Source organism: Streptomyces sp. NPDC053493 (assembly GCF_044544825.1).
Taxonomy (GTDB): domain Bacteria; phylum Actinomycetota; class Actinomycetes; order Streptomycetales; family Streptomycetaceae; genus Streptomyces.
The window spans coordinates 290,798-345,232 of the sequence record NZ_JBITXS010000006.1 but is presented as its reverse complement, the minus strand read 5'-3'; the positions used below and the strand labels follow the sequence as shown (position 1 = coordinate 345,232).

Annotated in this window: 53 protein-coding genes and 7 tRNA genes (2 of these 60 only partly in view); 17 read left to right on the top strand and 43 right to left on the bottom strand. The window is 72.8% G+C overall.

Annotated features, from left to right (window positions below; translation table 11 throughout):
• The 3 genes in view from alaS to ACIGO8_RS20165 are tightly spaced (at most 5 nt apart) and all read right to left on the bottom strand, a layout consistent with a single transcriptional unit that may run on beyond the window.
• Positions 1-296, bottom strand: the 5' portion of a protein-coding gene (gene alaS / locus ACIGO8_RS20175) for an alanine--tRNA ligase (protein ID WP_399732126.1). Its footprint begins 2,374 nt before the window's first position; the window shows 296 of its 2,670 coding nt (coding positions 1-296); its start codon is at positions 294-296; its stop codon lies beyond the left edge, outside the window.
• Positions 296-643: a hypothetical protein gene (locus tag ACIGO8_RS20170; RefSeq protein WP_399732123.1), complete on the bottom strand. Its 348-nt coding sequence runs from the start codon at positions 641-643 to the stop codon at positions 296-298. Before ACIGO8_RS20170 ends, alaS begins: the two co-directional genes overlap by 1 nt.
• A 5-nt stretch (positions 644-648) precedes the next feature.
• Positions 649-1,083, bottom strand: coding sequence for a DUF948 domain-containing protein (locus ACIGO8_RS20165; RefSeq protein WP_399732120.1), 435 nt, complete (start codon positions 1,081-1,083; stop codon positions 649-651).
• Positions 1,084-1,267: 184 nt separating this feature from the next.
• On the opposite strand from ACIGO8_RS20165, the gene ACIGO8_RS20160 reads away from it, so the two are divergent.
• Positions 1,268-3,442: an ATP-binding protein gene (locus ACIGO8_RS20160; RefSeq protein WP_399732118.1), complete on the top strand. Its 2,175-nt coding sequence runs from the start codon at positions 1,268-1,270 to the stop codon at positions 3,440-3,442.
• 34 nt (positions 3,443-3,476) lie between these two features.
• On the opposite strand, the gene rpsD is transcribed toward ACIGO8_RS20160, so the two are convergent.
• The 5 genes from rpsD to ACIGO8_RS20135 form a co-directional block, all read right to left on the bottom strand.
• The gene (gene rpsD, locus ACIGO8_RS20155; protein WP_399732115.1) at positions 3,477-4,091 is read right to left on the bottom strand and encodes a 30S ribosomal protein S4; all 615 of its coding nucleotides are present in this window, start codon (positions 4,089-4,091) and stop codon (positions 3,477-3,479) included.
• A 420-nt stretch (positions 4,092-4,511) separates the two neighbouring features.
• Positions 4,512-5,867 (bottom strand): replication-associated recombination protein A, encoded by a 1,356-nt coding sequence (locus ACIGO8_RS20150; protein ID WP_399732112.1) that lies wholly within the window; start codon positions 5,865-5,867, stop codon positions 4,512-4,514.
• A gap of 51 nt (positions 5,868-5,918) precedes the next feature.
• Entirely contained in the window at positions 5,919-6,545 is a 627-nt protein-coding gene (locus tag ACIGO8_RS20145; protein WP_399732109.1) for a vitamin K epoxide reductase family protein, read from the bottom strand.
• 186 nt (positions 6,546-6,731) lie between these two features.
• Complete coding sequence (hisS, locus tag ACIGO8_RS20140) at positions 6,732-7,994, bottom strand: histidine--tRNA ligase (RefSeq protein WP_399732106.1); 1,263 nt, start codon at positions 7,992-7,994, stop codon at positions 6,732-6,734.
• Positions 7,995-8,004: 10 nt separating this feature from the next.
• The gene (locus ACIGO8_RS20135) at positions 8,005-8,712 is read right to left on the bottom strand and encodes an MBL fold metallo-hydrolase (RefSeq protein ID WP_399732105.1); all 708 of its coding nucleotides are present in this window, start codon (positions 8,710-8,712) and stop codon (positions 8,005-8,007) included.
• Between the two features lie 163 nt (positions 8,713-8,875).
• Here ACIGO8_RS20135 and ACIGO8_RS20130 point away from each other — a divergent pair, with 163 nt between their 5' ends.
• Together ACIGO8_RS20130 and ACIGO8_RS20125 are read left to right on the top strand one after the other, a co-directional pair.
• A complete protein-coding gene (locus ACIGO8_RS20130) occupies positions 8,876-9,661 on the top strand; it encodes a peptidylprolyl isomerase (RefSeq protein WP_399732102.1) in 786 nt (261 codons plus the stop codon).
• A gap of 245 nt (positions 9,662-9,906) precedes the next feature.
• Positions 9,907-11,136 carry a DUF349 domain-containing protein gene (locus ACIGO8_RS20125; RefSeq protein WP_399732100.1) on the top strand — a complete coding sequence of 410 codons (1,230 nt, stop codon included), beginning with the start codon at positions 9,907-9,909 and terminating at the stop codon, positions 11,134-11,136.
• A gap of 65 nt (positions 11,137-11,201) precedes the next feature.
• Here the strand turns inward: ACIGO8_RS20125 and ACIGO8_RS20120 are convergent, their stop codons facing one another.
• From ACIGO8_RS20120 to pgsA, 16 genes are all read right to left on the bottom strand, one after another.
• Complete coding sequence (locus ACIGO8_RS20120; RefSeq protein ID WP_399732097.1) at positions 11,202-13,667, bottom strand: RelA/SpoT family protein; 2,466 nt, start codon at positions 13,665-13,667, stop codon at positions 11,202-11,204.
• A gap of 239 nt (positions 13,668-13,906) precedes the next feature.
• A complete protein-coding gene (locus tag ACIGO8_RS20115) occupies positions 13,907-14,458 on the bottom strand; it encodes an adenine phosphoribosyltransferase (RefSeq protein ID WP_399732094.1) in 552 nt (183 codons plus the stop codon).
• Positions 14,455-15,528, bottom strand: a complete 1,074-nt coding sequence (secF, locus tag ACIGO8_RS20110) for a protein translocase subunit SecF (protein WP_399732092.1) — start codon at positions 15,526-15,528, stop codon at positions 14,455-14,457. Before secF ends, ACIGO8_RS20115 begins: the two co-directional genes overlap by 4 nt.
• Before the next feature lies 1 nt (position 15,529).
• Positions 15,530-17,317, bottom strand: coding sequence for a protein translocase subunit SecD (gene secD / locus ACIGO8_RS20105; RefSeq protein ID WP_399732090.1), 1,788 nt, complete (start codon positions 17,315-17,317; stop codon positions 15,530-15,532).
• Between the two features lie 149 nt (positions 17,318-17,466).
• Positions 17,467-17,937, bottom strand: a complete 471-nt coding sequence (gene yajC, locus ACIGO8_RS20100) for a preprotein translocase subunit YajC (RefSeq protein WP_399732443.1) — start codon at positions 17,935-17,937, stop codon at positions 17,467-17,469.
• Between the two features lie 179 nt (positions 17,938-18,116).
• Entirely contained in the window at positions 18,117-19,199 is a 1,083-nt protein-coding gene (gene ruvB / locus ACIGO8_RS20095) for a Holliday junction branch migration DNA helicase RuvB (RefSeq protein ID WP_399732441.1), read from the bottom strand.
• A gap of 50 nt (positions 19,200-19,249) precedes the next feature.
• Positions 19,250-19,879: a Holliday junction branch migration protein RuvA gene (gene ruvA, locus ACIGO8_RS20090; protein WP_399732087.1), complete on the bottom strand. Its 630-nt coding sequence runs from the start codon at positions 19,877-19,879 to the stop codon at positions 19,250-19,252.
• The gene (gene ruvC / locus ACIGO8_RS20085; RefSeq protein WP_399732084.1) at positions 19,876-20,487 is read right to left on the bottom strand and encodes a crossover junction endodeoxyribonuclease RuvC; all 612 of its coding nucleotides are present in this window, start codon (positions 20,485-20,487) and stop codon (positions 19,876-19,878) included. The genes ruvA and ruvC overlap by 4 nt, the downstream gene beginning before the upstream one ends.
• Positions 20,488-20,609: 122 nt before the next feature.
• Positions 20,610-21,362, bottom strand: a complete 753-nt coding sequence (locus tag ACIGO8_RS20080; RefSeq protein WP_399732082.1) for a YebC/PmpR family DNA-binding transcriptional regulator — start codon at positions 21,360-21,362, stop codon at positions 20,610-20,612.
• A gap of 62 nt (positions 21,363-21,424) precedes the next feature.
• Positions 21,425-22,015 (bottom strand): pyridoxal 5'-phosphate synthase glutaminase subunit PdxT, encoded by a 591-nt coding sequence (gene pdxT, locus ACIGO8_RS20075; protein ID WP_399732079.1) that lies wholly within the window; start codon positions 22,013-22,015, stop codon positions 21,425-21,427.
• Between the two features lie 6 nt (positions 22,016-22,021).
• Positions 22,022-22,936, bottom strand: coding sequence for a pyridoxal 5'-phosphate synthase lyase subunit PdxS (gene pdxS / locus ACIGO8_RS20070; RefSeq protein ID WP_399732076.1), 915 nt, complete (start codon positions 22,934-22,936; stop codon positions 22,022-22,024).
• Between the two features lie 125 nt (positions 22,937-23,061).
• Entirely contained in the window at positions 23,062-23,604 is a 543-nt protein-coding gene (locus ACIGO8_RS20065; RefSeq protein WP_399732073.1) for a hypothetical protein, read from the bottom strand.
• Positions 23,605-23,615: 11 nt separating this feature from the next.
• Positions 23,616-24,251, bottom strand: coding sequence for an MBL fold metallo-hydrolase (locus ACIGO8_RS20060; RefSeq protein WP_399732071.1), 636 nt, complete (start codon positions 24,249-24,251; stop codon positions 23,616-23,618).
• 91 nt (positions 24,252-24,342) lie between these two features.
• Positions 24,343-25,497 carry a glycosyltransferase family 4 protein gene (locus ACIGO8_RS20055; RefSeq protein WP_399732068.1) on the bottom strand — a complete coding sequence of 385 codons (1,155 nt, stop codon included), beginning with the start codon at positions 25,495-25,497 and terminating at the stop codon, positions 24,343-24,345.
• Entirely contained in the window at positions 25,494-26,399 is a 906-nt protein-coding gene (locus tag ACIGO8_RS20050) for a phosphatidylinositol mannoside acyltransferase (RefSeq protein WP_399732065.1), read from the bottom strand. Before ACIGO8_RS20050 ends, ACIGO8_RS20055 begins: the two co-directional genes overlap by 4 nt.
• Positions 26,396-27,055 (bottom strand): phosphatidylinositol phosphate synthase, encoded by a 660-nt coding sequence (pgsA, locus tag ACIGO8_RS20045; RefSeq protein WP_399732062.1) that lies wholly within the window; start codon positions 27,053-27,055, stop codon positions 26,396-26,398. The genes ACIGO8_RS20050 and pgsA overlap by 4 nt, the downstream gene beginning before the upstream one ends.
• Before the next feature lie 296 nt (positions 27,056-27,351).
• Here pgsA and ACIGO8_RS20040 point away from each other — a divergent pair, with 296 nt between their 5' ends.
• Positions 27,352-29,556, top strand: coding sequence for an elongation factor G-like protein EF-G2 (locus ACIGO8_RS20040; protein ID WP_399732059.1), 2,205 nt, complete (start codon positions 27,352-27,354; stop codon positions 29,554-29,556).
• 220 nt (positions 29,557-29,776) lie between these two features.
• Positions 29,777-31,435, top strand: a complete 1,659-nt coding sequence (locus ACIGO8_RS20035) for a hypothetical protein (RefSeq protein WP_399732056.1) — start codon at positions 29,777-29,779, stop codon at positions 31,433-31,435.
• Positions 31,436-31,465: 30 nt separating this feature from the next.
• On the opposite strand, the gene ACIGO8_RS20030 is transcribed toward ACIGO8_RS20035, so the two are convergent.
• Positions 31,466-32,029, bottom strand: coding sequence for an HIT family protein (locus ACIGO8_RS20030; RefSeq protein WP_399732053.1), 564 nt, complete (start codon positions 32,027-32,029; stop codon positions 31,466-31,468).
• Between the two features lie 65 nt (positions 32,030-32,094).
• On the opposite strand from ACIGO8_RS20030, the gene ACIGO8_RS20025 reads away from it, so the two are divergent.
• On the top strand, positions 32,095-32,793 hold the full coding sequence (locus ACIGO8_RS20025; protein ID WP_399732051.1) for a potassium channel family protein: 699 nt from the start codon (positions 32,095-32,097) through the stop codon (positions 32,791-32,793).
• Between the two features lie 16 nt (positions 32,794-32,809).
• Here the strand turns inward: ACIGO8_RS20025 and thrS are convergent, their stop codons facing one another.
• From thrS to ACIGO8_RS20010, 3 genes are all read right to left on the bottom strand, one after another.
• Positions 32,810-34,786, bottom strand: a complete 1,977-nt coding sequence (gene thrS, locus ACIGO8_RS20020) for a threonine--tRNA ligase (protein WP_399732048.1) — start codon at positions 34,784-34,786, stop codon at positions 32,810-32,812.
• 198 nt (positions 34,787-34,984) lie between these two features.
• On the bottom strand, positions 34,985-36,319 hold the full coding sequence (locus tag ACIGO8_RS20015) for a hypothetical protein (RefSeq protein WP_399732045.1): 1,335 nt from the start codon (positions 36,317-36,319) through the stop codon (positions 34,985-34,987).
• Positions 36,319-36,894 (bottom strand): DUF4365 domain-containing protein, encoded by a 576-nt coding sequence (locus tag ACIGO8_RS20010; protein ID WP_399732042.1) that lies wholly within the window; start codon positions 36,892-36,894, stop codon positions 36,319-36,321. Before ACIGO8_RS20010 ends, ACIGO8_RS20015 begins: the two co-directional genes overlap by 1 nt.
• Positions 36,895-37,014: 120 nt before the next feature.
• On the opposite strand from ACIGO8_RS20010, the gene ACIGO8_RS20005 reads away from it, so the two are divergent.
• On the top strand, positions 37,015-37,743 hold the full coding sequence (locus tag ACIGO8_RS20005) for a 3'-5' exonuclease (RefSeq protein ID WP_399732039.1): 729 nt from the start codon (positions 37,015-37,017) through the stop codon (positions 37,741-37,743).
• A 94-nt stretch (positions 37,744-37,837) separates the two neighbouring features.
• Here ACIGO8_RS20005 and ACIGO8_RS20000 read toward each other — a convergent pair.
• Together ACIGO8_RS20000 and ACIGO8_RS19995 are read right to left on the bottom strand one after the other, a co-directional pair.
• Positions 37,838-37,909, bottom strand: a tRNA-Val gene (locus ACIGO8_RS20000).
• A gap of 40 nt (positions 37,910-37,949) precedes the next feature.
• Positions 37,950-38,414, bottom strand: a complete 465-nt coding sequence (locus tag ACIGO8_RS19995; RefSeq protein ID WP_399732036.1) for an SRPBCC family protein — start codon at positions 38,412-38,414, stop codon at positions 37,950-37,952.
• 82 nt (positions 38,415-38,496) lie between these two features.
• Between ACIGO8_RS19995 and ACIGO8_RS19990 the strand changes: the two genes are divergently transcribed.
• Complete coding sequence (locus ACIGO8_RS19990; RefSeq protein WP_399732033.1) at positions 38,497-41,169, top strand: SCO7613 C-terminal domain-containing membrane protein; 2,673 nt, start codon at positions 38,497-38,499, stop codon at positions 41,167-41,169.
• A 76-nt stretch (positions 41,170-41,245) separates the two neighbouring features.
• On the opposite strand, the gene ACIGO8_RS19985 is transcribed toward ACIGO8_RS19990, so the two are convergent.
• Positions 41,246-41,320, bottom strand: a tRNA-Val gene (locus ACIGO8_RS19985).
• 54 nt (positions 41,321-41,374) lie between these two features.
• A complete protein-coding gene (locus ACIGO8_RS19980; RefSeq protein WP_399732030.1) occupies positions 41,375-41,821 on the bottom strand; it encodes a TIGR02611 family protein in 447 nt (148 codons plus the stop codon).
• A gap of 189 nt (positions 41,822-42,010) precedes the next feature.
• Here ACIGO8_RS19980 and ACIGO8_RS19975 point away from each other — a divergent pair, with 189 nt between their 5' ends.
• Together ACIGO8_RS19975 and ACIGO8_RS19970 are read left to right on the top strand one after the other, a co-directional pair.
• Positions 42,011-42,424: an SsgA family sporulation/cell division regulator gene (locus ACIGO8_RS19975; RefSeq protein ID WP_015032345.1), complete on the top strand. Its 414-nt coding sequence runs from the start codon at positions 42,011-42,013 to the stop codon at positions 42,422-42,424.
• Positions 42,425-42,615: 191 nt separating this feature from the next.
• Positions 42,616-43,173, top strand: coding sequence for a CGNR zinc finger domain-containing protein (locus ACIGO8_RS19970; RefSeq protein ID WP_399732027.1), 558 nt, complete (start codon positions 42,616-42,618; stop codon positions 43,171-43,173).
• A gap of 21 nt (positions 43,174-43,194) precedes the next feature.
• On the opposite strand, the gene ACIGO8_RS19965 is transcribed toward ACIGO8_RS19970, so the two are convergent.
• A complete protein-coding gene (locus ACIGO8_RS19965; RefSeq protein WP_399732024.1) occupies positions 43,195-43,377 on the bottom strand; it encodes a hypothetical protein in 183 nt (60 codons plus the stop codon).
• Between the two features lie 110 nt (positions 43,378-43,487).
• Complete coding sequence (locus ACIGO8_RS19960) at positions 43,488-43,913, bottom strand: hypothetical protein (RefSeq protein WP_399732022.1); 426 nt, start codon at positions 43,911-43,913, stop codon at positions 43,488-43,490.
• 132 nt (positions 43,914-44,045) lie between these two features.
• Between ACIGO8_RS19960 and ACIGO8_RS19955 the strand changes: the two genes are divergently transcribed.
• Positions 44,046-44,555 carry a DsbA family protein gene (locus ACIGO8_RS19955; protein ID WP_399732020.1) on the top strand — a complete coding sequence of 170 codons (510 nt, stop codon included), beginning with the start codon at positions 44,046-44,048 and terminating at the stop codon, positions 44,553-44,555.
• 45 nt (positions 44,556-44,600) lie between these two features.
• Here ACIGO8_RS19955 and ACIGO8_RS19950 read toward each other — a convergent pair whose 3' ends face one another.
• The 3 genes from ACIGO8_RS19950 to ACIGO8_RS19940 form a co-directional block, all read right to left on the bottom strand.
• On the bottom strand, positions 44,601-45,437 hold the full coding sequence (locus ACIGO8_RS19950) for a GNAT family N-acetyltransferase (RefSeq protein WP_399732017.1): 837 nt from the start codon (positions 45,435-45,437) through the stop codon (positions 44,601-44,603).
• 137 nt (positions 45,438-45,574) lie between these two features.
• Positions 45,575-46,405, bottom strand: a complete 831-nt coding sequence (locus ACIGO8_RS19945) for an aminotransferase class IV (protein WP_399732014.1) — start codon at positions 46,403-46,405, stop codon at positions 45,575-45,577.
• On the bottom strand, positions 46,402-47,472 hold the full coding sequence (locus ACIGO8_RS19940) for a chorismate-binding protein (RefSeq protein ID WP_399732011.1): 1,071 nt from the start codon (positions 47,470-47,472) through the stop codon (positions 46,402-46,404). The genes ACIGO8_RS19945 and ACIGO8_RS19940 overlap by 4 nt, the downstream gene beginning before the upstream one ends.
• 218 nt (positions 47,473-47,690) lie before the next feature.
• On the opposite strand from ACIGO8_RS19940, the gene ACIGO8_RS19935 reads away from it, so the two are divergent.
• From ACIGO8_RS19935 to ACIGO8_RS19915, 5 genes are all read left to right on the top strand, one after another.
• Positions 47,691-47,763: transfer RNA gene (locus tag ACIGO8_RS19935), tRNA-Gly, on the top strand.
• Positions 47,764-47,802: 39 nt separating this feature from the next.
• A tRNA-Cys gene (locus ACIGO8_RS19930) sits at positions 47,803-47,876 on the top strand.
• 1 nt (position 47,877) lies between these two features.
• Positions 47,878-47,949, top strand: a tRNA-Val gene (locus tag ACIGO8_RS19925).
• 34 nt (positions 47,950-47,983) lie between these two features.
• Positions 47,984-48,055: transfer RNA gene (locus ACIGO8_RS19920), tRNA-Val, on the top strand.
• Positions 48,056-48,083: 28 nt separating this feature from the next.
• Positions 48,084-48,158, top strand: a tRNA-Val gene (locus tag ACIGO8_RS19915).
• Between the two features lie 51 nt (positions 48,159-48,209).
• On the opposite strand, the gene ACIGO8_RS19910 is transcribed toward ACIGO8_RS19915, so the two are convergent.
• From ACIGO8_RS19910 to ACIGO8_RS19900, 3 genes are all read right to left on the bottom strand, one after another.
• Entirely contained in the window at positions 48,210-48,488 is a 279-nt protein-coding gene (locus tag ACIGO8_RS19910) for a zf-TFIIB domain-containing protein (protein WP_399732009.1), read from the bottom strand.
• Between the two features lie 40 nt (positions 48,489-48,528).
• On the bottom strand, positions 48,529-49,503 hold the full coding sequence (locus ACIGO8_RS19905; RefSeq protein ID WP_399732006.1) for a phosphotransferase: 975 nt from the start codon (positions 49,501-49,503) through the stop codon (positions 48,529-48,531).
• A 146-nt stretch (positions 49,504-49,649) separates the two neighbouring features.
• Positions 49,650-49,817 (bottom strand): hypothetical protein, encoded by a 168-nt coding sequence (locus tag ACIGO8_RS19900; RefSeq protein ID WP_399732005.1) that lies wholly within the window; start codon positions 49,815-49,817, stop codon positions 49,650-49,652.
• A 447-nt stretch (positions 49,818-50,264) separates the two neighbouring features.
• On the opposite strand from ACIGO8_RS19900, the gene ACIGO8_RS19895 reads away from it, so the two are divergent.
• Positions 50,265-51,452 (top strand): protein kinase, encoded by a 1,188-nt coding sequence (locus tag ACIGO8_RS19895; protein WP_399732002.1) that lies wholly within the window; start codon positions 50,265-50,267, stop codon positions 51,450-51,452.
• Positions 51,453-51,695: 243 nt separating this feature from the next.
• On the opposite strand, the gene ACIGO8_RS19890 is transcribed toward ACIGO8_RS19895, so the two are convergent.
• From ACIGO8_RS19890 to cobT, 3 genes are all read right to left on the bottom strand, one after another.
• The gene (locus ACIGO8_RS19890; protein WP_399732000.1) at positions 51,696-52,511 is read right to left on the bottom strand and encodes a TrmH family RNA methyltransferase; all 816 of its coding nucleotides are present in this window, start codon (positions 52,509-52,511) and stop codon (positions 51,696-51,698) included.
• Between the two features lie 51 nt (positions 52,512-52,562).
• Entirely contained in the window at positions 52,563-53,795 is a 1,233-nt protein-coding gene (cobA, locus tag ACIGO8_RS19885; protein WP_399731997.1) for a uroporphyrinogen-III C-methyltransferase, read from the bottom strand.
• A 175-nt stretch (positions 53,796-53,970) separates the two neighbouring features.
• A protein-coding gene (gene cobT / locus ACIGO8_RS19880) for a nicotinate-nucleotide--dimethylbenzimidazole phosphoribosyltransferase (protein WP_399731992.1) crosses the window boundary here: on the bottom strand, positions 53,971-54,435 show its end. It continues 2,955 nt past the right edge of the window; only the last 465 of its 3,420 coding nucleotides appear in the window; its start codon lies beyond the right edge, outside the window; its stop codon occupies positions 53,971-53,973.

Here is a 54,435-nt window from a genome sequence, read left to right as displayed (position 1 = left end):
CCTTCCTTGAAGTAGTCGCCGAAGGAGAAGTTGCCGCACATCTGGAAGAACGTGCCGTGGCGGGTGGTCTTGCCGACCTCTTCGATGTCGGGCGTGCGCACGCACTTCTGCACGCTGGAGGCGCGCGTGAAGGGCGGCTTGACCTCGCCCAGGAAGTAGGGCTTGAAGGGCACCATGCCGGCGGGGACGAGCAGCAGAGTCGGGTCGTCCGCGATGAGCGACGCCGAAGGGACGACGGTGTGCCCGCGCTCCTCGAAGAAGCTCAGCCAGCGGCGGCGGATTTCAGCCGACTCCATCAGTGGTCCTCATTCCGGTTGTACGAGATCGAATACGTGGTCTTGCCTGGGGTGGTGCGCGGTCCGAGGGCGTTGCCGCGGCGCGGTGCCGGCAGTTCGCGGCCGGCTTCCGCGGGCGGCGGGGCGTCCAGGCCCAGGGCCTCGCCGAGTTCGGCCTCCCGCTGGAGCATGTTGGCCCGGACGTCGAGGGCGAAGTCCTTGAGCCGGTGGCCGGTCTCGACCGCCTTGTTCGCCGCCTGGGCGGCGAGGCTCTCGGGCGTGAGCTGCTTGAGCTTGCGGTTGACCTTGGTGGTGGCCCACACGCCGGCGGCGGCGCCCGCGGTGAACCAGAACGTGCGGCGGAACATGCGGCTCAGCCCTTCTGCTTCCGGCGGCGCGCGAACGGCACGGTGCGACCGACGACGACGGTACGCGGGTCGGGCGCGGGCGGCGTGTCCGGCCGGCCCCGGCCGCCCAGCGCCCTGCGCACCCCGTAGCCGAAGGCGGCGACCTTGACGAGCGGGCCGCCGAAGGTGGAGGCGACGGTGGTGGACAGCGCGGAGGCGTTGGAGGTGACTTCCTGGACGTCCGAGGCGATGGCGTCGACCCGGTCGAGCTGGGTCTGCGCGGAGCGCACGGTCCGGGAGGCGTCGGCGAGCAGCGGGACGGCCTGTTCGGTCACGTCCGCCACGAGTTTGGTGGTCGCCTTGAGCGTCTGCGCCAGTCTCACCAGCACCACGGCGAGGAAGGAGACGAGGATCGCCCAGAACACGGCCACCAGGATCCCGGCAACCTCACCACCGGTCACTCTGCACCGCTCTCTGCTGTCGTCGCTGTCGTCGGGTCCCGGTCGGTCGTCGGACCCGTGTGTATCGGTCCTCCGACCCTATCGCGCCAGAGGTCTTCCGCTGTACCGCATTACGGTCCGTGGCAGGGCGGCGGCGACGGGCCGATTGTACGGAGTGCGCGCGGGTGAGTACGCTCCGTGTGCCATGCGACGGAGCAATCTTCCTGCGGAGCTGAACCGGTTCGTGGGCAGGGCCGCCGAACAGGACCGACTGGCGCTTCTCCTCGACGAGTTCCGGCTGGTGACGGTCGGCGGTGTGGGCGGTGTGGGCAAGACGAGGCTCGCGCTGCGGGTCGCTGCGGCGGTGCAGAAACGCTACGCCGACGGCGTGCGGCTGGCGGAGCTGGCGCCCTTGCGCGATCCGGAGCTGGTGGCCCACGCGCTGGTCGAGGCGCTCGGCCTGACCGACCACACGCTGCGCGGGCCGCGCGAGGTGCTCCTGGAGCATCTGGCGGACTCGCGGCTGCTGCTGGTGGTGGACGGTTTCGAGCACCTGGTGGAGGAGTGCGCCGGGCTGGTGCGGGAGTTGCTGCGGGGCTGCCCGGGACTGACGGTGCTCGCGGCCGGCCGGCGCCCGTTGCGGGTGGACGGCGAGGCGGTGCTGTCCCTGGCGCCGATGGAGGAGGGCGACGCGGCGGCGCTGCTGGCCGGGCGGGCCGCGGAGGCGGGCGCGGGCGCCGTGGGCGACGCCGGGGCGCTGCGGGAGCTGTGCCGGCGGCTGGACGGGATTCCGCTGGCGCTGGAGCTGGCGGCGGCGCGGCTGCCGGTGCTGACGGTGGAGCAGATGCTGCAGCGGCTGGACGACCGGTTCCGGCTGCTCGACCGCGGGCGGCGCGGCGCGCTGCCCCGGCATCAGACGCTGCGGACGGCGATCGGCTGGAGCCATGAGCTGTGCACGCCGGAGGAGCGGCTGCTGTGGGCGCGTCTTTCGGTGTTCGCCGGTCCGTTCGACCTGGAGGCGGTGGAGTACGTGTGCGCGGGCCGCGAGCTGCCCGCGGAGCGGGTGGTCGACGTGCTCGGTGAGCTGCTGTCGCAGTCGCTGGTGTTCCGTGAGGAGACGGCGGCGGGCCCGCGTTACCGGATGCTGGACACGGTCGGGGCGTACGGGGCGGAGTGGCTGGCGGCGCTGGGCGACACGGAGCGGATGCGCCGCCGGCACCGGGACTGGTACATGGGTCTGGCCACCTGGTGCGAGCTGGAGTGGTTCGGTCCGCGGCAGGCGGAGGTGGCGGCGTGCACGGACGTGGCGCTGCCGAATCTGCGGGCGGCGCTCGAGCTGTGCCTGGAGTCGGCGCGGGACGCCTCGCTCGCGCAGCATCTGGCGGGCACGCTGTGGTTCTACTGGGCCGGCTGCGGGCGGCTGTCGGAGGGCCGGCACTGGCTCGGCCGTGCGCTGGACGGCTCGGGCCCGCCGGCGGCCGCCGCGCACGGTGACGCGCGGCTGAAGGCGTTGTGGGTGCTGGGGTATGTGGCGATCCTGCAGGGCGACCCGACGGCCGCGGTGGCGGCGCTGCACGAGTGCGGGGAGCGGGCGCGGGCCACGGGGAACGCGGTGGCCGAGGCGTACGCGACGCACCGGATGGGCTGTCTCGCGCTGCTGTCGGACGACATGCCGCGCGCGGAGGAGCTGATCGGCCGGGCGCTGGAGTCGTATCGCGAGCTGGGCGAGCTGAACAGCAACGTGCTGATGGGCCAGGTCGAGCTGGCGCTCGCGCGGGCCTTCCAGGGTGATCTGGAGGGGGCGGTGGCGCTGTGCGCGGAGGTACGGGAGATCTGCGAGGAGCGCGGTGAGCGCTGGACCCGGGCGTACGCGCTCTACGTCCTGGCGTTCGCGGCGCTGACCGACGGCGATCACGTCTCGGCGCGGGAGCTGCTCACCGAGTGCGTCACGATCAACCACACCTTCCACGACCTGGTGGGTCTGGTCCTCGCGCTGGAGCTGCTGGCGCTGGTGACGGCGACCGAGGGCGACGCGGCGGAGGCGGCGGTGCTGCAGGGCGCGGCGATGCCGGTGTGGGACTCGGTGGGTATGCCGCTGTTCGGCTCGGCGCATTTCAACGGGCCGCGCGCGCTGTGCGCGGGGAAGGCGACCGAGGCGCTGGGCGGCGAGGGCTACGGCGCCTGGTACCGGGAGGGCCAGGGTCTGTCGCTGGACGCGGCGGTGGACCGGGCGCTGGCCGAGCGCCGGTCTCGGGGCGGCGGTGGCGGGTGCGGCGGGGCGGCGGCGCCGCGGCCGTTCCGTACCGGCCGGGCACCGGTCCCGAAGACGCGGAAGCCCGCCGGCTCCCCCACCACGGCGGGCGGGGAAGCGGCGGGCTGAACACCGCGGGGGTGAGTACTGCGGCCTGCTGGGATCAGCGGGCGTAGTACTCGACGACCAGCTGCTCGTCGCAGATGACCGGGATCTCCTTGCGGTTCGGGTCGCGGTCGAGGCGGAAGGCCAGGGCCTTCAGGTTGACCTGCAGGTAGCGCGGGGTCTCACCGTCGGCGGCGAAGCCACCCTCGCGGGCGACCTGGAACAGGGCCTTCTCGCGGGAGCGCTCGCGGACCATCACGACGTCGTCGGGACGGACGCGGAACGACGGCTTGTCGACCTTCTGGCCGTTGACCTGGATGTGGCCGTGGACGACCATCTGACGGGCCTGGTAGATGGTGCGGGCGATGCCCGAACGCAGAACCAGGGCGTCGAGGCGGCGCTCGAGCTCGACGACCAGCGCCTCGCCCGTCTTGCCCTCGGCCTTCTTGGCGCGGTCGTAGGCGCGCGCCATCTGGCGCTCGCTGATGTCGTACTGGGCGCGCAGACGCTGCTTCTCGAGCAGACGGACCTTGTAGTCCGAGTTCTGCTTGCGGCCACGGCCGTGCTCGCCCGGCGGGTAGGGGCGGGCCTCGAAGTACTTGACGGCCTTCGGCGTCAGCGCGATACCGAGCGCACGGGACTTCTTGACCTTGGGACGCGACTGGTTCGGCATGAACCAACCTCTCTACTGTTCGAATACGGCTTCACCAGGGTTAGGGAGGTCGCAATCCGCAGCCGGGAAACCCGTCGGGTCCGTGGAGGACCTGCCGGGCAGCCGCTCCCTGGTCTGGGCACATACGTGCAGCACGCGAACGACCCACCGCCGCTCCGGGAGGTCCCGGTGGTGGTGGGTTGCCCGCGACACCTTCGAAGGTGCGCGACGCTCCTGGAGACCCCGCCCGAAGGCCGGGAATCCGGCTGACTGTCCCGCTCTGGTGATGTCGGCCGAAGCCGGACACGGGACGCAGCACTTCCGACGAGTGTACCGGGTCCGCCGGGAGCCGGTGCACCAGGGCCGCGCGCGGGCCCGGAGGGCGCCGGGCCGGGGCGGCGCACGGGCCCGTAGGCCCCAGGCCCGTCCTCGCGCCGCCGGTCAGCCGCCCTCGCCCTTGAGGCGCTCGCGCACCTTCTCCACCACGTCCGCGTAGCGCGCCTCGGCGCCGTAGCGGGTCGGCTCGTAGTAGCGCTTGCCGTGGACGGCGTCCGGGGCGTACTGCTGGGGCGCGATGGCACCGGGGACGTCGTGCGGGTAGACGTAGCCCTGGGCGTGGCCGAGCTTGGCGGCGCCCTTGTAGTGGCCGTCGCGCAGGTGGGGCGGGACCGGGCCCGCGAGGCCGCCCTGGACGTCGGCCCGCGCGGCGAAGATCGCGTTGGTGGCCGCGTTGGACTTCGGGGCGAGCGCGAGGGCGATGGTGGCGTGGCTGAGGGTCAGCGCCGCCTCCGGGAAGCCGATCATGGCCACGGCCTGTGCGGCGGCCACGGCCAGCGGCAGGGCGTTCGGGTCGGCGAGGCCGATGTCCTCGCTCGCCGAGATCATCAGGCGCCGGGCGATGAACCGCGGGTCCTCGCCGGCCTCGATCATCCGGGCCAGGTAGTGCAGCGCCGCGTCCACGTCGGAGCCGCGGATCGACTTGATGAGGGCGCTCGCCACGTCGTAGTGCTGGTCGCCGTCCCGGTCGTACTTCACCGCCGCGCGGTCGACGGTCTCCTCGACCGTCTCCAGGCTGATCTCCGCGTCCTGCTTGGCGAGGGCCGCGCCGGCCGCCGCCTCCAGGGCGGTCAGGGCGCGCCGGGCGTCGCCGCCTGCGATCCGCAGCAGATGGGCCTCGGCGTCCTCGGCCAGGGTGACCGCGCCGCCCAGGCCCCGCTCCTCGTCGAGGGCGCGGTGCAGCAGCCCGCGCAGGTCCTCGTCGGTGAGCGGCTCCAGGGTGAGCAGCAGCGAGCGGGAGAGCAGCGGGGAGATGACCGAGAAGTACGGGTTCTCGGTGGTGGCGGCGATCAGGGTCACCCAGCGGTTCTCCACGGCCGGCAGCAGCGAGTCCTGCTGGGCCTTGGAGAAGCGGTGGATCTCGTCGAGGAAGAGGACGGTCTCCTTGCCGAAGCCGCCGGCGGCCCGCCGGGCCCCGTCGATGACGGCGCGGACCTCCTTGACGCCGGCGGTGATCGCGGAGAGCTCCACGAAGCGCTTGTTGGTGGCCTTCGAGACCACGTAGGCGAGGGTGGTCTTCCCGGTGCCGGGCGGGCCCCAGAGGATCACCGAGGAGGGCCCGGCGGGGCCGCCGGCGCCGTCGCCGACGAGCCGGCGCAGCGGCGAGCCCGGCTTGAGCAGGTGCTGCTGGCCCACGACCTCGTCGAGGGTGCGCGGGCGCATCCGCACGGCCAGCGGGCTGCTGGCCGGGTCCTTCTCCTGGCGTTCTTCGGCGGCTGCCGTAAAGAGGTCGGGCTCCACGCTCTGAAGCCTAAGTCAGACCACCGACAGTCCCGGCGGCCCGGCCTCGGCTCAGCTGGTCCAGAAGTCCCACCAGCGGGTCAGGATCAGCATGCCGATGATGCCGATGTGCAGCACCGGCAGGACCCAGGTGAACTCGTCGAGGAAGGTCCGCAGGCCGGCCGGGGCGCGCAGCACGCCGTGGCGCACGTTGTGCGAGGTGGTGTACCAGAACATGAGGATGGTGGCGACCCAGGCGAGGCAGCACCACAGGCACAGGGCGTTGATCTCGTACAGCGACTGGGTCATGAGCCAGGTGCAGAACCCGACGCCGAAGAGGGTGCCGGCGTTGAGGCCGAGCCAGTACCAGCGGCGGTAGCGGGCGCCGGCCAGCAGGCCGACGCCGATGGCGACCACGACGGCGTACGTGACGAGGCCGAGCATCGGGTTGGGGAAGCCGAAGGCGGCGGCCTGTTCGCTCTTCATCACGCTGCCGCAGGACACGATCGGGTTGAGGCTGCAGCCGGGCGTGAAGTTCGGGTCCTCGAGGAGCTTGAACTTGTCGAGCGTGATCACCCAGGACGCGAGGACACCGGCGGCGCCGGTGATCACCAGGAGCCAGGCGAAGGCCCGGCCGGCCCCGACGGTGCGGGTGTCGTCCCGACCGGCGGTCTTGTTCGCGGCCGCTGCTTTCGTCATGTCGCTCTACTCGCTCTTCGTCGTTCCGGGGCTCCCTGACCGGGCACGGTCATTGTGCCGCACAGGGTGGCACGGCCCGTGTTCGAGGGCGGTAAGGAGCGGGGCCCGGTCCGCGACGGGCGCGGGCCGGGCCCCTTTCCGTACGACTCGGTACGGCGGTGCGGCGGTACGGCGGTGCCGCACGGCTCAGGCGAGCTTCGCCTTCACCACGTCCACCAGCTCGTCGAGGGCGACGGCCTGCTGCTCGCCGGACTCCATGTCCTTGAGCTGGACCACGCCCTCGGCGAGGTCGCGCTCGCCGGCGACGACGGTGAAGCGGGCGCCGGAGCGGTTGGCGTCCTTCATCGCGCCCTTCAGGCCCTTGCCGCCGTAGCCGAAGTCGGCGGCGACGCCCTCCTTGCGCAGCCGGGTGACCGCGCCGAAGAGCACCCGGCGGGCCTCCTCGCCGATCGCGACGGCGAAGACGCTGGTCGGTGCCGGGATGTCGAGCTCGACGCCCTCGGCCTGCAGGGCGAGGACCGTGCGGTCCACGCCGAGCGCCCAGCCGACGGACGGCAGCGCGGGGCCGCCGATCATCTCGGACAGGCCGTCGTAGCGGCCGCCGCCGCCGACCGCGGACTGCGAGCCGAGGCCGTCGTGGACGAACTCGAAGGTGGTCCGGGTGTAGTAGTCCAGGCCGCGCACGAGCTTCGGGTCGTCCTCGAAGGCCACGCCCGCCGCGGTGATCAGCGCGCGCACCTCCTCGTGGTACGCCTTGCACGCGTCGCACAGGTAGTCGCGCAGCAGCGGCGCGCCGACGAGCTGCTTCTGCACGGCCTCGCGCTTGTCGTCGAGGACGCGCAGCGGGTTGATCTCGGCCCGGCGCAGCGTCTCCTCGTCGAGGTCGAGCCCGCGCAGGAAGGTCTGCAGCGCCTCCCGGTAGACCGGGCGGCACTCCTTGTCGCCGAGCGAGTTCAGCAGGATGCGGAAGTCGCGCAGGCCGAGGGAGCGGTAGGCGTCGTCGGCCAGGATGATCAGCTCGGCGTCGAGCGCCGGGTCCTCGGCGCCGATCGCCTCGGCGCCGACCTGCGAGAAGTGGCGGTAGCGGCCCTTCTGCGGGCGCTCGTAACGGTAGTAGGAGCCGGAGTACCAGAGCTTGACCGGCAGGTTGCCCTGCTTGTGCAGGCTGGCCTCCAGGGCCGCGCGCAGCACGGAGGCGGTGCCCTCGGGACGCAGGGCCAGCTTGTCGCCGCCCTTGGTCTCGAAGGCGTACATCTCCTTGGTCACGATGTCGGTGGACTCGCCGACACCGCGGGCGAACAGGTTCACGTCCTCGAAGCCGGGCGTCTCGACGTAGCCGTAGCCGGCCTTCCGCAGCGGCGCGGAGATCGCGTCCCGGACCGCCAGGTAGGTGGCGGAGAAGGGCGGGATCAGGTCGTACGTGCCCTTGGGGGCCTTGAAGGTGCTCACGTGGGTCTCGTCACATTCCTCGTCGGGGAGCGTCGGCGCTCCCGAGGCCGGCGGCCACCTGCCGCAGATAGGGGTTGGTGGCGCGCTCCTGGCCGATGGTCGTCTGGGGACCGTGCCCCGACAGCACCACGGTCGAGTTGTCGAGCGGCAGGCACACGCGGGCCAGCGACTCGAGCATGTCGTCCATGTCACCGCCGGGCAGGTCGGTGCGTCCGATGGAGCCGGCGAACAGCAGGTCTCCGGAGAAGAACACGGAGGGGACCTCCGTGGTCTCCGGCGTCCGGAAGGTCACCGACCCCTTGGTATGACCGGGCGCGTGCGCGACGGAGAACTCCAGTCCCGCGAGCTTCAGCTCGGCGCCGTCGGTGAGCTCGTGCACGTCGTCCGGCTCGCCCACGGTCAGCTCGCCCATGAGGGGCATCCCGATGGAGCGGCCGAGGGCCTTCTCCGGGTCGCTCATCATGTACCGGTCGGCGGGGTGGATCCACGCGGGTACGTCATGGGCGCCGCAGACCGGGACGACGGAGGCGACGTGGTCGATGTGGCCATGGGTGAGGACCACCGCGACGGGCTTGAGCCGATGCTTCTTCAGCGTCTCCTCGACTCCCTGGGCGGCCTGGTGGCCCGGGTCGATGATGACGCACTCCTCGCCTGCGGCGGGGGCGACCAGATAGCAGTTGGTGCCCCAGGCCCCGGCGGGGAACCCGGCAATCAGCACGATCGTCCTCATTTGTCGTCCGGCAGATGGCTGCGGCGGTGCGCTGTGCAGCGGAATGCAGCAGATCAGAGCCTACCGGCGGTGCGTATTCCACAGCCAACCCGTATACGGTACGGGCACATCCGACCAGGACAGAACAGACGACCGACAAGGAGCGGACCCGGTGGTCACCAGCGATCAGCGGCGGCGGCAGCTCGCCAGGGAGAAGTACGCGCGGCAGCAGCAGCGGCGCGCGGAGGCGCGACGCAGGACGCGGCGGAACACCGTCATCGCCTCGTCGCTCGCGGTGGTGCTCGCCGCCGGCGGTGCGGTGTGGGCGTCGGTGGCGCTGACCGGTGACGAGTCGGGCTCCGACAACGTGGCGTCCGAGGCGACGAAGACGCCGGGACCGGAGCAGAGCCCGTCCTCGCAGGCCGAGCCGGCGATGACGATCGACAAGAAGGCCACGTACACGATGGCCCTCACGACCAACGTCGGCGACATCACCGTCACGATGGACGCGGCGAAGGCCCCGCACACGGTGAACTCCTTCAAGCACCTCGCCGACAAGAAGTACTTCGACGGGACGAAGTGCCACCGCCTCACCACCTCGGGCATCTTCGTGCTCCAGTGCGGCGACCCGAAGGGCGACGGCACCGGCGGCCCGGGCTACTCCATCCCGGACGAGAACCTGACCGGCCTCGGCAAGGCCGGCAAGGACGGCTCGGTGACTTACCCGAAGGGCACGGTGGCGATGGCCAACGCGGGCCCGGGCACCGGCGGCAGCCAGTTCTTCCTCGTCTACAAGGACACCAAGCTGCCGCCGAACTACACGCCGTTCGGCACCTTCGACGCGGCCGGCGTCAAGGTCGTCGAGGAGGTCGCCAAGGCCGGTGTCGCGGGCGGCGCGGGCGACGGCGCCCCGCAGAAGGCGGTCACGATCCAGAAGGCCGCCGTCATCAAGAAGTGAGGCGGCGGCGGCCCGGGCCGTGGCCCGGTCGCGAACCGAGCCACGGCCCGGGAACCACACCTGCGCGTGACCGTTGAATTTCGGTCGTGCTGAGTGCGGACAGCCGGGCCGCCGTTCGCCTAGATTGGCGTTGTACAGCGCAGGCCGTCGGCCGCGTTGTGGAGGGCGGGCGAAGACCCGCCGGGAAACCGTGGACGATGCCAGGGGGCGGGAGCCCCACGTCGGCATCATGTTGAGGAGGCGCTGTGAGCAGCGACCCGTGGGGCCGCGTCGACGAGACGGGCACCGTGTACGTGCGTACGGCCGAGGGCGAGAAGGTCGTCGGATCGTGGCAGGCCGGCAGCCCCGAGGAGGCGCTGGCCTACTTCGAGCGCAAGTACGAGGGCCTGGTGGTCGAGATCGGCCTCCTCGAGAAGCGGGTGAGGACCACCGACCTCTCGGCCAAGGACGCCACGGCGGCCATCGACCACATCCGCCAGCAGGTCCGGGAGCACCACGCGGTGGGCGACCTGGCCGCGCTGTCGGCCCGGCTCGACAAGCTGACCGAGACGGTCGAGTCGCGTCGCGAGGAGCGCAAGGCCCAGAAGGCGAAGCAGGCCGACGAGGCGCGCTCCGCCAAGGAGGCCCTGGTCACCGAGGCCGAGGAGCTGGCGCAGAGCGAGCAGTGGCGCGCGGCGGGCGAGCGGCTGCGGGCGCTCGTGGACACCTGGAAGGGCCTGCCGCGGCTCGACCGGAAGTCGGACGACGAGCTGTGGCACCGCTTCTCGCACGCCCGCTCGGCCTTCTCCAAGCGTCGCAAGGCCCACTTCGCGGCGCTGGACGCGCAGCGCGAGGACGCCCGCAAGGCGAAGGAGCGGCTGGTCGCCGAGGCCGAGTCGCTGTCGAACTCCACCGACTGGGGCGCGACGGCCGCGCGCTACCGCGAGCTGATGGCGGACTGGAAGGCTGCGGGCCGCGCCCAGCGCGAGCACGAGGACGAGCTGTGGAACCGCTTCCGCGGCGCGCAGGACGTGTTCTTCGCGGCCCGCGGCGAGGTGTTCGCGGAGCGTGACGCCGAGCAGACCGAGAACCTCAAGCTGAAGGAGGAGCTCGCGGTCGAGGCGGAGAAGCTGGTGCCGGTGACGGACCTGAAGGCGGCCCGTGCGGCCTTCCGTTCCATCAACGAGCGCTGGGAGGCCATCGGCCACGTCCCGCGTGACGCCCGCCCGAAGGTCGAGGGCCGGATGCACGCGGTGGAGCGGGCGATCCAGGACGCCGAGGAGGCGGAGTGGCGCCGCACCAACCCGGAGGCGCGGGCGCGTGCCGCGGGTCTTACGGGTCAGCTGCAGGACGCGGTGGACAAGCTGCAGAAGCAGATCGACGCCGCCCGTGCGGCGGGCAACGACGCCAAGGCCGACAAGCTCGCCAAGGAGCTCGAGGGGCGTCAGGCGCTGCTCGACCAGGCGCTGAAGGGCCTGCAGGAGTTCGGCGGCTGATGCCGTAGACGTACGTACGAGAAGGGCCCCCGGCGCGTGCCGGGGGCCCTTCTCGTACGCCGTGGTTACGGGCGCCGGGCGCTGGTGACGCGGTACACGTCGTAGACGCCCTCCACGCCCCGCACCGCCTTCAGGACGTGCCCGAGGTGCTTCGGGTCGCCCATCTCGAAGGTGAAGCGCGAGGTGGCCACCCGGTCGCGGGAGGTCTGCACGGCCGCGGACAGGATGTTGACGTGCTGGTCCGACAGGACGCGGGTGACGTCCGAGAGCAGCCGGGAGCGGTCCAGGGCCTCGACCTGGATGGCGACGAGGAAGACCGAGGACTGGGTGGGCGCCCACTCGACGTCCAGGATCCGCTCGGGCTCGCGCGACAGCGACTCGACGTTGACGCAGTCGCTGCGGTGGACCGAGACGCCGCTGCCGCGGGTGACGAAGCCGATGATCGGGTCGCCGGGCACCGGGGTGCAGCAGCGGGCGAGCTTCACCCACACGTCCTCGACGCCCTTGACCACCACGCCCGGGTCGGCGCTGGAGCGGCGCTTGGAGCGGCCGCGGGTCGGCGGGGCGGTCTCGGCGATGTCCTCGGTGGCGGCCTCCTCGCCGCCGAGGGCCTGCACCAGCTTCTGGACGATGGACTGGGCGGTGACGTGGCCCTCGCCGATCGCCGCGTACAGCGAGGAGATGTCGCTGTAGCGCATCTCGTGGGCCAGGGTGACGAGCGAGTCGCCGGTCAGGATCCGCTGGATCGGCAGGTTCTGCTTGCGCATGGCCCGCGCGATGGCGTCCTTGCCCTGCTCGATGGCCTCGTCGCGGCGCTCCTTGGAGAACCAGGCGCGGATCTTGTTGCGGGCGCGGGGCGACTTGACGAAGCCCAGCCAGTCCCGGGACGGTCCGGCGCCGGCCGCCTTGGAGGTGAAGACCTCGACGAGGTCGCCGTTGTCGAGGGTCGACTCCAGTGGCACGAGCCGGCCGTTGACCCGGGCGCCTATGGTGCGGTGGCCGACCTCGGTGTGGACGGCGTAGGAGAAGTCGACCGGGGTGGCGCCGGCGGGCAGCGCGATGACGTCGCCCTTGGGCGTGAAGACGAAGACCTCGTTGCGCGACAGGTCGAAGCGCAGGGACTCCAGGAACTCGCCCGGGTCCTCGGTCTCCTTCTGCCAGTCGAGCAGCTGGCGCAGCCACGCCATGTCGTTGAGGTGGTCGTCCTTGCCGCCGCTCCTGGGCACGTCGGTGCGGACCTTGGAGGCGCCGGCGACGGCCTCCTGCTTGTACTTCCAGTGCGCGGCGATGCCGTACTCGGCGCGGCGGTGCATGTCGAAGGTGCGGATCTGCAGTTCGACGGGCTTGCCGTTGGGGCCGATGACGGTGGTGTGCAGCGACTGGTACATGTTGAACTTCGGCATCGCGATGTAGTCCTTGAACCGGCCGGGGACCGGGTTCCATCGCGCGTGGACGGTGCCGAGGGCCGCGTAGCAGTCGCGGACGGTGTCCACGAGGACGCGGATGCCGACCAGGTCGTAGATCTCCGCGAAGTCACGGCCGCGGACGATCATCTTCTGGTAGACGCTGTAGTAGTGCTTGGGGCGGCCGGTGACGGTGGCCTTGATACGGGCGGCGCGCAGGTCGGCCTGGACCTCGTCGGTCACTATGGCGAGGTACTCGTCGCGCTTGGGCGCGCGCTCGGCGACGAGGCGGACGATCTCGTCGTACATCTTGGGGTAGAGGATCGCGAAGGCGAGGTCCTCCAGCTCCCACTTGATGGTGTTCATGCCCAGCCGGTGCGCCAGCGGGGCGTAGATCTCGAGCGTCTCGCGGGCCTTCTTCTCCTGCTTCTCCCGCTTCAGATAGCGCATGGTGCGCATGTTGTGCAGGCGGTCGGCGAGCTTGATGACCAGGACGCGCGGGTCCTTGGCCATGGCGACGACCATCTTGCGGACGGTCTCGGCCTGGGCGGCCTCGCCGAACTTGACCTTGTCGAGCTTGGTGACGCCGTCGACGAGCAGGGCGACCTGGTCGCCGAAGTCGCGGCGCAGGGTGTCGAGTCCGTATTCGGTGTCCTCGACGGTGTCGTGGAGCAGCCCGGCCATCAGCGTGGCGGGGTCCATGCCGAGCTCGGCGAGGATGGTGGTGACGGCGAGCGGGTGGGTGATGTACGGGTCGCCGCTCTTGCGCTTCTGGCCGCGGTGCCAGCGCTCGGCGACCTGGTAGGCCCGCTCGATCTGGCGCAAAGTCGCCGTTTCGATCTTCGGGTCGTTGGAGCGGACGATCCGCAGCAGCGGTTCGAGGACCGGGTTGTACGGGGAGGAGCGCTGGACGCCGAGGCGGGCGAGCCGGGCGCGGACGCGGCTGGAGGAGCCGCCCGAGCGGGCGGGCGGGGCCGGCGTGGGCCTGGCGGACGGGGCCGGTGCGGGCGCCGCGGGCCTGGGCCTGGTCTCCGCAGGCTGGTTCTGGGGCGCGGCGGCTTCCGGCGCGGCCTGGTCGGCCTTCTTGTCGGGCTGCGCGGCGGAGAGTGGCTGGGCCTCGTCTGGCAAGAGCGCTCCTCTGGGGTCCCCCCGGACAGGGATCTGGGGGAGGTTCCGGGTCCCCCGGTCAGGCCCGGAAAGGCCATCGTATCGACCTGGCAGCGCGTGTGCTCACGCGCCTGCGGGCTGAGACGCCGCCGGGAGGGCCATGGTGCCCCACCGGATGCCTTTCGCGGGACCTGTCCGGAAAACGACGGGGGCGGCCCGGGGAATTCCCCGGGCCGCCCCTCGTGCGAGGTCCGGTCCCGTCAGACGGTGACGAGCGCGGTGAGCGGAGCGCCGGCCAGGGCCGGCTCCAGCCGGGCCCGGCCGGGCAGGAAGCCCAGCTCCATCAGGACCGCGACGCCGGCGACCTCGGCCCCGGCCCGCCGGATGAGCTCCAGCGATGCCTCGGCGGTGCCGCCGGTGGCGAGGACGTCGTCGATGACCATGACCCGGTCGCCCGTGGCCAGGTCCTCGGCGTGCACCTCGATCTCCGCGGTGCCGTACTCCAGCTCGTAGGCCTGCCGCAGGGTGGCCCCGGGCAGCTTGCCGGCCTTGCGGACCGGGATGAAGCCCAGTCCGGCGCGGACGGCGACCGGCGCGGCCAGGATGAAGCCGCGGGCCTCCAGGCCGACGATCTTCGTGGCGCCGGCCTCGGCGCACAGCCGGGCGAGGGCGTCGGTGAGCGCCGTGAAGGCCTCCGGGTCCGCCAGCAGCGGAGTGATGTCCTTGAACAGCACTCCCGGCTTCGGGTAGTCGGGGACGTCCCGGATACGGCTGACGAGCAGCTCGGTGACGCTCTGCGCCTCGGCGGTCATCCGCGGCGCTCCGTGGAGCGGCCGCGGCGGGCGCGCTGGCCGACGACGGCCGGCTCGGCGTCCACCGGGTCGGTGCCGTCCTCGACGTCCTCGCCCTTGGCGGCAGCGGCGGCCCGCTTGGCGAGCACCTTCTTGCGCAGGGCCCGCATCGCCGGCTCGCGCTCCTTGAGGTCGGCGACGAGCGGGGTGGCGATGAAGATCGAGGAGTACGCGCCGGCGGCGAGACCCACGAACAGCGACAGCGAGATGTCGTTGAGCATGCCGGCGCCGAGGACGCCGCCGCCGATGAAGAGCAGACCGGCGACCGGCAGCAGGGCCACGACCGTGGTGTTGATCGAACGGACCAGGGTGCTGTTGATCGAGCGGTTGGCGATGTCGCTGTAGGTCCAGCGGGTCTGCTGGGTGATGCCCTTCGTCTGCTCCTTGAGGGAGTCGAAGACGACGACGGTGTCGTAGAGCGAGTAACCGAGGATCGTCAGCAGACCGATGACCGTACCGACCGTGACCTCGAAGCCGACCAGCGAGTAGATGCCGACGGTGATGGTGAGGTCGTGGATCAGCGCGACGAGGGCCGCGACGGCCATCCGCCATTCGAAGGCGATGGCGAGGTAGATCACCACGAGGATCATGAAGACCGCGAGGCCGGTCCAGGCCTTGGTGGCGATCTGCTCACCCCAGCTGGGGCCGACGATCTCCGCGGCGATCTTGGCCTCGGGGACGCTCAGGTCCTTGGCGAGCTCCGCGCGGACCTGGTCGGACTTGGCGGTGTCGAGGCCGCCGACCTGGATGCGCAGCGAGCCGCTGCCGAGCTTCTGCACGAGCGCGTCGTGGCCGGAGGCCTCTTCCGCGTACTCCTGCGCCTGCGAGACGGAGACGTCCGTCTTCGGGGTGGTGAAGACGGCACCGCCCTGGAACTCGATGCCCATGTTCAGGCCGCGGACCGCGAGGGCGACGATCGCCGTGATGGTGATCAGGATCGAGATGCCGTACCAGATCCTGCGGTTGCCGATGAAGTCGTAGCCGACCTCGCCTCGGTGGAGCCGGGCGCCGAGATCTCCGAGCTTCGACATCTCACGCCTCCTTCGTGTCGACAGGGCCAGCGGCGGTAACGGACTGACGGCGGGAGCGGCGCAGCGGCGGCTTGGCGCCGAGGCTCTTCGGGTCCAGGCCGGACCACTTGTGGCCGTTGCCGAAGAACTTCGTCCGGGCGAGGAGCGTCATCACCGGCTTGGTGAAGAGGAACACCACGACGATGTCGAGCAGGGTGGTCAGGCCGAGCGTGAACGCGAAGCCCTTGACCTTGCCGACGGTGACGATGAACAGCACCGCGGCGGCCAGGAACGACACGAAGTCGGAGACCAGGATGGTGCGGCGGGCGCGCGGCCAGGCGCGCTCGACGGCCGGGCGCAGGGTGCGGCCCTCGCGGATCTCGTCGCGGATGCGCTCGAAGTACACGATGAACGAGTCCGCGGTGATGCCGATGGCCACGATGGCGCCGCAGACGGCCGGCAGGTTCAGCGCGAAGCCGATGGCCGGGCCGAGGAGGGCCATGAGCACGTAGGTGAGCAGGGCCGAGACGGCGAGGCTGAGGATCGCGATGAACGACAGGCCGCGGTAGTAGACCACCAGGTAGAGGACGACCAGTGCGAGGCCGATGGCACCGGCGATCAGGCCCGCCTGGAGCTGCTCGCCGCCGAGGGCGGCGGTGACGGTGTCGACGCTCTGGGTGTCGAAGGTCAGCGGCAGGGCGCCGTAGGACAGGATGTTGCCGAGGTCCTGGGCGGACTGCTGGTTGAAGCTGCCGGAGATCTCGGCGCTGGCGCTCAGCGTCTGGCGGACGGACGGGGCCGAGACGACCTCGCCGTCGAGGACGATCGCGAACTGGTTCTGCGGCTCGGTCTGCTGCGACAGCTTGCTGGTGATCTTCTGGAACTTCTTCGCGCCCTCGCTCGTGAAGTCCATGGTGACGATCCACATGCCGCGCTGCTGGTCGAGGACGCCCTTGGCGTCGTCGACGTCCTTGCCGTCGACCTCGGCGGGGCCGAGCAGGTACTTCTCCCACTGGCCGATGGAGTTCTTGCCGCAGGCGACGGTGGTGTCGGTCGGCTTCACGCCCTCGCCGGCGGCGGTGCGCTGCTTGGGGTCGAGGCAGTTGAGCGCCGCGAACTTCTGCTGCAGGGCGTTGGTGGCCGGGTCACCGGACTGCGTCGGGTTCGGCGTCGTGGAGGCCTTCGGCGACGCGGAGGAGCTGGGCGTCGCGGTCGGGCTCGGGGCCTTGAGGGCCTCGGTCACGGCGCGGCCCTGCGTCGAGGCGCTCGACGAGGGAGTGGCGGTGGTGCCCTTGCCCTTGTCCTTGCCCTTGTCCGCGGTGGGAGCGGAGGCGGAGGGCTTCGGCGAGGCGGTGGAGGAGCCGCTCGGCTTGGCGCTGGGGTTCGGCTGCGGCTGCTCGGCCGCGGCGACGGCCAGGACCGGCCGGAAGTACAGCTGGGCGGTGGTGCCGACCTGCTCGCGGGCCTGCTTCTCGTTCGTCCCCTTGGGGATGTTCACGATGATGTTCTCGCGGCCCTGCGTCTGGACCTCGGCCTCCGAGACACCCAGACCGTTGACACGGCGCTCGATGATGCCGACCGCGGTGTTCATGTTGGTCTCGTTGACGGCGGACTCCTGTCCGGGCTCCGCCTTCGCCTTGAGCGTGATCGACGTGCCGCCGGCGAGGTCGATGCCCAGGCGCGGGGTGGTGTGCCCCGACCAGAACATGCCGCCGGTGAGCGCGACCATGGCGATCAGAATGAGTGCCAGGGCGCGGCCCGGCCGGCTCTGGCCCCCCGCCGGCCTTCGGCCCTTCTTCGGTGCTGCCACCTGTCGTTATCTCCCTGTCCAAACCGTCCCGCGCCGATCGGGCGTGGGACGGCCACGAAGTGTGTGGTGGGGACCTGCCCCCGCAGACGTGAAACCGTCGCCGGAGCCGCGCGCGCCGGGTCGGCGGACGCGCGGCTCCGGCCGCGAAACTACTTCGCCTCGGTCTCGCCGTCCGCCTTGCCGTCCTTGTCGCCCTTGTCGCCCTCGGCAGCGTCGGACTTCTTGGTGAGGTCGGCCTTGGTGAGGTCGGCCTTGGCGTCCGCGGTGGACTCCTCGGCTTCGGCACCGGCGGTGTCGTCCGACGACTCGGTCAGCGAGGAGGCGTCGTCGGGGACGATGGCGCCGGGCTCGTCGCCGTGGACGATGCGGTTGTACTCCGCGTCCTCCAGGACGGCACCGATCGAGTTCTTCGCGTAGACCGCGTGGACGCCGGGCGCCACCTCGAGGAGGACGGTCTCGTCGCCGATCTCCTTGACGGTGGCGTACATCCCCCCGATCGTGCGTACGCCGGTGCCGGGCTGCATCTGGTTGCGCATCTCCACCGCCTGTGCCTGCTTCTTCTTGGCAGAGCGGGTCATGAGGAACATGGCCCCGATGAGCACGATGAACGGGAGGAGCATGCCGATGTTATTCACGGGACGGAATTTCCTTCGCAAGGCCGGGGAAGACTCCGCGGCCTGATTCGGGGGTGGGTGCGCCGACCATAAGGGCGGCATCGGCGGAGTCTAGGCGAGTCCGCATCGATGGAACAACGCCCAGCATCGCACCCTGGTTCCCTAATGGGCGAGTCTCCGCGCCGTCACGCCCCGAACAGACCCTGTTGTCCCTTTCCCGCCGCGGCCCCCGTTCCGCCGCCCGCTCCCGGGCCCGCTGCCTGCGGCGGAACCAGTCCGAGGTGGGTCCAGGCCGCGGGAGTGGCGACCCGGCCACGGGGCGTGCGGGCGAGGAGTCCCTCCCGTACGAGGAAGGGCTCGGCGACCTCCTCGACGGTCTCGCGCTCCTCCCCGACCGCGACGGCGAGGGTGGACAGGCCGACCGGGCCGCCGCCGAACAGCTTGAGCAGGGCCTCGAGGACGGCGCGGTCGAGGCGGTCGAGTCCGCGGCTGTCGACCTCGTAGACGCCGAGGGCGGCGGCGGCGATCTCGCGGGTGATCACTCCGTCCGCCCTGACCTGGGCGTAGTCGCGGACGCGGCGCAGCAGCCGGTTGGCGATGCGGGGCGTGCCGCGGGAGCGGCCGGCGATCTCGGCGGCACCGTCGGTGTCGATCTCGACGTCGAGGAGTCCGGCCGAGCGGCGCACGACGCGCTCCAGCTCGTGCGGCTCGTAGAACTCCATGTGGGCGGTGAAGCCGAAGCGGTCGCGCAGCGGCGGCGGCAGCAGGCCGGCCCGGGTGGTGGCACCGACCAGGGTGAAGGGCGGCAGGTCCAGCGGGATCGCGGTGGCGCCGGGGCCCTTGCCGACGATGACGTCGACGCGGAAGTCCTCCATCGCCATGTAGAGCATCTCCTCGGCCGGCCGGGACATCCGATGGATCTCGTCGAGGAAGAGGATCTCGCCCTCCTGGAGGGAGGAGAGGATGGCGGCGAGGTCGCCGGCGTGCTGGATGGCGGGGCCGCTGGTGATCCTGATCGGGGCGTTCATCTCCGCCGCGATGATCATCGACAGGGTGGTCTTGCCGAGTCCGGGCGCGCCGGAGAGCAGCACGTGGTCGGCGGTGGCGCCGCGCTGGCGGGCGGCCTTGAGGACCAGGTCGAGCTGCTGGCGGACCTTCTCCTGGCCGACGAACTCGCTGAGGTCCTTCGGGCGCAGGGCCGCCTCGACGGCCTGGTCGTCGCCCTCGGCGGAGGCGCCGACGATGCGCTCCTCGCCGGCCGGCTCCATGTCGTCGTACGGGTTCACTGTGGTGTCGCCTTCTCGTTCGTACGCGGGGCTCAGCGGGCCCGGTTGAGGGTCTGGAGCGCGGCGCGCAGCAGCTGCGGGACGGGTGCGGAGCCGGTCTCGGCGAGCGCGGCCTCGGCCTGCGGGGTGACGGCGGCGACGGCCTCCTCCGCCTCGCGGCTCGCGTAGCCGAGGCCGACGAGGGCGGCGGAGAGCTGCTCGGTCCAGGGCGCGGGGCCGGTGGCCCCGCGCTGGGCGCCGACGAGGCCGCTGCTGCCGAGCGGCTGTCCCAGCTTGTCCTTGAGTTCGAGGAGGAGTTTCTGGGCGCCCTTCTTGCCGATGCCGGGCACGGCGGTCAGGGCCTTCTCGTCGCCGGTGGAGACCGCGAGGCGCAGGGCGTCGGGGCTGTGCACGCCGAGCATGGCCTGGGCGAGCCGCGGGCCGACGCCGCTGGCGGTCTGGAGCAGCTCGAAGACCTGGCGCTCGTCGTCGTCCGCGAAGCCGTAGAGGGTGAGGGAGTCCTCGCGGACCACCAGGGAGGTGGCGAGGCGGGCGGGCTCGCCGACGCGCAGGGTGGCGATGGTGTTCGGGGTGCACTGGACGGCCATGCCCACACCGCCGACCTCGACGACGGCGGTCGTGGGGGCGAGGGCGGCGACCGGGCCGCTGACGAAGGCGATCATGACGTGCGGCCTTTCGGGGCGTGCAGGGCGGCGGCCTGCTGCAGACGGTTCTCGGTGACGGCCTGCTGGAGGCGGTTCTGGGCGGCGGCCTGCTGCAGACGGTTTTCGTTGACGGCCTGCTGGAGGCGGTTCTGGGCGGGTGCGCGCCAGATGTGGCAGATGGCGAGCGCGAGGGCGTCGGCGGCGTCGGCCGGCTTGGGCGGGGCGGAGAGCCGGAGCAGCCGGGTGACCATCGCGCCGACCTGGGCCTTGTCGGCGCGGCCGCTGCCGGTGACGGCGGCCTTGACCTCGCTGGGCGTGTGCAGGGCGACGGGGATGCCGCGCCGGGAGGCGCAGAGCATGGCGACCGCGCTGGCCTGGGCGGTGCCCATCACCGTGCGCACGTTGTGCTGGCTGAACACCCGCTCGACGGCGACGAGTTCGGGCTCGAAGCGGTCCAGCCACTCCTCGATGCCGCGCTCGATGCCGACGAGGCGCACGCCGATGTCGGCGTCCGCGGCCGTGCGCACCACACCGACGCCGAGCATGGTCAGCGGCCGGCCGGCGACGCCCTCGACGACGCCGACGCCGCACCGGGTCAGGCCGGGGTCCACCCCGAGTACGCGCACGCCGCCCCCTCCCTGATCACCAGCGGATCGCAAGTCTGTTTGTGCAGGCTATCGGCTGCCACCGACAACGCAGCGGGCCGACGGGGTGTGTCCCGTCGGCCCGCTGCTGGGAAAGACCGCGATCAGGCGTCGACCTTGGCCATGACCTCGTCGCTGACGTCGAAGTTGGCGAAGACGTTCTGCACGTCGTCGCTGTCCTCCAGGGCGTCGATCAGCTTGAACATCTTGCGCGCGCCCTCCTCGTCGAGCTCGACCTGCATGGTCGGGACGAAGCTGGACTCGGCCGAGTCGTAGTCGATGCCGGCCTCCTGGAGCGCGGTGCGGACCGCGACCAGGTCGGTGGCCTCGCTGATGATCTCGAAGGACTCGCCGAGGTCGTTGACCTCCTCGGCACCGGCCTCGAGCACCGACTCCAGGACGTCGTCCTCGGTCAGCTCGCCCTTGGGCAGCACGACGACGCCCTTGCGGTTGAACAGGTACGAGACGGAGCCCGGGTCGGCCATGGAGCCGCCGTTGCGGGTCATGGCGACGCGGACGTCGGAGGCGGCGCGGTTGCGGTTGTCGGTGAGGCACTCGATGAGCACCGCGACACCGTTCGGGCCGTAACCCTCGTACATGATCGTCGCGTAGTCGACGCCGCCGGCCTCGAGGCCGCCGCCGCGCTTGACCGCGGAGTCGATGTTCTTGTTCGGGACCGAGCTCTTCTTCGCCTTCTGGATGGCGTCGTAGAGCGTCGGGTTGCCGTCCGGGTCGGCACCGCCGGTGCGGGCCGCGACCTCGATGTTCTTGATCAGCTTCGCGAAGAGCTTGCCGCGCTTGGCGTCGATCACGGCCTTCTTGTGCTTCGTCGTAGCCCATTTAGAGTGGCCGGACATCTGCCTGTCTCCTTCGCGTAACCAATTTCTCTACGAACCCGAGAGATCTTACCGGGACCGGGTCACCGCTCGGCGCGCACCATGTCCACGAAGAGCGCGTGGATCCGGTGATCGCCGGTGAGTTCGGGGTGGAACGAGGTCGCGAGGACCTTGTCCTGCCGCACGGCGACGATGTGGCCGTCGTGCTCGGCGAGCACCTCGACGCGGGCGCCGACCGACTCGACCCACGGCGCGCGGATGAAGACGCCCTCGACGGGAGAGTCGATCCCCGCGACGGTGACGCCCGCCTCGAAGGACTCGTTCTGCCGTCCGAAGGCGTTGCGGCGCACGATCATGTCGATGCCGCCGAAGGTCTCCTGGCCCGAACGCGGGTCGAGGATCTTGTCGGCGAGCATGATCAGGCCGGCGCAGGTGCCGTAGACCGGGAACCCGGCGGCGATGCGCTCGCGCAGCGGTTCCGTCAGGCCGAAGAGAGCGGCCAGCTTGGAGATGGTGGTGGACTCGCCACCGGGGATGACCAGGCCGTCGACCTCGGCGAGCTCCTCGGGGCGCCGGACCGGCCTGGCCACGGCGTCAGCCGCGGCCAGGGCGATCAGGTGCTCCCGTACGTCGCCCTGGAGGGCCAGGACACCAATCACGGGAGTGGTGCTCATGGGTGCTTACCAGCCCCGGTTCGCGTAGCGCTCGGCCTCGGGCAGGGTGTCGCAGTTGATGCCGACCATGGCCTCGCCCAGGTTGCGGGAGGCGTCCGCGATGATCTTCGGGTCGTCGTAGAAGGTGGTGGCCTTCACGATGGCGGCGGCGCGCTTGGCCGGGTCGCCCGACTTGAAGATGCCGGAGCCGACGAAGACGCCCTCGGCGCCGAGCTGGCGCATCAGCGCGGCGTCGGCCGGGGTGGCCACGCCACCGGCGGAGAACAGCACGACCGGCAGCTTGCCGAGCTCGGCGACCTCCTTGACGAGCTCGTACGGGGCGCGCAGCTCCTTGGCGGCGGCGAACAGCTCGTTGTTGTCGAAGCCGCGCAGCTTGGCGATCTCGTTCTTGATCTGGCGCAGGTGGCGGACGGCCTCGACGACGTTGCCGGTGCCGGCCTCGCCCTTGGAGCGGATCATGGCCGCGCCCTCGGCGATGCGGCGCAGGGCCTCGCCCAGGTTGGTGGCGCCACAGACGAAGGGGGTCGTGAAGGCCCACTTGTCGGAGTGGTTGACCTCGTCGGCCGGGGTCAGGACCTCGGACTCGTCGATGTAGTCGACGCCGAGGGACTGCAGGACCTGGGCCTCGACGAAGTGGCCGATGCGGGACTTGGCCATGACCGGGATGGAGACCGCGCCGATGATCTCTTCGATCATGTTCGGGTCGGACATGCGGGCGACGCCGCCGTCCTTGCGGATGTCCGCGGGGACCCGCTCCAGGGCCATGACGGCCACGGCGCCGGCGTCCTCGGCGATCTTCGCCTGCTCGGCGTTGACCACGTCCATGATCACGCCGCCCTTGAGCTGCTCGGCCATGCCGCGCTTGACGCGGGCGGTGCCGGTCTCGGGGGACTGGGGGGTGGTGGAAGGCGTGGCGGACACGGGGTACCTCACTTGTGACAACGGGGTTGACGACAAGAGCGAGGAAACAGGCCGGGCCCGGTCCACATCAAGGGCCAATGTGCAGCCGGTGGATCGTTTTCGCAGCTTACGAAGGTGAGAGGGCCTCAGGCAGGGCGATCCGCAAGGGCCACGGGCGGTTCGTCATCCATTTCGAAGGCCATGGGGAACGGGGCGTGACCGGCCAGCCGGAACCAGCGCACCTTGCGGTGACGCCGCAGCGCCCGCGCCGCGCGGACCGCGTCGTTGTGGAAGCGGCGCGCCATCGGCACCCGGCGCACCGCCGCGGCGAGCTCCGTGGCCGCCTCCTCGCCGCCCGGCGCCTGCCGCACCAGGTCGACCTGCTCCGGCTCGCCGAACACCGCCCGCAGCGCCTGGCTGAGCTCGCTCTCGGCGACCTCCCGCTGGTCCTCCTCGGCCTGCCGGGCGGCGTGCGCCGCCTCGTACAGGACGATCGAGGCGGCCGGGTCGAGGACTCCCGAGGTGGCCAGCTCCTGGGTGACCGAGGCGCGGCGGAGCAGCTGCGCGTCGAGCGCGGCCCGCGCGGCGTCGATGCGGGTGTGCAGCCGGTCGAGCCGGCCGGCGGTCCAGCTCAGGTAGACGCCGACGAGGATCAGCGCGACGACGGTCCAGATCAGGGTTTCGGTCACGGGCGCACAGGCTACCGGGGCGCCGGCAGCCGCCCCTGCCACACCTCCTGGTCGTGCGCGAACAAGGCCCGCACCTCCCGGCCCGCCGCCAGCTCCCCGATCCGCGCGAGCCAGGGGCGGTACGGGCTGCCGAACTCGTGCGCGAAGTCGTAGGCCTGCCCGGCAAGGAGGGTCACCCGGTCGCCGTGGTCGAGCAGCAGCGACTGGTGGCCCTCGGTGTGCCCGGGCGTGGGCACGATCCGCACGCCGGGCGCGATCACGTGCTCGCCGTCGATCTCCTCGTAACGGACGCCCGGCAGCAGCGAGTCGATGGTGTAGCCGCCGGCGCGGGCGGTGGCGAGCTCGGTGCGCTGGACGAGCACGGGCGTGTCCGGGAAGAGCTGGTTGCCGCCGATGTGGTCGAAGTGCAGATGGCAGTTGACCACGAGGTCCACGTCGTCCGGTCCGACGGGGAGCGGCCGGCGCACCGGCCGGTAGTGGGCGTCGGTCTCCGGGGACCCGGTCCCCATCCCGGTGTCGAACACCAGCGCCCCGGCGTCGTGGCGAACGAGATATCCGAGCACGGCCTCCCGCCGGTCGTGGGGCCCGCCCCATTCCTCGGCGGGCCGCGTGAACCATCCCAGGTCGAGACGTGTGATCGTCGGCATGCGGCGATCCTGCCCGGCCCCCGCGCGGCCAACCACCGCGATCCTGCCCGGCCCCACGCGGCCAACCGCCGGGGCCGGTGCCCGCCCGCGCTCAGAGGCCCAGGCGGGCCCGCAGTCCGGTCGCGCGGTCGTCCGTGGCCACCGAGGCCGCGCCGTCCGTGACCGTCTCGTAGACCGCCAGGACGTCCGCGCCGACCGTCGACCAGTCGAAGCGCCGGACGTGCGCGGAGCCCCGCTCGCGCAGCTCCTCGCGGCGGGCCTCGTCGCCGAGGAGGGCGATCGCACGGGCGGCGAGGTCGTCGCCGTCCTCGTTGGTGAACAGCTCGCCGGCGGCGCCCTGGTCGAGGACCTGCGCGAAGGCGTCGAGGTCGGCGGCCAGGACGGGCGCGCCGGCCGAGAGGGCCTCCACGAGGATGATGCCGAAGCTCTCGCCGCCGGTGTTGGGCGCGACGTACACGTCGACGCTGCGCAGCAGTCGGGCCTTGTCCTCGTCGCTGACCATCCCGAGGAACTCGACCCGGGCGCGCATCTCGCGCGGCAGCGAGGCCACCGCCTCCTCCTCGTCGCCGCGGCCGGCCACCAGCAGCCGGGTGTCGGGGCGTTCGGCGAGGATCTTCGGCAGGGCCCGCATCAGCACCGGCAGGCCCTTCCTGGGCTCGTCGATCCGGCCGATGAAGCCGAGCGTGCCGCCCTGCCACTCCTTCTTCGGTTCGGCCCGCGCGAAGAAGTCGACGTCGACGCCGTTCGGGATGACGACGGCGTCGCCGCCGAGGTGCTCGACCAGCGTCCGCCGCGCGTACTCGCTCACCGCGATCCGCGCGCTGATCTTCTCCAGCGCGGGCTGGAGGATCGGATACGCGGCGATCATCGCCCGCGAGCGCGGGTTGGAGGTGTGGAAGGTGGCCACGATCGGCCCCTGCGCCGCCCAGCAGGTGAGCAGCCCGAGCGACGGCGACGTCGGCTCGTGGATGTGCACGACGTCGAAGGTGCCGTCGTGCAGCCAGCGCCGCACCCGGGCCGCCGACAGGAAGCCGAAGTTGAGCCGGGCCACGGAGCCGTTGTACGGCACGGGCACGGCGCGCCCGGCCGAGACGACGTACGGCGGGAGCGGTGTCTCGTCGTCGGCGGGAGCGAGCACGGAGACCTCGTGACCGAGCCGGATCAGGTGTTCGGCGAGGTCACGGATGTGGAACTGGACGCCGCCCGGCACGTCCCACGAGTACGGGCAGACGATGCCGATTCTCAAGGGCGCCGTTCCTCCAGATCCGCGAGCCACAGTCGCTGCAGCATGTGCCAGTCCTCCGGGTGGTCGGCGATGCCCTCGGCGAAGACGTCGGCGAGGGCCTGTGTCATGGAGGACGTCTTCTCGGCGCGGGTGCCTGACTCGGGCACCTCGACGGGCGCGTGCACCCGTCCGCGCATGACGTCGCTGTCGTCGTACCAGAGCGTCACGGGCAGCAGCAGCGCGCCGGTCTGCTGGGCGAGCATCGCGGGCCCCGCGGGCATCCGGGCCTTCTCGCCGAAGAAGGAGACCTCGACGCCGGAGGCGGACAGGTCGCGGTCGGCGACGAGGCAGACGAGGCCGCCGGCCCGCAGCCGCCGCGCGAGGGTGCCGAACGCGGCGCCGCCGGTGTGCGGCAGCACCTCCATGCCGAGCGACTCGCGGTAGGCGACGAAACGGTCGTACAGCGACTCGGGCTTGAGCCGCTCGGCGACGGTGGTGAAGGGCACGCCGAGGGCGCGGGTGACCCACACGCCGGCGAGGTCCCAGTTGCCCATGTGCGGCAGGGCGAGGATGACGCCGCGGTCGGAGGCGAGCCCGTCGGTCAGGTGGTGGACGTCCTTGGGGTCGAAGCTGCTCGCGGCGCGCTCCCGGCTCCAGGTGGGCAGCCGGAAGGACTCCATCCAGTAGCGCATGTACGAGCGCATGCCGGCCTTCGACAGCTCCCGCAGCCGCTCCGGGGAGGCGTCGGGCACGACCCGCGCGAGGTTCGACTCCAGGCGCAGGACGCTCTTGCCGCGCCGCTTCCACGCGGTGTCGGCGATCCGCCGGCCGAGGCCTCTGGCCACCGGCTCGGGCAGCTTCTTCACGGTGGCCCAGCCGAGGCCGTACAGACCGTCGCTGACCGTGTCCTTGAGTCCGCTCATGACGTCGCCTCGCTCCCCCGGGAGGCGGCGTCCGCCTCCGCCGCTTCCCTGCGTACGGTCACGACCCGCTGTCCCAGGGTCACGGCCGAGCCGGCCGCCACGATCCACAGGGCGACGGGCAGCAGGACCTGGATGCCGGGCACGCCGAAGGTGTGCAGTCCGGCGAGACCGGCCGCGACCAGCGAGATCACCAGGCGCTCGGCCCGCTCGACGAGTCCGTTGACGGCGACCGGCAGGCCGATCGATTCTCCGCGCGCCTTGGTGTAGGACACGACCTGGCCGCTGGCCAGGCAGAAGATCGACACGGCGCACAGCACGTTGTCGTCGCCGCCGCCGGCGTACCAGAGGGCGAAGCCGCCGAAGATCGCGCCGTCGGCGACCCGGTCGAGCGTGGAGTCGAGGAAGGCGCCCCAGCGGCTGGAGATGCCCGCCTGCCGGGCCATGTTGCCGTCGACGAGGTCCGAGAACACGAACAGGGTGATGACGATGGTGCCCCAGAAGAACTCGCCGCGGGGGAAGAAGACCAGCGCGCCGGCCACGACTCCCGCGGTGCCGAGGAGCGTGACGGTGTCGGGGCTGACGCCCCGGCGGAGCAGAAACGCGGCGAACGGTGTGAGGACACGCGTGAAAAACGCACGCGCGTACTTGTTCAGCATGGCCCTGTGGCCTTCCCGAGGTTCGTGGGCCGCGCGGCCCCTACGGCCACCGGCTCGCCCATCGTAGCCACGCGGGCCCTCGCCGGAGCGGCGGCACCCGCCCGCCGCGTCGGGACCCGTGCGCGGGCCGGGCGCGCGTACGACGTATGGACGCACCGTGACGTCGGTGCAAAGCTCGAAGGACAACCGCGGGCATCGCCGGAGCCGCAGCCGGCGGCCGAGCCGCCGCACCACTCCCCCGCGCCCGCGTCCCCCACCTCACCGTACGAGCGGTACGAGCAGTCGGGAGGAACATCATGGGCGACAAGGCGAACCCCCACGGAGCCGCCGGCAGGGCTCCAACGGCCGACCGGCCCTCGGCCGTGCGGAACGTGGTGCTGGTCGGCCACAGCGGATCGGGCAAGACGACCCTCGTCGAGGCCCTGGCCCAGACCGCGGGCGCGGTCAACCGGGCCGGGCGCGTCGAGGACGGCGGGACGGTCTCCGACTACGACGAGATCGAGCACCGCCAGCAGCGTTCCGTACAGCTCTCCCTCGTCCCGGTCGAATGGGACGGGTACAAGATCAATCTTCTGGACACACCCGGATACGCCGACTTCGTCGGGGAGCTGAGGGCCGGTCTGCGCGCCGCGGACGCGGCCCTCTTCGTCGTCTCGGCGGCGCAGGAGGCCGACGCGGTGGTCGGCTCGACCCGGGCGGTGTGGGAGGAGTGCGCCGCGGTCGGCATGCCCCGGGCCATCGTCGTGACGCATCTGGACACGGCCCGCACCGACTACACGCGGCTGACCGAGCTGCTCGCCTCGCTCTTCGGCGGCGACGATCCCGACGCCGTACTGCCGCTGTACCTGCCCGTGCGCGGCGCGGAGGGCGCCGACGGGCACGCGCCGGCGACGGGTCTGGTGGGCCTGCTGTCGGAGCGGATCTTCGACTACTCCACCGGGGTACGGCGGGAGGATCCGCCCGACGAGGCGCAGCGGCCGCCGCTCGACGAGGCCCGGGCCCGGCTGATCGAGGGGATCATCGCCGAGAGCGAGGACGAGACGCTGATGGACCGCTATCTCGGCGGCGAGCGGATCGACCTCAAGACACTGATCGACGACCTGGAGAAGGCGGTCGCGCGCGGCACCTTCCATCCGGTGCTCGCCGCGGCGCCGGCGGCGGACGGCGGGAAGCAGGGCCTCGGCACGGTCGAGCTGCTCGAGCTGATCACCGGCGGCTTCCCCAGCCCGCTAGAGCGCGAGGCGCCGGCCGTGACGACGCCGGAGGGCGCCGCCCGCCCGGCGCTCACCTGCGACCCGGACGGGCCGCTGGTCGCCGAGGTCGTGAAGACCTCCTCGGACCCGTACGTGGGCCGGATCTCGCTGGTGCGGGTGTTCTCCGGCACGCTGCGGCCCGACGTGACCGTGCACGTCTCGGGCCACGGGCTCGCGGACCGCGGCCACGAGGATCACGACGTCGACGAGCGGGTGGGCGCGCTGACCTCGCCGTTCGGCAAGCAGCAGCGCACCCTCGCCCACTGCGTGGCCGGTGATCTCGCCTGTGTGGGCAAGCTGGCCCGGGCGGAGACGGGCGACACGCTGTCGGCGAAGGACGCACCGCTGCTGATGGAGCCGTGGTCGATGCCGGAGCCGCTGCTGCCGCTGGCCATCGAGGCGCACAGCAAGGCCGACGAGGACCGGCTCTCGCAGGGCCTGGCCCGGCTGGTCGCCGAGGACCCGACGATGCGCCTGGAGCAGAACCAGGACACCCACCAGGTGGTGCTGTGGTGCCTGGGCGAGGCGCACGCGGACGTGGCCCTGGAGCGGCTGCGCGGCCGCTACGGCGTCCAGGTCGACACGGTGCCGCACAAGGTGTCGCTGCGCGAGACCTTCGGCGCCCCGTCGGCCGGGCGCGGCCGGCACGTGAAGCAGTCGGGCGGGCACGGCCAGTACGCGATCTGCGAGATCGACGTGGAGCCGCTGCCGGCGGGCAGCGGCATCGAGTTCGTCGACAAGGTGGTCGGCGGGGCCGTGCCGCGCCAGTTCATCCCGTCCGTCGAGAAGGGCGTGCGGGCGCAGGCGGCCCGCGGCGTGGCGGCCGGATATCCGCTGGTCGACATCCGCGTCACCCTGCGCGACGGCAAGGCGCACTCGGTGGACTCCTCCGACGCGGCCTTCCAGACGGCGGGCGCGCTGGCCCTGCGGGAGGCGGCGGCCGACGTGCCGATCCACCTCCTGGAGCCGGTGGCCGAGGTGCAGGTGCTGGTCCCGGACGACTACGTGGGTCCGGTGATGAGCGATCTGTCGGGCCGGCGCGGCCGGGTGGTCGGCACCGAACAGGCGGGCGCCGGGCGGACGGTGGTGCGCGCGGAGGTGCCGGAGATCGAGATCGGGCGGTACGCGATCGACCTGCGGTCCGTCTCGCACGGCACGGGCAGCTTCGACCGGACCTACGCCCGGCACGAGGCGATGCCCGCGCACCTGGCGGAGAAGGTCCGCGAGAAGGCGGAGAAGGCTGCGTGAGCGACGGCGGCGCGGGGCCGCGGTCCTGACGGGCTGACAGCCGGGTGCCGTCCGCCGACTTCCCCGCGGCGGGCGGCATCCGGCCGACCCCTCACGCATCCGGCCGACCCCTCGCGCTCCGGTGACGCATCCGTCGTCGCCCGGTTACGCTGTGGTGCCCAGCTCAGAAGGTGTGCGGGGCGCGGCAGTTGGGAACAGCCCGCACAGGGAAACCGTGGCGATGGGGGCGGCAGTGACGATCGGCAGTTTCGGACCCGGGGCGCAGATTCCCCTTCAGGGCTCGGACGCGCAGACGGCGGCGACCCATGCCCTCGCCTCGGCCGCGTACCGCGACAGCCCGGTCGAGACGATCCTGGAAGCGAACAACGAGTGGCACAAGTCCACGGTCAAGGAAGGGAAATGGAAGAAGCTCTTCCGTCCCGACCTCGGTGAGGCCTTCTCCCGCGCCGTCCAGGTCCGCATGCTCGGCGGCGCCCGCAAGCCGCTCATCCAGTCCTTCGGCGCCGACCCGCAGCCCGTCGTCGAGCACTGCCTGGCCGCCTCCGGCATCCGCAGGCAGCGCGACATCAGGCTGACGCTGGTGACGGTGCTGTTCGGCGTGCTGTTCCTGCCCGGACTGCTGCTCTGGCTCGGCGTGATCCAGCTCCGCCGGCTCGCCGCGGGCTCGGAGAACCGGCGCACCAGCGCCATCGGCACGGCCCTGATGGTCGCCGCCGGTTTCGTCGCGCTGATGTTCCTGGTCAAGCTGCCGTTCGACGGGATCCTGCCGAACTATCTGCGCGCCATGATCGTGGCGCCGGTCGTCGGCTGGTTCCTGGCCCGCCGGATCTGCGAGAAGACCGCCGTCGAGCTGCGCGATCGCTGGACGGCGCTGCTCAGCGGCGGCGGCATCGGCGCCTCCGTCCCGCAGGCCGTGCCGAAGGACCCGACCGAGAAGACCGCCGAGGAACTGCGGCTCAACCTGGAGAAGCTCGGCGCCGAGCAGCAGTCCAACATCGTCTTCTACGCGGGCCCCAAGGGAATACTGGGCATGGGCACCCGCTGGGGCAGCTGGACCCTCGCCGAGGAGCTGGTCCCGCGCGACGGCAAGGAGATCCACGACTTCCGCGCCTGGGACGTCGTCCGCCAGATCCACACCGAGCTGACGCTGCTCGAACGCGGCTCCCTGAAGACCGGCTTCCCCAAGCCGACGGTCAAGCACTGGATCGTCTCGCCGGTCGGCGAGGGCGCCGACGAGGTCGCCCGCCCCGAGGGCGAGAACATCGTCGCCTACCAGGTGAAGCCGCACGAGATACAGCGCATCTGCAACGACCAGCAGTTCGGCGCCGGCAACCGCCACTACCTGGGCGTCCAGTTCACGCTCTGGGACGGCCAGCTGGTCCTCACCATGATGGTGACGGTCACCTCGCTGCACCACACGCTGCGCGTCGAGGTCACCGGCCACGCGCTCGGCCCGGTCCACGGCCTGTTCACCACCAAGCCGAAGGCGAAGACCAGGGAGGTCTCCAAGACCGTCAGGTTCTGGGAGACCAAGGAGATCAAGCTGCCGCTGACCGACACGGACGACGTGGTGCGCCAGGCCGTGCGCGCGCCGCTCACCTGGTTCCCGCCGGTGCTGGACTTCCTCGGCGGCAAGCTGGTCCTGCCGGAGCCCTTCGGCCTGCGCCACGCCTGGGCCGGGCAGCCCTGGCGGCACCGCTTCATGGCGGACGACGCGATCCGCGCGGCCACGCCGGTGCTGCGCGCGGTCCACGCCGCGACCATCAGGGTTCTCGACGATCACGGCGTGGACACCGAGCGCTTCACCAACCGCTCGCTGATCCTCAGCGGCGGCATCCAGGACCCGGGCCCGAAGAAGGCCGACCTCTACGACGCGTGAAGGAGGCCACCCCGCAGCAGGCCGTACGGATCAGAGGCCGGCCGGCCAGGCGTCGGCCAGCATCGTGCGGGTGTCGGCCAGCAGCTGCGGCAGCACCTTGGTGTGGCCGACCACCGGCATGAAGTTGGTGTCGCCGCCCCAGCGGGGCACGACGTGCTGGTGCAGATGGGCGGCGATCCCGGCGCCGGCGACCGTGCCCTGGTTCATGCCGATGTTGAAGCCGTGCGCGCCCGAGGCCGCGCGCAGCGCGACCATGGCCCGCTTGGTGAACTCGGCGAGCTCGGTGGTCTCGGGCTCGTCGAGGTCCGTGTAGTCGGCGACATGGCGGTAGGGGACGACCATCAGGTGGCCGCCGTTGTACGGGTAGAGGTTGAGCACCGCGTACACGCTCGTGCCGCGCGCGATCACCAGGCCGTCCTCGTCCGACTTCGCCGGGATCGTGCAGAAGGGACAGCCGTCCTCGGCCCCCGGCCCGGTGGGCTTGTTCTCGCCCTGGATGTAGGCCATCCGGTGAGGCGTCCACAGGCGCTGGAACGCGTCCTGCGTCCCCACTCCGATCTGCTGTTCCGGCTCAGTCGTCATGCTGTGCAGCATATTGCTTCGCCCGTTCGGAACGTGTCGCCGGGGCAGCGGATCCGTGCACGGGCCATGCTGATCAGATGAGCGCCAGGACGCCGAAGACACCGGAGCAGGAACGCTGGGAGCGACGGATGGAGGGCCCGCTCGCGGCGGCGTCGCTCGTCTTCCTCGCCGGCTACGCGATCCGCGTCCTCGCCCACGGCCGGCTCTCCCAGGGCTGGCTCGACCTCTGCCTGGCCCTCGTCTACGGCTCCTGGGCGGTGTTCGCCGTCGACTACGCCGTACGGCTCCGGCTGAGCCGGCTCGGCCTGCCCCGCTTCGTGCGCCGCAACCTCCTGGACGCGGTCGTCGTGGTGCTGCCGCTGCTGCGCCCGCTCCAGGTGGTCACCATCTACGACCGGGTGCAGCGCCGCCACGACAAGCCGCGGCTGACGCTCTACGCCCGGGTGATGGCGTACGCGGGACTCACGGCGGCCCTGCTCGGCTTCGCGGGCGCGCTGTCCGTCTACCACGTCGAGCACGGCGCTCCGGGTGCGACGATCCGCACCTTCGGCGACTCGGTGTGGTGGACCTGCGCGACCCTGGCCACCGTGGGCTACGGCGACGTGGCGCCGGTGACGCCGCTCGGGCGGCTAGTGGCCGTGGGCCTGATGGCCTGCGGTCTGGCGCTGCTCGGCGCGGTGACGGGCTCGTTCTCGTCGTGGCTGATCCAGGTCTTCACGCGGGAGGACGAGCGCGGGGACGGCGGGAGGCCCCCGGACGGTCCGGGGGCCTCCTGAGCGTGGAGCGGGCCGGTCAGACCTGGACGCGGTCCTCGACGATCTTGGCGATCTTGGCGATGGCCTCGTCGACCGGAATGCCGTTCTCCTGCGAACCGTCGCGGTAGCGGAAGGAGACGGCGCCGTTGGCCATGTCCTCGTCGCCTGCGATGATCATGAACGGCACCTTCTGCTTCTGCGCGTTCCGGATCTTCTTCTGCATCCGGTCGGAGGAGGCGTCGACCTCCACCCGCAGGCCCTGCTTCTTCGCCTTGGCGGCGAACTCGGCGAGGTAGTCCACGTGCGCGTCGCCGATCGGGATGCCGATCGCCTGCACCGGGGCCAGCCAGGCCGGGAAGGCACCCGCGTAGTGCTCCAGGAGCACGGCGAAGAAGCGCTCGATCGAGCCGAACAGCGCGCGGTGGATCATGACCGGGCGCTGCTTGGTGCCGTCCGGGGCGGTGTACTCCAGGTCGAAGCGCTCCGGCAGGTTGAAGTCCAGCTGGACGGTCGACATCTGCCAGGTACGGCCGATGGCGTCGCGCGCCTGCACCGAGATCTTCGGGCCGTAGAACGCGGCGCCGCCCGGGTCGGGGGTGAGCGGCAGGCCCTGCTTCTCGGCGACCTGCTGGAGGACCGCGGTGGCCTCCTCCCACACCTCGTCGGAGCCGACGTACTTCTCGGGGTCCTTGGTGGACAGCTCCAGGTAGAAGTCGGTCAGACCGTAGTCGCGGAGCAGGTTGAGGACGAAGGTGAGCGTCTTGTCGAGCTCGTCCGCCATCTGCTCGCGGGTGCAGTAGATGTGCGCGTCGTCCTGGGTGAAGCCGCGGGCCCGGGTCAGGCCGTGCACGACGCCGGACTTCTCGTACCGGTACACGGTGCCGAACTCGAACAGGCGCAGCGGCAGCTCACGGTAGGAGCGTCCGCGCGCGTCGAAGATCAGGTTGTGCATCGGGCAGTTCATGGGCTTGAGGTAGTAGTCCACGCCCTCGTCGAGCTGCATGGGCGGGTACATGCCCTCGGCGTACCAGTCGAGGTGGCCCGACTTCTCGAAGAGCTTGCCCTTGGTCGCGTGCGGCGAGTAGACGAACTCGTAGCCCTCCTCCTCGTGCCGGCGGCGCGAGTAGTCCTCCATGACCCGGCGGATGATGCCGCCCTTGGGGTGGAAGACGGCGAGGCCGGAGCCGATCTCGTCCGGGATGGAGAACAGGTCGAGCTCGTTGCCGAGCTTGCGGTGGTCGCGCTTCTCGGCCTCGGCGAGGAAGTCGAGGTGGGCCTTCAGCTCCTCCTTCGACGGCCACGCGGTGCCGTAGATGCGCTGCAGCATCGGGTTCTTCTCGCTGCCGCGCCAGTAGGCGGCGGCGTTGCGCATCAGCTTGAAGGCCGGGATGTTGCGGGTGGTCGGCAGGTGCGGACCACGGCACAGGTCCTTCCAGCACAGCTCGCCGGTCTTGGCGTCGAGGTTGTCGTAGATGGTCAGCTCGCCGCCGCCCACCTCGACGTTCGCGCCGTCGTCGGTCGACGCGGCGCCCTTGATGCCGATGAGCTCCAGCTTGTACGGCTCGGCCGCGAGCTCCTCGCGGGCCTCCTCGTCGCTGACCACGCGGCGGGCGAAGCGCTGGCCGCGCTTCTGGATCTCCTGCATCTTCTTCTCGATGGCCTTGAGATCCTCGGGCGTGAACGGCTTCTCGACGTCGAAGTCGTAGTAGAAGCCGTCGCGGACCGGCGGGCCGATGCCCAGCTTGGCCTCCGGGAACAGCTCCTGCACGGCCTGGGCCATGACGTGCGCGGTGGAGTGGCGCAGGATGTTCAGACCGTCCTCGGAGGAGATCTCCACGCCCTCGACGACATCGCCCTCGGCGAGCTCGTACGACAGGTCCTTCAGCTCGCCCGCGACACGGGCGGCGATGACGGTGCGGTCGTCGGCGAACAGGGCGCCGGCCGTGGTGCCCGCGCTCACCGTCCTCTCCTCAGATCCCGAGGCGGACTGGACGGTCACACGGACTTCAGACACGGGTGCTCCATACATAGGGGCGCAGGCAGACACGAGGTGCCGGCGCCGGCGGCGCGCGGCAGAGACGAGGTGCCGCGCAGCCTTGATCCTACCGGGGCACCCCGGCCCCGCTCCTCCCTCACCCGGCCCGCGCGGATCTCCTCGGCTGTCGGCCGCGCCGCACGGATCCGGGTCCTCGCCCGGCCCGCGCGGGCCGCCCTACGCGTCGGCCGGCCCGCACGGGTCCTCGAAGAAGGCCGTGCGCTCGGCGTTCTCGTGGAGCGCCTTCATCAGCCGGTCCCGTTCGGCGTCGTCGACCTGCACCGGCGCGACCTCGGTGGCGTCGGTCAGCCGGCGGAAGCCGCCCCGGCTCTCCAGGCGGCCGACGACGCGGATCGGCAGTCCGGCCAGGTGGGCGTGGCCGGCGGTGCGGTAGCCGTCCTCGTCGAGCGCGACGCGCACGTGTCCGACCTCGGCGCCGACGAGGACGCGCAGCCGCACGGTGCCGTCGCCGCGCGGGCCCGAGCGGCGCATGCGGACCACGGCGCCGGTGATCCGTACCGGTACGGAGGGCTCGTCGGTCAGATAGCGGGCGCCGGCCTCGCGCAGGGCCGGCAGGTCGCCAGGCGAGAACTCCACGGGCTCGGGGCGGGCGGCGCAGCCCTCGGGCGTGCCGGCGGCCGGCGACCAGGCGAGCGCGATGCTGGCGCCCTCGGTGCCGCGCACGAGCGCGACCAGGGCCTCGGTGAGTTCGCGGCTCACACCGGCCTCGACGGCGGTGTCGAAGGCCTCCATGCCGCCGGTCGCCCGCTGGTAGTCGACGGCCTCGCTGGCCGCGTAGAGGGCGTGGTAGAGCCGCACCGAGACGGCCCGGCCCGGGTCGACGGGCAGGAAGGCGGTCAGTCCGCGCCCGCCGGGCGCGGCGCCGACGACGACGTTCTCCAGGGCGGCCTGGGCCTGCCGCCGGTGCCGGGCCCCGTGGTAGCCGGCCCGGGCGCGCACGGCGAGGGCGCCGGCGAGCAGCAGCCCGCGGGCGGCGGCCCTGAGCTGTTCCTGCACGGGCCAGGGCACGGCGCCGGCCGGGCCCGGCGGCACGTCGCGCCACCAGCGGATCTCGTCGCTGGGCACGGCGAGGCCGGTGAGGACCTCGCGGGCGGAGGGCGCGGCGCTGTGGGCGAGGGCGGTGAGCGCCTCGCCGATCAGGTCCTCGCAGTCGGGAAAGGCGCGGCTCTCCGGGACGAGGAGGCTGGTGCCCCGGCCGCCGGCGGCCTCGGACCCGGGCGGCGTCCAGCGGGTGTAGCGGCCGGCGGCCCCGCCGCGCCGCCGCCAGCCGTGCCGGGCGAGCAGCGCGCCGAGGACCCGGGGATCGACCCGGGCGGGGTCGGGCGTGTCGCCGGCGTCGGCCCAGGGGCCGAGCGGCGGGGCCGGGATTCCGGTCCAGGGGCCGGGGAGTTCGCCGGGCGCCGGGTGGGGATGGGGCCGGAAGGGCGGTGGGAGCGACGGGCCGGGGCCGTGGCCGGCCCCGTTCTCCGGTTCGTCGATCGGGCGGTGCATCAGGGTCTCCCTCCCACGCCGACCCGGGCCATGATCTCGCAGAGCGCCCGGTCGTCGAAGATCCGTGCCGTCGGGATGCGCACGGTGGTCCTTCGGCGTCCTGTGACCGGGTGGCCGGCCAGGTTGATCCAGTAGCAGCAGTGCCGCAGGTCGAGCCGGTCGTGCCCGGCCCTCAGCCAGTCGTCCCGGTCGCGCGGCACGAGCATCACGACCAGGATCTTGTGCACCGCCACGGGCGTGCGGGCGAGTTTCACCAGGTGCTCGTTGTCGAGCGTGAACGAGAACGCGGAGGCTCCGGCCTCCGCCGTGCGCGGCGGTATCTGGTAGGTGCACTTGAGCTGCACCTTGATGGTGACCTCGTCGTCCACGGTGTGGCCGGGAGCGCTGTGGCTCACGTGCCAGTCGATGCCGTTGTCCGGAAACGGCTGCGACAGCGAGCAGCCCGCCGCCGCCGCGACCGCGTGGAGATACCCGACCTGGAGCGTCTCCATGCAGGCGGTGGTGGCGAGTGAGCCGCGCAGCGGTGCTGCCCGCTGGGGCGGCAGCCCTCCCGATTCGGGCTGGGCGAGCGCCATGTCAGTTCCCTTCCCCGTCACCTGTGTTGTGACCGGTCCGCGTACGGCGCAAACAGCCCGGGTATCAACGATTCGGGCAGGGGGATGGCCATCTGCCGCGCACGTGCGAGGAGTTCGGGGATGACGACGGACTGGTACGAGGGGCCCCTGGCCGCATTCGACACGGAGACCACGGGAGTCGACGTCGAGGAGGACCGGATCGTGTCCGCCGCCCTCGTCGTCCAGGACGCCGCGGGCATGCGCCCGCGGGTGACGCGCTGGCTGGTGAACCCGGGCGTGCCGGTGCCGCCCGAGGCCACCGCCGTACACGGACTGACGGACGATCACCTCCAGCGCAACGGGCGGTGGCCGTCGCCGGTGGTGGAGGAGGTGGCCCGCGCGATAGCCGAACAGAGCGCCGCGGGACGGCCGTTGGTGGTGATGAACGCTCCGTTCGACCTGACGATCCTGGACCGCGAGCTGCGCCGGCACCGGGCGTCCTCGCTGGGCCGCTATCTGGAGCACGTGCCGCTGAGCGTGCTCGACCCGCGGGTCATCGACAAGCACCTGGACCGCTACCGCAAGGGACGGCGGACGCTGACGGACCTGTGCGACCAGTACGGGGTGGAGCTGGACGGCGCGCACGACGCGGCGGCGGACGCGCGGGCGGCGATGGACGTCGTACGGGCGGTGGGGCGGCGTTTCGCCTCGCGCCTGGCCCGGCTGACGCCGGCCGAGCTGCACACGCTGCAGGCGGTGTGGCACGCGGCCCAGGCGCGCGGCCTGCAGGCGTGGTTCGCGCGGCAGGGCACGCCGGAGACGGTGGACCCGGCGTGGCCGCTGCGTCCGGAGCTGCGGACGGCGGCGTGATCGCCTGCCGTGCACGGCGGCGCGCACGTGTGCGTCGACGGCGGCGCGGACGCAAGAAGGCCGGTCCGTCGAGTGACGGACCGGCCTTTCCCGGTGGGCGATACTGGGATCGAACCAGTGACCCCTTCGGTGTGAACGAAGTGCTCTCCCGCTGAGCTAATCGCCCGGGCAACGCGTTGAACCATACAGGTCCGACGCGGCTTCGTTCAAACCGGCGGCGGCGAGGCGCGCAGGCGGGCGCTCAGTCCGCGGCGGCCGCCGCGCATCATCAGGACGTGGTTGGCGCGGAACAGCGGCCGTCCCGGGACGGCGAGCGCGCGCATCAGCGGGCTGCGGACCTCGACCTCCTGCTCGTAGAGCGCGTGGGTGCCGGCGCCTTCGGGCAGGGCGGTGAGCGTCCAGCGGGCCCAGCCGTCCAGGTCGCCCCGCATCCCGATCTCCAGGACGCCGGCGACGGGATCGCGGCGCCGGGCCTCCGCGGTGACGACGAGGTCGTACGGGAGCAGCGAGCGGAAGCGGGCGGTGCCGGTGCGGTCGTCGACGGGGACGACCTCGCGGACCTGGGGCCACCAGGAGGGGTAGTCCTCGGCGCGCTCGAGCACGGCGTAGACGGCGGCGGGCGCGGCCGGGACGCGCCAGACGCTGCGGAAGCGGTAGCGACACCAGTCCATGGCTCCAGTGTGGGCTACTCAGGCCCGGATCTGAGTACCCGTGCGCATACCCTCCCGCCGTGTCCGGCGCCACACTCCGCCTATGGACACTCCCCTGCCTCCCGCGGAAGAGCTGCGGCTCGTCGACCGCGAACTGGCCCGACTCGACGCCCGCCGGGCTCAGTTGCTGACCCGCCGGGACTGGCTGCTGCGGGTGCTCCACCCGCCGGTGGCGGCTCCGGCGCCGACGGCCCCGCGCGCGCCGGAGACGGCCCCGCGCAGCGCCCAGAACGTGCTGCTCACCCTCGGCGGTGTGCTGCTGGCCGTCGCCGCGGTCGCCTTCACCCTGGTGAGCTGGGGCTCGATGGGCATCGGCGGGCGGGCGGCCGTGCTGGGCGTCGCCACCACGGCGGCGCTGGCCGCGCCGGTGGCGCTGCTCCGCAAGGGCCTGGTGTCCACGGCGGAGTCGGTGGCCGCGCTGGGCCTCGTGCTGACGCTGCTCGACGCGTACGCCCTGCACCGGGTGGCGCTCGCGGACACCGACGGCCTGGCGTACGCGGCGGTGGCCGCGGCCGTCCTCGCGGCCCTCTGGACGGCGTACGGATCCGTCCTGCCCCGCCTGCGGCTCCCGCTCCCTGCGGCCGTGACCGCCGCCCAACTCCCGCTCCCGCTCGCGGCCTTGGCCCTCGGCGGCGGCATCACTCCTCTCGCCTGGGCCACCCTGGCCACCGCCGCGCTCGACCTCGCCGTCGTCCTGTACACGCAGCGCGGCCCGGGCCGCGAGGCCGCCGCCGAGGCGACGGAGCCGGGCGCGGAGGCGCCGGCCGGCGAGGCGAGCGCGACGAGCACGGACTCCGCCCCTGGCCTGGCGGCCTCCGGCGCGACCGCGCCGGGGCCGGACACGCGGTCCTCTGGCCCTGCCGGCGCCGTCGACGGCGTCACGGAGCCGGGCGCGGGACCGGCCACGGGTCGCGCGGCCGGTCTCGGTGCGCGACTGTTCCTCGTCCGCGTGACCGCCGCCGTCGGGGCCACCGCTCTGGGCATCTGGTCGCTGGTGACAAGTGGGACGCTCTCCTTCACCTCTCCCGGTCAGGCCGCCCCGCTCCTCCTCGCCTGCGCGGCGCTGCTGCTGCTCGCCGCCGTCCGCCTCCCGGCCGTCGCCCTGGCCTCCTCTACGGTGGCGGGCCTGTCCGTGATCGCCGCGGCGGGCGGACTGCTGCGGTCGGTGCTCCCGGGCGCGTGGGTGGTGCCGGGCTACGCGCTGTGCGGCGCGGTCCTGACCGCGGCGGCGCTGTGGCGCGGCCTCGGCGCGGTGCGCGCGGCCGGGGCCCGTTCCGGCGCGGTGCGCCAGGGGCTCGGCGCGGCGGGGGCCGGAGCGCTGGCGCTCGGCGTCGCGTGGAGCCTGCCGCCGGTCGCCGCCGGGGGGCTCGGATCGGTGGTGCGCACCACGGGCGTGTGGTCGGGAGCCCACGGCGAGCGGATGCTCGCCGACTACCCGGCGACGGCGCCGCTGGTGCTGCTGCTCGCGGCCGTCGCGCTCGCGCTGGTGCCGCACCTGTGGGCACGGAGCGGCGCGCTGGTCCTCGGCTGGGCGCTGCTGACCGGCCTGCCGGTGTCGCTGGGTCTGTCGTACGGCGCGACGCTCGCGCTCCAGCTGGTGACCGCGACAGCGGCGCTCGGGGCCGGTGCGCGCCCCCGGGCGCTGGTACGCGGGCTCGCCGAGGCTCCGGCCGCGCCGGAGGCCACGCCGCCGGTCGGGCCCGGCTGGGGACCGCTCCCCGCGGCGCCGGCCGCGCGGAGCGCCGAGCCCTCGGCCGTCGTCGGATGGATCGCCTTCGCGGGCGGTCTCGCCTCGGCCGTCGCGGCCGCGGCGCTCGCGCTGGACGTGCGGGCGGCGACCTTCGTGGCGCTGGGTGTGCTCGCCGTGCTGTTCGCCGGGGTGGCCGTGCTCGCGGCCGGTGGCCGGCGTCTGGTCGGCGCCTGTGGCGCCGTGCTCGCGGTGGCCGGTCTGGTCGGCGCGGGAGCGGCGGCCGGGCGCCTGGACGCCGCGGTGAGCGGGCTCGTCCTGCTCGCGGTGCCCGCCGCCACCGCCGCGGCCGGCGCGCGACTGCGGCGCCACCCGGTGGCCGTCGCGGTGGAGGGCACGGGCGCGGCCGTGGCGCTGTGCGCGCTGGCGCTGGCCGCCGGGCGGCCCGCGCTGCTGGCGCTCGCGCTCGCCCTGACCGGTGTGATCGCCGCGGCGACGGCGGTCCGCCCGGAGCGGCGCCCGGTCGCCTCCTGGGTCGCGGCGGCGCTCTTCCTGTCGGCGACGTGGGTGCGACTCGCGGTCTGGGAGGTCACGACGCCGGAGGCGTACACGCTGCCCGTGACCGTCCCGGCCCTGGTGGTGGGCGTGCTGCGGCGGCGCCGCGACGCGGAGGCCTCGTCCTGGACGGCGTACGGGCCGGGGCTCGCGGCGACGCTGGTGCCGAGCCTCTTCGCGGCCTGGACCGACCCGCACTGGGTGCGCCCGCTGCTCCTGGGGCTCGCGGCGCTCGGCGTGACGCTGGCCGGCGCGCGGTTCCGGCTGCAGGCTCCGCTGCTGCTCGGCGGCTCGGTGCTCGCCCTCGACGTGCTGCACGAGCTGGCGCCGTACGTGGTGCAGGTGGTGGGCGCGCTGCCGCGCTGGCTGCCGCCGGCCCTGGCCGGTCTGCTGCTGCTCGCGGTGGGCGCGACGTACGAGCAGCGGCTGCGCGACGCCCGCCGGCTGCGGGAGCGGCTGGTCCGGATGCGCTGAGCGGCGCCGGGCGGCCGCGGGGCGGTGGAACGCCGAGGGCCCGGAGACGGTGTCGTCTCCGGGCCCTCGGTCCGGGTGGTGGGCGATACTGGGTTCGAACCAGTGACCTCTTCGGTGTGAACGAAGCGCTCTCCCACTGAGCTAATCGCCCGGGCGCACCGCAAACATTACCGCATGTCAGCGGGGCTGCCGCACCACCCTCGGGTCACTGGTCGATCTTCCACGGCATGACGAAGCCGAACTTCCAGAGGTAGACCCCGAGCAGAGCGGCGATGATCACCAGCCCGATCGTGGTGAGGATGATGTTGCGGCGCCGGACCTTGGGGTCGAGGGCGCGCTGCGCGGCCTCGGTGACCTTGCGCTTGGTCCAGCGCAGCACCAGCTGGGCCCAGACGAACTCGGTGGCCCAGATCGCCATGCCGGCGAAGATGACCAGCCAGCCCGGTCCGGGCAGCGGCAGCATCACGATGCCCGCGCCGACCACCGCGAGGCCGACGACGAAGACGCCCACCTGCCAGCTCACATGGAGCGTTCGGCGGGCCTTGATGAACTCGGGCGCCCGGGAGCCCAGTGGGGCTTCCTCGGTGCGGTCCTGGCCGTCGTCCCCGTTCGCCGCGGACGCCCCGGTGCGCTCGTCACTCTCCGCATTCATGGCCCCAACTTACCGGACGGCGTCGGCCCGCTGAAATGGCGGTATTACCCAAAGTTACACGCGTCCATACGAGCTACCTGAACGATCACAAAACAGACAGAGGGGTTTACAACGGCACCGTAGGTGGCATGTCGATTTCGCCGACGTGCGAATCCCCGAGCGCACACTGAGCGAAAGGCCCTGGCGCTTATGAACACCACGGTCAGCTGCGAGCTGCACCTGCGCCTCGTTGTGTCGAGCGAGTCCTCACTGCCTGTACCCGCGGGCCTGCGGTATGACACGGCCGATCCGTATGCCGTGCACGCCACCTTCCACACCGGAGCCGAGGAGACGGTCGAGTGGGTGTTCGCCCGCGACCTTCTCGCCGAGGGCCTGCACCGGCCCACCGGCACGGGCGACGTCCGTGTCTGGCCGTCGCGTAGCCACGGCCAGGGAGTCGTCTGCATCGCCCTGAGCTCACCAGAGGGCGAAGCCCTGCTCGAGGCCCCGGCGAGGGCCCTGGAGTCGTTCCTGAAGCGGACCGACGCTGCCGTGCCGCCCGGCACCGAGCACCGCCACTTCGACCTCGATACGGAGCTCTCCCACATCCTGGCCGACAGCTGAGCCAGGCCGAGAACCGCACGGCGCCGTCCGACTCGGGGCGACGGTGCCGCGCGGACAGCCGTACACGTCTTCCATCGGCGCCCTCCACCGCGCAGCCGGCGCGGTGCGGGGCGCCGATGCCCGTTTCCGGGTCGCGCTAAAGTCAGCGCAATTCCGCGGGCGCCCGCCCGCAGCCGGCCAGGGAGCGAATCGTGCTGATCCCCCACGACACCCGGATCGCCCTCGACACCGTCGTCGATCTGATGAACACCAGCCCGCAGGGCGACCGCGACGACGGACTCGGGGACGTCCAGGCGCTGCAGTCCTTCGTGCGCGCCCACAAGATCAGTGACGTCGGCGAACTCGGCGCGGAGGACCTGCGGGCCGTCCGGGAGGTGCGCGACCGCTTCACCGCCGTCTTCTCCGCGCCCGACGCCCGCATCGCGGCCACCCTGATCAACCAGCTGATCGCCGCCGCCGGCACCACGCCGCAGCTCACCGACCACGACGGCTACGACTGGCACGTGCACTACTTCGCGCCGGGCGCCTCCGTCGCCGACCACCTCGCGGCCGACTGCGGGATGGCCCTCGCGTTCATCGTCGTCGGCGGCGAGCAGGAGCGGCTGCGGCGCTGCGAGGCCCCGGACTGCGGCCGCGCCTTCGTCGACCTCTCCCGCAACCGCTCGCGCCGCTACTGCGACAGCCGCACCTGCGGCAACCGTCTGCACGTCGCCGCCTACCGGGCCCGCCGCAAGGAGGCCGCGGGCTGACCCACGCTCCCGGCAGAAGGCTCACAGCAGGAACAGATCGTGGACGGCGGCCATGAGCAGCAGACCGCCGATCACCGCCAGGAAGATCATCAGGGGTGGCTGCGAGAGCGCGAACAGACAGCCGCGCGGCTCGCCGACGGGAGTGAGCTCGTCACAGGGGGCAGGGGCGGGGACGGGAGCGGGGTCCCGAGAGGTATCCAGCATCTCGGGGGGATGATGGCGCACGGAGCGCCCCGACGATCTCGCAACACGCGCCGTGGCCGGGCCCGTTCACCCCATCCCGTGGCAGCACGAACGAGAAGCGACAGAAGCGGTCATATTCCGTGCTTCTTCAAAATCGCCTCGATGTCGCTGAAGTCCTCGTCGGCGGGCTTGGCCTGCGGCTTCGCGGTCGCGCCCGGTCGGCCCGCGCCGAGCGACGGCGCCGAAGCGGCGGGCGCCACGGCCTCGCGGCCCGCGCCCTGCGCGGTCTCCTTGCGGCCGGCCCTGCGCCGCTCCACCGCCCGGGTCGAGGAGAAGAGCAGCCAGGCCGCGCCGAGCACGCCGAAGCCGGCCCAGGCGGTCGGGCTGAAGGCCGTGTCCGCCAGCCACTCCACCGCCCCCGTCATCACCAGACCCAGCGGCACCAGCGCATAGGCGGCGATGCGGGCCGCGGTCAGGAACCGCTTGCGATACGCCGTGATCGCGGCGAGGCCCAGGCCCGCCGCGGACACCGCGGAGCAGATGGTCTCGGCGAGCATGCGGTCCTCCAGGTCCGGGGTGATACGTCCCTTCCATCCTGCACCGGCCCGGGCCGCCGCGGCCATGGTGCGAGGCCCGGATCAGGGAGATCTCCGGGTCGTCCCCCAGGGACCGGGTGGGAGACTCTTCCCATGAGCGAGTCCACCACCCCCGTCTCCCCGGTCGTCCTGGAAGCCTGGTTCGACCTCCAGTGCCCCGACTGCTTCAAGGCCCTCGACGACGTCCGCGCCCTGCGCGAGAAGTACGGCGAGCGCCTCGACGTGCAGTTGCGCCACTTCCCGCTGCCCAAGCACAAGCACGCCTACGCCGCCGCCCAGGCCGCCGAGGAGGCCTTCGCCCAGGGCAAGGGCTGGGAGTACGCCGAGACGCTGCTCGCCAGGACCGAGGAGCTCGGCGACCGCGGCGAGCCGGTCCTGCTGGACGTGGCGCGCGAACTGGGCCTGGACGCCGAGGAGTTCGACACCGCCCTCATCGACGGCCGGCACCTGCTCACGGTCGACGCGGACGAGGCCGAGGGCAAGGCCGTCAAGGTCACCGGCACCCCGACCTACGTCATCGGCGGCGAGCGGCTGGACGGCGGCCAGAGCCAGGACGGCCTGCGGGCCCGTATCGAGGAGATCGCCGACGGCCTCCTCACCTGACGTCGCCCGGGGCCCGACGCCCGACGCCCGACGCCTGGACACTCCTTAGAGCGGCTTGGCGCTGTTCACGTAGGTCGTGCGGTAGCCCAGCGACTCGTAGAGCCGGACGGCCGGGGTGTTGCCGGAGAAGACGTGCAGTCCGAGCCGGCGGTCCCCGGCCGCCAGCGCCACGCGCTCGGCGAGCAGCATCAGACCGCGCCCGTAGCCGTTGCCCCGCTGTCCCTCCGCGACCTCGACCTCGAAGACGAAGGCCGACCACCGCCCCGGCTCGGTCTCCAGCCGGCCGGTCCACAGATGGCCGACCACCTGCTCGTCCCGCACCGCGACGAGCACGCGGACGCCGGGAGTGGCGAGGCCCTGCGGGAGGAAGCGGCGGCGGCCGTCCTCGGCCTTCGCGAGCGCCTGGTCCTCCGGCACTCCCCGGTCGATCCAGCTCTGGGCGAAGGCGGCCATGGACCGCGCCGACCAGGCGGCGAACTCCGCCTCGGTGGCGGGCCGGTAGGCGAAGCCCTCCGGCAGCTCCGGCGGCGTCTTCGGCAGCTCCTTGACCATGTTCCGGCTGCGCTCGGTGTAGCCGAGCGAGCGGACCATCCGCAGCGCGGGCTCGGCGTCCGCCGGCACCGAGACCTGCACCTCGACGCAGCCCCAGCCGCGCAGCACCTCCTCGGCGGCGAGCGCGGCCACCGTACCCCGACCGCGCCGCCGGTCCGGCTCGTCGACCCGGAGCCGTTCGACGGTGCCCGAGGCGGCGCCGAAGGCCGGGTCGGTGGCGAGGTGGACGGAACCGACGCGGCGGCTGTTCACACAGATGTCGTACGTGCGCGAACGGCCGCCGTCGGCGGACTGCTGGAGCGGCTCGGACGGCCGCAGGGTGGTGGTCATCACCGGTGTTCTACCCACCCCGCGACGGCCCGTCATCCGGATTTCGGCCGGTCGACCCGACCGGTCCGGCGTCCTGACCGGCCCGGCGCCCCGCAGTCCCGGCCGGCCCGGCGCGCCCGCCGGCTCGCCGGACGGTCTCAGCCGAGCCGCGGGTCCCGGTCCCGGGCCGCCCGCTCCTCGAAGACCCGCATCGCCTTGGCCGTGACCGGGCCCGGCGCGCCGGCGAGCTCCCGGTCGTCGACCCGGTGCACCGCCTGGACGTCCCGGAGCGTCGAGGTCAGGAAGATCTCGTCGGCGCTCCGCAGGATCTCCAGCGGCAGGTCCGCCTCCTCCGCGCCGGTCCACTCCACGGCGAGGGCCCGGGTGATGCCCGCCAGGCAGCCCGAGGAGACCGGCGGCGTGAGGACGCGGCCGCCGACGACCACGAAGACGTTGGAGCCCGTGCCCTCGCAGAGCTGCCCGACGGTGTTGCCGAACAGCGCCTCGGAGGCGCCGTGCTCACGCGCCCGGGCGAGGGCGACGACGTTCTCGGCGTACGAGGTGGTCTTCAGGCCGGTGAGCGCGCCGCGCTCGTTGCGGGTCCACGGCACGGTGATCACGGCGGTGGAGTCCGGGCGCCGGCTCGTCTCGCCGAGGGCCACGACCAGGCTGGGGCCGGCGTCGCCGCGCTCGGAGCCGAGCGGCGAGAGGCCGCCGGTGTAGGTGATGCGCAGCCGGCCGAGCTCCATCGGATTGGCCTCGAGGACGGCGGCGCAGGCGCGGCGGACCTCGTCGAGGTCCGGGTCGGGCAGGCCGAGACCGCGGGCCGAGCGGGTCAGCCGCTCCAGGTGGAGGGTGAGGGCGAACGTTTCGCCACGCTCGGCCTTGACCGTCTCGAAGATGCCGTCGCCCACGGTCAGACCGTGGTCCAGGACCGACACCTGCGCGGTCCCGGCGTCGTGCAGTGCGCCGTTGACCCAGAGTTTCATCGCGTTGTGGCCTTTCCGCTCGCCTCGTACGCGCCGCTCGCCTCGTACCCGCCCGACGCTATCGCGACCAGCCGGGAGGCCTTCAGCTCGGTCTCCGCCCACTCGCGCTCCGGGTCGGAGCCCCAGGTGATGCCCGCGCCGGTGCCGAAGCGCAGCGCGCCCTCGGCGCGGTCGATCCAGAAGGTGCGTATGCCGACCGCGAGCTCGGCGGTGCGCCGGTCGGCGTCGACCCAGCCGATGCCGCCGCAGTAGGGGCCGCGCGGAGCGGTCTCCAGGGCGTCGATGATCCGCAGGGCGCTCGACTTGGGAGCGCCGGTCACGGAGCCGGGCGGGAAGGTGGCGGCGAGCAGCTCGCGCCAGCCGGCGTCCTCGCGCAGCTCGCCGCGGACCGTGGAGACCAGGTGCACGAGCCCGGGGTGCGGCTCGACGGCGCACAGCTCGGGCACGGTGACCGAGCCGGTGGCGCAGACGCGGCCCAGGTCGTTGCGGACCAGGTCCACGATCATCACGTTCTCGGCGTGGTCCTTCTCCAGGAGGTCCTCGGCGGTCCGGCCGGTGCCCTTGATGGGGCCGGACTCGACGGTGCGGCCGGTGCGCCGCAGGTAGAGCTCGGGAGAGGCGGTGGCGATCTCCACGCCGTGCGCGGGCAGCCGGATCGTTCCCGCGTACGGGGCCGGGTTGCCGCGTGCGAGGAGGGCGGTGAGCGCGTCGACGTCGGCGGCGGCCGGGTCGGGCAGCGGCGCGGACATCACTCGGCAGAGGTTGGCCTGATAGACCTCGCCGCGCGCGATGTGCTCGCGCACGCGGCGCACGCCCGCGGTGTACGCGGCGCGGTCGAGCGAGGACGTCCAGTCGCCGGCCGCGGGCCCCCGCCAAGCGCCGGGCACGGGCGCGGGGACCGGCGCGGGCCGGACGTCGCCGAAGCGGGCGCAGGTCAGACGGCCCTCGAAGTCCGCGCAGACGGCCCAGAAGCCGGAGGAGTCCAGGGCCTCGGGATCGTGGGTGACGTCCCGCAGGTCGGTGGCGAGGAGGCCGCCGAAGCGGGCCAGAGGAGCGAGGGGAAGCACTCTGTCGAGTCTAGGTGGATCCGGGCGTGGTCCGAGGGGCGCGAGGGACGGCTGGGCGCCACCTCGGGGACACGGGGAGTGAACGCCGTACGAACGCTCCCGGACGCCCCGGCCGGGGCGCAGGTCAGCACGCTGCGGAAACGCGTTTTTGTGCTGGCCCAGGAATCCGCTAGAGTTCAACACGTCGCCGGGACGCGCAAGCGAAACGGAAACGACAAGCGGACGTGGCTCAGTTGGTAGAGCATCACCTTGCCAAGGTGAGGGTCGCGAGTTCGAATCTCGTCGTCCGCTCGATGTGGGGGATCTTCCCGAACCCCCGTATTCACTCCTGGTGGAGTGGCCGAGAGGCGAGGCAACGGCCTGCAAAGCCGTCTACACGGGTTCAAATCCCGTCTCCACCTCCAAGGACGATTAGCTCAGCGGGAGAGCGCTTCCCTGACACGGAAGAGGTCACTGGTTCAATCCCAGTATCGTCCACTGGACCTTCGGGTCCTGGATCTCCGGATCCCCCGCGCGATTAGCTCAGCGGGAGAGCGCTTCCCTGACACGGAAGAGGTCACTGGTTCAATCCCAGTATCGCGCACGCAGTAACCGCACCCCCGGGTGTGCCCGCGCGATTAGCTCAGCGGGAGAGCGCTTCCCTGACACGGAAGAGGTCACTGGTTCAATCCCAGTATCGCGCACCATACACAAGAGCCCCCGGCCGCTTCTCGCGGCCGGGGGCTTCTTCGTGTCGCTCAGGAGGAGAAGAGCATCCGGCCGAAGCCGCGGTGCCCGTGGTGGCCGTGGTGACCGTGGTGTCCGCCCTGGTGCGGGGCGCCCCAGGCCGGGGCCGCGGGCTGCGCCGGGTAGGCCTGCGGCGGCGGGGCCTGCTGCACCCACTGCGACTCCAGGCGGGTCAGGGCCTCCAGCTCGCCGTAGTCCAGGAAGATGCCGCGGCAGCCGCTGCACTGCTCGATCTGGACGCCGTTGCGGTTGTAGGTGTGCATGGGCGCGTGGCACTTGGGACACTGCATGCTGGGCTCAACTCCCTGCCGTTCGAATGGTGCTCTCACTTTATGGGGACGCCGGCGGGGGCAACTCGGTTCGGAGCGAAGAGATTCGGGCGCACGTGTCGATCATCACGTGCTCCACCTCGTCCAGCGGGCGTCCCTCGGCGGTGGACTTGGCGAGGGCGAGCGCCGCGGTCTGGACGGTCAGGGCGCGGGCCGGGACGTCGAGCCTGACCCACGGGTCGCCACCGCGCGCCGCGCCGGCCGCGGGGCCGCCGGCCGCCGGGGCACCGGCGGACGGGGCACCGGTCGCGGTGCCGCCGGCCGCCTCGTACGCGCCGAGGAAGCGCGCCCAGACCTCCGGCGCGAGCAGCCCGGCCGCGAACCAGGCCGCCGGGCGGGCCAGGTCCCAGGCCGGGTCGCCGACGCCGAGGTCGTCGACGTCGATCAGGCGCCAGTGGGGCGCGCGCACCAGCTGGCCCAGGTGGAAGTCGCCGTGGCACAGGGCGAGCGGCCCGGCGCCGGCGGCCGGGGCCGGGACGGTGCGCCAGGCGCGCAGCACGGTGGCGGTGGCCGGGTGGTCCGGGGCCGCGCGGAGCATCCGCTCCACGGCGAGCGCCGCCTTCACCGGCGCCCGCATCGCCGGCAGCCTCGGCGGGGCGGGCGTCCGGTGCAGCCGGGCGAGGAGGCGGCCGGCCTCCTCCCACGGAGCCGCGTCCGGCGCCTCCGGGTCGACGGGAGTGCCGTACGGCCAGGCCGTGAGCGGGCGGTCGTCGAGGGCCGTCCGGGGACTCGGGAGCGGCGGCAGGAGGACGTCGGTGAGGGACGGCGCCGCCGCGACCGCCACCCGGGCGCGCAGCGGGGCCGTGTCGCTCCCGGGCGCGTGCGCCTTCAGGACGAGGCCGCCGTGGCGTACGACCGTTCCGTCGTCCCGGTCCGCGAGGACCCCGACCGGACACGGGCACGGCGCGGCCGCCGCCGCCGGGTGCGCGGCGGCGCGGGCCAGGGCGTGCAGCTGTACGAGAGCGGTCTCCTCCACGGGCAGGAGCCTACGGAAAAGCGCGAGGGCCGGTCAGCTCCCCAGCTGACCGGCCGCACGCTGCCGTCCGCCGCACCCCCGTCCCCACGGGGTTTCTCGGCCGGATGTCCCCGACCCGGGCCGCTCTCCCGGGTCCGGGGCGCCGTTCAGCGCCCCAGCATCACGCCCACGGACGACGCCTGAGTGACCACCGCGTCCCAGCCGCCGAAGACGACCACGAGCAGGGCCGCGAGAGGGAGGACCATGGCGGTCGCCACCAGCGGGTGACGGCGGCTCGAAGGGCGGGATGCGATCCGCGTGGCCGGGTACGCCATGGTTCCTCTCCTGTCGTGTCGGACGCGGCGGGTGCGGTGACCTCGGGGGACGAGTGCTGCACCCGCCGCTTGACCTCCACACTAGGCAGCGGGCGCCGCCCGGGCGTCATGCCCGCGTACCGGCTTCCGGGCCTCCCGGAGGATGACGAGCCGCCGTCCGGCGTACTCCCCTGGGTGGAGAAGAATCCCCCGGACTGAGGGTCTTCCCTGAGGAGGCCGGCGGGGCGGCGTGACCTCGCTCACGTTTGGCCCACGGGCGCGGGGCACCGAAGAGGCGACGGCTCAACCGCCCTGGTCGGCGCGGGCGTTGAGGGAGGGAACAGCTGACCGCTCCTCAAGTGTCCCCCTCAGCACTGACAATCGATGCGGCCCCGAGGGCGCGGCCTGTGAGCACGCCGGGGCGGGGGTACGTAAGCTGTGCCACGTCGAACGGACGAGGGGACGGACATGGCGATGATGCGGCTCCGGCGCGAGGACCCGCGGATCGTCGGGACCTTCCGGCTCCACCGCAGGCTGGGAGCCGGCGGCATGGGAGTCGTGTACCTGGGCTCCGACCGGCGCGGACAGCGCGTGGCGCTCAAGGTGATCCGGCCCGACCTCGCCGAGGACCAGGAGTTCCGCTCCCGGTTCGCCCGCGAGGTGTCCGCCGCCCGGCGGATCCGCGGCGGCTGCACGGCGCGGCTCGTCGCCGCCGACCTGGAGGCCGAGCGGCCCTGGTTCGCCACCCAGTACGTGCCCGGGCCCTCGCTGCACGACCGGGTCGCGGAGGAGGGTCCGCTGCGGGCCGCCGACGTCGCCGCGATCGGCGCGGCCCTGTCGGAGGGCCTGGTCGCCGTCCACGAGGCGGGTGTCGTCCACCGGGACCTCAAGCCGTCCAACATCCTGCTGTCGCCCAAGGGGCCCCGGATCATCGACTTCGGGATCGCCTGGGCCACCGGCGCGAGCACGCTCACGCACGTCGGCACCGCGGTGGGATCGCCCGGCTTCCTCGCGCCCGAGCAGGTGCGGGGCGCGGCCGTCACACCGGCGACCGACGTCTTCTCGCTCGGCGCGACGCTCGCGTACGCGGCGATGGGCGACTCGCCCTTCGGCCACGGCAGTTCCGAGGTCATGCTCTACCGGGTCGTCCACGAGGAGCCGCAGCTGCACGGTGTGCCGGACGCGCTCGCGCCGCTCGTACGGGCCTGCCTCGCGAAGGATCCGGAGGAACGTCCCAGCACGCTCCAGCTGTCCATGCGGCTCAAGGAGATCGCCGCGCGCGAGGCCCAGGGCCTGCCCGCGGCCGCCCGGCCGCCGGGCCAGCGGGAGCGGGCCGAGGAGCGGAACACGGTCCGGCCGACCGAGCGGTACACGGAGCGGACGACGGAGCGGTCCGCCGGGCGCGGCGAGGAGCGGGGCGGGGACCGTCCGACGGCGGGACGCCGGCCGGCCGGGACGGCGCCGCGCACCGGCGGCGGGCAGGCCGCCCGTTCCCGTCCCGGTACGCGCCCCGGGACCCGGCCCGGCGCACGCTCCACCTCCACAGGCCGCCGGCCCGCGAACCCGCGGCTGCTGCGGCAGCGGCTGTTCGTCTTCGTCGTGGTGACGCTCGTGGTCGCCCTGGGCATCGCGGCGGCGCAGGCCCTGCAGGGCTGAGGGCCGGAACGGCGGGAGGACGCCGGGCCGCGACACGGCGGGCGTCGCCGATACGGCCGCGGCGCGCGGGCGGCAACGCCGTACGACGACAGGTGTCGGGCGCGGCGGGCCACCGCCGTACGCCGATACACGTCGGGCGCGGCAGGCCAGTCGGGTGTGGCGGGCCACCGCCGTACGCCGGTACGGCGCCGGGCCCCGCGCGGCGCAGTCGGCCGCCGTTACGGCGTCACGCGCCCGGCCGGGCTACTGCGGGCGGCCGCTCGTCACCGCGTAGAACGCCACCGCGGCCGCGGCTCCGACGTTCAGGGAGTCCACGCCGTGCGCCATCGGGATGCGGACCCACTCGTCCGCCGCCCGCAGCGCCTGCGTGGACAGGCCCTCGCCCTCGGCGCCCAGCATCAGCGCCACCCGCTCCAGCCGGTGCGGGGCGGCCTCGTCGATGGAGGCCGCCCGCTCGGCCGGGGTCAGCGCGAGCAGCTTGAAGCCCGCCTCCCGGACCGCCTCCAGGCCGCGCGGCCAGGTGTCCAGACGCGCGTACGGGACGGAGAACACCGCGCCCATCGAGACCTTCACGGACCGGCGGTAGAGCGGGTCGGCGCAGTCCGGGGAGAGCAGCACCGCGTCCATGCCGAGCGCGGCGGCGCTGCGGAAGATGGCGCCGATGTTGGTGTGGTCGTTGACCGACTCCATGACCGCCACCCGGCGGGCCGTGGCCAGCAGCGTCGGCGCGTCCGGGAGCGGCTTGCGCTGCATCGAGGCGAGCGCGCCGCGGTGCACGTGATAGCCCGTGACGCGCTCGGCGAGGTCCGGCTGCACCGCGTAGACCGGCGCCGGGACCTCGTCGATGACGTCGCGCATCACGTCGACCCACTTGGCCGAGAGCAGCATCGACCGCATCTCGTACCCGGCCTGCCGGGCGCGGCGGATGACCTTCTCGCCCTCCGCGATGAACAGGCCCTCGGCGGGCTCGCGTCTGCGGCGCAGCTCGACATCGGTCAGTCCGGTGTAGTCGCGCAGACGCGGGTCGTCGGGGTCGTCGATCGTGATGAGTTCGGCCACGGGGTGATACTGCCTTGTCCGGTGGGTGGTGCCAATGTGTACGGATCGCTCTCAGGCGAGCGGCTTGTCCGGGCCCTCGTTGACCACGTCGCCGATGACGATCACGGCCGGCGGGCGGACCTCCTCGGCCCTGACCGTCTCCGCGACGGTCGCGAGCGTGGCGTCCACGCGGCGCTGGGTGGCCGTGGTGCCCTCCTGGACCAGGGCGAGGGGCGTGTCGGGCGCCTTGCCGTGCGCGATCAGCGCCTCGGCGATCTTGCCGATCTTGTCGACGCCCATGAGGATCACCAGCGTGCCGGTGAGCTTCGCGAGCGAGGCCCAGTCGACGAGCGAGCGCGGGTCGTCGGGGGCCACATGGCCGCTGACGACGGTGAACTCGTGCGCGACGCCGCGGTGGGTGACCGGGATGCCGGCCGCGCCCGGCACCGAGATGGAGCTGGAGATGCCCGGGACCACGGTGCAGGCGATGCCCTCGGCGGCCAGCGCCTGGGCCTCCTCCATGCCGCGGCCGAAGACGAACGGGTCGCCGCCCTTGAGGCGGACGACGGACTTGCCCTGCTTGGCGTGCTCGATGAGCGCGTTGTTGATGGCCTCCTGGGCCATGAAACGGCCATACGGGATCTTCGCCGCGTCGATCACCTCGACGTGCGGCGGCAGCTCGGACAGCAGGTCGCGCGGGCCGAGGCGGTCGGCGATCACCACGTCGGCCTCGGCGAGCAGCCGGCGGCCGCGGACGGTGATGAGGTCCGGGTCGCCCGGGCCGCCGCCGACGAGGGCGACGAAGGGCGTACGGGCGCGGTGCGCCGGGCCGGCGATCGAGCCGTCGCGCAGGCTCTCGACGACGGCGTCCCGGACGGCGGCCGAGCGGCGCGGGTCCCGGCCGGTCAGGATCGCGACCGTGACGCCCTCGCTGTGGCCGGTGGCCGGGGTCCAGGCGGTGGCCGCCTCGGCGTCGTCGGAGCGCACGCACCAGGTCCGGGTCCGCTCGGCCTCGGCGGAGATGGCGGCGTTGGCGACCGGGTCGGTGGTGGCGACGAGGGCGTACCAGGCGCCGGCGAGGTCGCCCTCCTCGTAACGGCGCCGGATCCAGGTGATCTCGCCGGTCTCGGCCATCGCGTCCACCGAGGGCGTCGCCGAAGGGCTGATCAGGACGACGTCCGCGCCCGCGGCGATGAGCGCGGGGAGCCGGCGCTGGGCGACCTGGCCGCCGCCGAACACGACGACGCGGCGGCCGGCGAGGCGCAGTCCGACGGGGTAGGCGGGGTGCTCGGCGTGCTCGGCCATGGGCGGGCGGCTCCTCGGAGGGGCGGTGCGTGTGCGCACCACACGATATCGGTGACCTGGGGTTTTCACGCTGTGACGGATGTCCCTGGCCGAGCGCCGTCGGTCGGTGAAGGGGGACGTACGGCACGTCCCCCGCTCCCGTGCGGCGGGGAGGGAGGACGTGCCGGGTGGGCTGTTACTTCTCGGTGACGCCCGCGGAGTCGAAGGTCGCCACCTCGTGCATGGCGCGCGCGGCGCTCTGGACGACCGGGAGCGCGAGCAGCGCGCCCGTGCCCTCGCCGAGGCGGAGGTCGAGGTCGACCAGCGGGCGCAGGCCCAGCTTGTTGAGCGCGGCGACGTGGCCGGGCTCGGCGCTGCGGTGGCCGGCGATGCAGGCGGCGAGCGACTCGGGTGCGATGGCCCGGGCGACGAGGGCGGCCGCGCCGGTGGAGACGCCGTCGAGGATGACCGGTGTGCGCAGCGAGGCCGCGCCGAGGATCAGGCCGACGAGCGCCGCGTGCTCCAGGCCGCCGATCGCGGCGAGGACGCCGATCGGGTCCGCCGGGTCGGGCTTGTGGAGGTCGAGCGCACGGCGGACCACGTCCACCTTGCGGGCGTGCATCTCGTCGTTGATGCCCGTGCCGCGGCCGGTGACCTCGGC

What these genes read in the sequence shown, in the direction of transcription:
- ACIGO8_RS20005 (WP_399732039.1), top strand. Translation starts at nt 37,015, where the DNA reads ATGACGACGGACTGGTACGAGGGGCCCCTGGCCGCATTCGACACGGAG.
- ACIGO8_RS20015 (WP_399732045.1), bottom strand. Translation starts at nt 36,319, where the DNA reads ATGCACCGCCCGATCGACGAACCGGAGAACGGGGCCGGCCACGGCCCC.
- ruvB (WP_399732441.1), bottom strand. Translation starts at nt 19,199, where the DNA reads ATGGAGCCGGCCGGCGAGGAGCGCATCGTCGGCGCCTCCGCCGAGGGC.
- ACIGO8_RS20025 (WP_399732051.1), top strand. Translation starts at nt 32,095, where the DNA reads ATGAGCGCCAGGACGCCGAAGACACCGGAGCAGGAACGCTGGGAGCGA.
- ACIGO8_RS19960 (WP_399732022.1), bottom strand. Translation starts at nt 43,913, where the DNA reads ATGCTCGCCGAGACCATCTGCTCCGCGGTGTCCGCGGCGGGCCTGGGC.
- ACIGO8_RS19995 (WP_399732036.1), bottom strand. Translation starts at nt 38,414, where the DNA reads ATGGACTGGTGTCGCTACCGCTTCCGCAGCGTCTGGCGCGTCCCGGCC.
- ruvA (WP_399732087.1), bottom strand. Translation starts at nt 19,879, where the DNA reads ATGATCGCCTTCGTCAGCGGCCCGGTCGCCGCCCTCGCCCCCACGACC.
- ACIGO8_RS20040 (WP_399732059.1), top strand. Translation starts at nt 27,352, where the DNA reads ATGGGCGACAAGGCGAACCCCCACGGAGCCGCCGGCAGGGCTCCAACG.
- yajC (WP_399732443.1), bottom strand. Translation starts at nt 17,937, where the DNA reads ATGCTCCTCCCGTTCATCGTGCTCATCGGGGCCATGTTCCTCATGACC.
- ACIGO8_RS19990 (WP_399732033.1), top strand. Translation starts at nt 38,497, where the DNA reads ATGGACACTCCCCTGCCTCCCGCGGAAGAGCTGCGGCTCGTCGACCGC.
- ACIGO8_RS19975 (WP_015032345.1), top strand. Translation starts at nt 42,011, where the DNA reads ATGAACACCACGGTCAGCTGCGAGCTGCACCTGCGCCTCGTTGTGTCG.
- ACIGO8_RS20010 (WP_399732042.1), bottom strand. Translation starts at nt 36,894, where the DNA reads ATGGCGCTCGCCCAGCCCGAATCGGGAGGGCTGCCGCCCCAGCGGGCA.
- ACIGO8_RS20160 (WP_399732118.1), top strand. Translation starts at nt 1,268, where the DNA reads ATGCGACGGAGCAATCTTCCTGCGGAGCTGAACCGGTTCGTGGGCAGG.
- ACIGO8_RS19950 (WP_399732017.1), bottom strand. Translation starts at nt 45,437, where the DNA reads ATGACCACCACCCTGCGGCCGTCCGAGCCGCTCCAGCAGTCCGCCGAC.
- ACIGO8_RS20060 (WP_399732071.1), bottom strand. Translation starts at nt 24,251, where the DNA reads ATGCCGACGATCACACGTCTCGACCTGGGATGGTTCACGCGGCCCGCC.
- ACIGO8_RS19955 (WP_399732020.1), top strand. Translation starts at nt 44,046, where the DNA reads ATGAGCGAGTCCACCACCCCCGTCTCCCCGGTCGTCCTGGAAGCCTGG.
- ACIGO8_RS20170 (WP_399732123.1), bottom strand. Translation starts at nt 643, where the DNA reads ATGTTCCGCCGCACGTTCTGGTTCACCGCGGGCGCCGCCGCCGGCGTG.
- pdxT (WP_399732079.1), bottom strand. Translation starts at nt 22,015, where the DNA reads ATGAGCACCACTCCCGTGATTGGTGTCCTGGCCCTCCAGGGCGACGTA.
- ACIGO8_RS19965 (WP_399732024.1), bottom strand. Translation starts at nt 43,377, where the DNA reads ATGCTGGATACCTCTCGGGACCCCGCTCCCGTCCCCGCCCCTGCCCCC.
- rpsD (WP_399732115.1), bottom strand. Translation starts at nt 4,091, where the DNA reads ATGCCGAACCAGTCGCGTCCCAAGGTCAAGAAGTCCCGTGCGCTCGGT.
- ACIGO8_RS20115 (WP_399732094.1), bottom strand. Translation starts at nt 14,458, where the DNA reads ATGACCGCCGAGGCGCAGAGCGTCACCGAGCTGCTCGTCAGCCGTATC.
- pgsA (WP_399732062.1), bottom strand. Translation starts at nt 27,055, where the DNA reads ATGCTGAACAAGTACGCGCGTGCGTTTTTCACGCGTGTCCTCACACCG.
- ACIGO8_RS20030 (WP_399732053.1), bottom strand. Translation starts at nt 32,029, where the DNA reads ATGCTGCACAGCATGACGACTGAGCCGGAACAGCAGATCGGAGTGGGG.
- ACIGO8_RS20035 (WP_399732056.1), top strand. Translation starts at nt 29,777, where the DNA reads ATGGGGGCGGCAGTGACGATCGGCAGTTTCGGACCCGGGGCGCAGATT.
- ACIGO8_RS19945 (WP_399732014.1), bottom strand. Translation starts at nt 46,405, where the DNA reads ATGAAACTCTGGGTCAACGGCGCACTGCACGACGCCGGGACCGCGCAG.
- ACIGO8_RS20080 (WP_399732082.1), bottom strand. Translation starts at nt 21,362, where the DNA reads ATGTCCGGCCACTCTAAATGGGCTACGACGAAGCACAAGAAGGCCGTG.
- ACIGO8_RS20050 (WP_399732065.1), bottom strand. Translation starts at nt 26,399, where the DNA reads ATGAGCGGACTCAAGGACACGGTCAGCGACGGTCTGTACGGCCTCGGC.
- cobA (WP_399731997.1), bottom strand. Translation starts at nt 53,795, where the DNA reads ATGGCCGAGCACGCCGAGCACCCCGCCTACCCCGTCGGACTGCGCCTC.
- ACIGO8_RS19895 (WP_399732002.1), top strand. Translation starts at nt 50,265, where the DNA reads ATGGCGATGATGCGGCTCCGGCGCGAGGACCCGCGGATCGTCGGGACC.
- ACIGO8_RS19910 (WP_399732009.1), bottom strand. Translation starts at nt 48,488, where the DNA reads ATGCAGTGTCCCAAGTGCCACGCGCCCATGCACACCTACAACCGCAAC.
- ACIGO8_RS20145 (WP_399732109.1), bottom strand. Translation starts at nt 6,545, where the DNA reads ATGACGAAAGCAGCGGCCGCGAACAAGACCGCCGGTCGGGACGACACC.
- ACIGO8_RS19980 (WP_399732030.1), bottom strand. Translation starts at nt 41,821, where the DNA reads ATGAATGCGGAGAGTGACGAGCGCACCGGGGCGTCCGCGGCGAACGGG.
- secF (WP_399732092.1), bottom strand. Translation starts at nt 15,528, where the DNA reads ATGTCGAAGCTCGGAGATCTCGGCGCCCGGCTCCACCGAGGCGAGGTC.
- ACIGO8_RS19900 (WP_399732005.1), bottom strand. Translation starts at nt 49,817, where the DNA reads ATGGCGTACCCGGCCACGCGGATCGCATCCCGCCCTTCGAGCCGCCGT.